This window comes from Sphingopyxis sp. (assembly GCF_965227415.1).
Taxonomy (GTDB): Bacteria; Pseudomonadota; Alphaproteobacteria; order Sphingomonadales; family Sphingomonadaceae; genus Sphingopyxis.
On sequence record NZ_OZ245749.1, the window covers coordinates 679,215 to 735,983 of the forward strand.

50 protein-coding genes and 3 tRNA genes (2 of these 53 running past the window's edge) are annotated in these 56,769 nt (G+C 63.4%); 26 read left to right on the top strand and 27 right to left on the bottom strand.

Annotation, left to right across the window (positions count from 1 at the left end):
• Together ACO055_RS03220 and yghU are read left to right on the top strand one after the other, a co-directional pair.
• Positions 1-71: the 3' portion of a CaiB/BaiF CoA transferase family protein gene (locus ACO055_RS03220; RefSeq protein ID WP_422061173.1), read on the top strand. 1,108 nt of this gene lie to the left of the window's left edge; only the last 71 of its 1,179 coding nucleotides appear in the window; its start codon lies off the left edge, out of view; it ends in the stop codon at positions 69-71.
• A gap of 72 nt (positions 72-143) precedes the next feature.
• Positions 144-1,028 (top strand): glutathione-dependent disulfide-bond oxidoreductase, encoded by an 885-nt coding sequence (gene yghU, locus ACO055_RS03225; protein ID WP_422061174.1) that lies wholly within the window; start codon positions 144-146, stop codon positions 1,026-1,028.
• Between the two features lie 89 nt (positions 1,029-1,117).
• Here the strand turns inward: yghU and ACO055_RS03230 are convergent, their stop codons facing one another.
• Positions 1,118-1,252, bottom strand: a complete 135-nt coding sequence (locus tag ACO055_RS03230) for a hypothetical protein (protein ID WP_422061175.1) — start codon at positions 1,250-1,252, stop codon at positions 1,118-1,120.
• Between the two features lie 197 nt (positions 1,253-1,449).
• Here ACO055_RS03230 and ACO055_RS03235 point away from each other — a divergent pair, with 197 nt between their 5' ends.
• Both ACO055_RS03235 and ACO055_RS03240 read left to right on the top strand, forming a co-directional pair.
• Positions 1,450-2,643: an acyl-CoA dehydrogenase family protein gene (locus ACO055_RS03235; RefSeq protein WP_422061176.1), complete on the top strand. Its 1,194-nt coding sequence runs from the start codon at positions 1,450-1,452 to the stop codon at positions 2,641-2,643.
• Between the two features lie 106 nt (positions 2,644-2,749).
• A complete protein-coding gene (locus ACO055_RS03240; protein WP_422061177.1) occupies positions 2,750-3,889 on the top strand; it encodes an acyl-CoA dehydrogenase family protein in 1,140 nt (379 codons plus the stop codon).
• Between the two features lie 21 nt (positions 3,890-3,910).
• On the opposite strand, the gene ACO055_RS03245 is transcribed toward ACO055_RS03240, so the two are convergent.
• The 4 genes from ACO055_RS03245 to ACO055_RS03260 form a co-directional block, all read right to left on the bottom strand.
• The gene (locus ACO055_RS03245) at positions 3,911-6,313 is read right to left on the bottom strand and encodes a TonB-dependent receptor (protein ID WP_422061178.1); all 2,403 of its coding nucleotides are present in this window, start codon (positions 6,311-6,313) and stop codon (positions 3,911-3,913) included.
• 1 nt (position 6,314) lies between these two features.
• Positions 6,315-7,247, bottom strand: a complete 933-nt coding sequence (locus ACO055_RS03250) for a FecR family protein (protein ID WP_422061179.1) — start codon at positions 7,245-7,247, stop codon at positions 6,315-6,317.
• The gene (locus tag ACO055_RS03255; RefSeq protein ID WP_422061180.1) at positions 7,240-7,926 is read right to left on the bottom strand and encodes a sigma-70 family RNA polymerase sigma factor; all 687 of its coding nucleotides are present in this window, start codon (positions 7,924-7,926) and stop codon (positions 7,240-7,242) included. The genes ACO055_RS03250 and ACO055_RS03255 overlap by 8 nt, the downstream gene beginning before the upstream one ends.
• 90 nt (positions 7,927-8,016) lie before the next feature.
• Entirely contained in the window at positions 8,017-11,220 is a 3,204-nt protein-coding gene (locus ACO055_RS03260) for an autotransporter outer membrane beta-barrel domain-containing protein (RefSeq protein WP_422061181.1), read from the bottom strand.
• A gap of 219 nt (positions 11,221-11,439) precedes the next feature.
• Between ACO055_RS03260 and ACO055_RS03265 the strand changes: the two genes are divergently transcribed.
• A complete protein-coding gene (locus ACO055_RS03265; protein ID WP_422061182.1) occupies positions 11,440-12,105 on the top strand; it encodes a 2OG-Fe(II) oxygenase in 666 nt (221 codons plus the stop codon).
• Position 12,106: 1 nt separating this feature from the next.
• Here the strand turns inward: ACO055_RS03265 and ACO055_RS03270 are convergent.
• Positions 12,107-12,196, bottom strand: a tRNA-Ser gene (locus ACO055_RS03270).
• 226 nt (positions 12,197-12,422) lie between these two features.
• Here ACO055_RS03270 and ACO055_RS03275 point away from each other — a divergent pair.
• The 10 genes from ACO055_RS03275 to ACO055_RS03320 all read left to right on the top strand — a co-directional run bounded on the left by ACO055_RS03275 (position 12,423) and on the right by ACO055_RS03320 (position 21,851).
• A complete protein-coding gene (locus tag ACO055_RS03275; RefSeq protein ID WP_422061183.1) occupies positions 12,423-13,412 on the top strand; it encodes a lytic murein transglycosylase in 990 nt (329 codons plus the stop codon).
• Positions 13,396-14,412, top strand: coding sequence for a septal ring lytic transglycosylase RlpA family protein (locus tag ACO055_RS03280; protein WP_422061184.1), 1,017 nt, complete (start codon positions 13,396-13,398; stop codon positions 14,410-14,412). Before ACO055_RS03275 ends, ACO055_RS03280 begins: the two co-directional genes overlap by 17 nt.
• Complete coding sequence (locus tag ACO055_RS03285; protein ID WP_422061185.1) at positions 14,412-15,374, top strand: D-alanyl-D-alanine carboxypeptidase family protein; 963 nt, start codon at positions 14,412-14,414, stop codon at positions 15,372-15,374. Before ACO055_RS03280 ends, ACO055_RS03285 begins: the two co-directional genes overlap by 1 nt.
• A 78-nt stretch (positions 15,375-15,452) precedes the next feature.
• Positions 15,453-16,079: a dTMP kinase gene (tmk, locus tag ACO055_RS03290; protein ID WP_422061186.1), complete on the top strand. Its 627-nt coding sequence runs from the start codon at positions 15,453-15,455 to the stop codon at positions 16,077-16,079.
• Entirely contained in the window at positions 16,070-17,056 is a 987-nt protein-coding gene (locus ACO055_RS03295) for a DNA polymerase III subunit delta' (RefSeq protein ID WP_422061187.1), read from the top strand. Before tmk ends, ACO055_RS03295 begins: the two co-directional genes overlap by 10 nt.
• 38 nt (positions 17,057-17,094) lie before the next feature.
• The gene (metG, locus tag ACO055_RS03300; RefSeq protein WP_422061188.1) at positions 17,095-18,669 is read left to right on the top strand and encodes a methionine--tRNA ligase; all 1,575 of its coding nucleotides are present in this window, start codon (positions 17,095-17,097) and stop codon (positions 18,667-18,669) included.
• Positions 18,669-19,445 (top strand): TatD family hydrolase, encoded by a 777-nt coding sequence (locus tag ACO055_RS03305; protein ID WP_422061189.1) that lies wholly within the window; start codon positions 18,669-18,671, stop codon positions 19,443-19,445. The genes metG and ACO055_RS03305 overlap by 1 nt, the downstream gene beginning before the upstream one ends.
• 13 nt (positions 19,446-19,458) lie before the next feature.
• A complete protein-coding gene (locus tag ACO055_RS03310; protein ID WP_422061190.1) occupies positions 19,459-20,223 on the top strand; it encodes an MBL fold metallo-hydrolase in 765 nt (254 codons plus the stop codon).
• Positions 20,220-20,399 (top strand): hypothetical protein, encoded by a 180-nt coding sequence (locus tag ACO055_RS03315; protein WP_422061191.1) that lies wholly within the window; start codon positions 20,220-20,222, stop codon positions 20,397-20,399. The genes ACO055_RS03310 and ACO055_RS03315 overlap by 4 nt, the downstream gene beginning before the upstream one ends.
• Positions 20,400-20,564: 165 nt before the next feature.
• A complete protein-coding gene (locus ACO055_RS03320) occupies positions 20,565-21,851 on the top strand; it encodes an ISNCY family transposase (RefSeq protein ID WP_422061192.1) in 1,287 nt (428 codons plus the stop codon).
• A 110-nt stretch (positions 21,852-21,961) separates the two neighbouring features.
• Here the strand turns inward: ACO055_RS03320 and istB are convergent, their stop codons facing one another.
• Together istB and istA are read right to left on the bottom strand one after the other, a co-directional pair.
• Positions 21,962-22,690, bottom strand: coding sequence for an IS21-like element helper ATPase IstB (gene istB, locus ACO055_RS03325; RefSeq protein ID WP_095385564.1), 729 nt, complete (start codon positions 22,688-22,690; stop codon positions 21,962-21,964).
• Positions 22,677-24,191 (bottom strand): IS21 family transposase, encoded by a 1,515-nt coding sequence (gene istA, locus ACO055_RS03330; protein WP_422059577.1) that lies wholly within the window; start codon positions 24,189-24,191, stop codon positions 22,677-22,679. Before istA ends, istB begins: the two co-directional genes overlap by 14 nt.
• A 552-nt stretch (positions 24,192-24,743) precedes the next feature.
• Between istA and mazG the strand changes: the two genes are divergently transcribed.
• Positions 24,744-25,532: a nucleoside triphosphate pyrophosphohydrolase gene (gene mazG, locus ACO055_RS03335; RefSeq protein ID WP_422061193.1), complete on the top strand. Its 789-nt coding sequence runs from the start codon at positions 24,744-24,746 to the stop codon at positions 25,530-25,532.
• Here the strand turns inward: mazG and hflX are convergent.
• The 7 genes from hflX to dusB all read right to left on the bottom strand — a co-directional run bounded on the left by hflX (position 25,510) and on the right by dusB (position 34,743).
• A complete protein-coding gene (hflX, locus tag ACO055_RS03340) occupies positions 25,510-26,862 on the bottom strand; it encodes a GTPase HflX (protein ID WP_422061194.1) in 1,353 nt (450 codons plus the stop codon). The genes mazG and hflX overlap by 23 nt on opposite strands.
• A gap of 8 nt (positions 26,863-26,870) precedes the next feature.
• The gene (hfq, locus tag ACO055_RS03345) at positions 26,871-27,374 is read right to left on the bottom strand and encodes an RNA chaperone Hfq (RefSeq protein ID WP_422061195.1); all 504 of its coding nucleotides are present in this window, start codon (positions 27,372-27,374) and stop codon (positions 26,871-26,873) included.
• 118 nt (positions 27,375-27,492) lie between these two features.
• On the bottom strand, positions 27,493-28,872 hold the full coding sequence (locus tag ACO055_RS03350; RefSeq protein WP_422061196.1) for a sigma-54-dependent transcriptional regulator: 1,380 nt from the start codon (positions 28,870-28,872) through the stop codon (positions 27,493-27,495).
• Positions 28,862-31,153: a sensor histidine kinase gene (locus ACO055_RS03355; protein WP_422061197.1), complete on the bottom strand. Its 2,292-nt coding sequence runs from the start codon at positions 31,151-31,153 to the stop codon at positions 28,862-28,864. Before ACO055_RS03355 ends, ACO055_RS03350 begins: the two co-directional genes overlap by 11 nt.
• An 85-nt stretch (positions 31,154-31,238) precedes the next feature.
• Complete coding sequence (locus ACO055_RS03360; RefSeq protein ID WP_422061198.1) at positions 31,239-32,657, bottom strand: sigma 54-interacting transcriptional regulator; 1,419 nt, start codon at positions 32,655-32,657, stop codon at positions 31,239-31,241.
• Positions 32,654-33,748 (bottom strand): two-component system sensor histidine kinase NtrB, encoded by a 1,095-nt coding sequence (locus tag ACO055_RS03365; RefSeq protein WP_422061199.1) that lies wholly within the window; start codon positions 33,746-33,748, stop codon positions 32,654-32,656. The genes ACO055_RS03360 and ACO055_RS03365 overlap by 4 nt, the downstream gene beginning before the upstream one ends.
• On the bottom strand, positions 33,745-34,743 hold the full coding sequence (gene dusB, locus ACO055_RS03370) for a tRNA dihydrouridine synthase DusB (RefSeq protein WP_422061200.1): 999 nt from the start codon (positions 34,741-34,743) through the stop codon (positions 33,745-33,747). Before dusB ends, ACO055_RS03365 begins: the two co-directional genes overlap by 4 nt.
• Positions 34,744-34,839: 96 nt before the next feature.
• Between dusB and ACO055_RS03375 the strand changes: the two genes are divergently transcribed.
• On the top strand, positions 34,840-36,015 hold the full coding sequence (locus ACO055_RS03375) for a bifunctional 2-C-methyl-D-erythritol 4-phosphate cytidylyltransferase/2-C-methyl-D-erythritol 2,4-cyclodiphosphate synthase (protein ID WP_422061201.1): 1,176 nt from the start codon (positions 34,840-34,842) through the stop codon (positions 36,013-36,015).
• A gap of 3 nt (positions 36,016-36,018) precedes the next feature.
• Entirely contained in the window at positions 36,019-36,576 is a 558-nt protein-coding gene (locus ACO055_RS03380; RefSeq protein ID WP_422061202.1) for a CinA family protein, read from the top strand.
• On the opposite strand, the gene ACO055_RS03385 is transcribed toward ACO055_RS03380, so the two are convergent.
• Positions 36,519-36,998, bottom strand: coding sequence for a type II toxin-antitoxin system RatA family toxin (locus ACO055_RS03385; protein WP_422061203.1), 480 nt, complete (start codon positions 36,996-36,998; stop codon positions 36,519-36,521). The two genes, ACO055_RS03380 and ACO055_RS03385, sit on opposite strands and share 58 nt — an antisense overlap.
• A 7-nt stretch (positions 36,999-37,005) precedes the next feature.
• Entirely contained in the window at positions 37,006-37,938 is a 933-nt protein-coding gene (lipA, locus tag ACO055_RS03390; protein ID WP_422061204.1) for a lipoyl synthase, read from the bottom strand.
• 62 nt (positions 37,939-38,000) lie between these two features.
• On the opposite strand from lipA, the gene ACO055_RS03395 reads away from it, so the two are divergent.
• From ACO055_RS03395 to ACO055_RS03410, 4 genes are all read left to right on the top strand, one after another.
• A complete protein-coding gene (locus ACO055_RS03395) occupies positions 38,001-38,639 on the top strand; it encodes a carbonic anhydrase (RefSeq protein ID WP_422061205.1) in 639 nt (212 codons plus the stop codon).
• A 20-nt stretch (positions 38,640-38,659) separates the two neighbouring features.
• Positions 38,660-39,238 carry a hypothetical protein gene (locus ACO055_RS03400; RefSeq protein ID WP_422061206.1) on the top strand — a complete coding sequence of 193 codons (579 nt, stop codon included), beginning with the start codon at positions 38,660-38,662 and terminating at the stop codon, positions 39,236-39,238.
• 137 nt (positions 39,239-39,375) lie between these two features.
• A complete protein-coding gene (locus tag ACO055_RS03405) occupies positions 39,376-40,077 on the top strand; it encodes a DUF899 family protein (RefSeq protein ID WP_422061207.1) in 702 nt (233 codons plus the stop codon).
• 184 nt (positions 40,078-40,261) lie between these two features.
• Entirely contained in the window at positions 40,262-41,155 is an 894-nt protein-coding gene (locus ACO055_RS03410; RefSeq protein WP_422061208.1) for an OmpA family protein, read from the top strand.
• A gap of 57 nt (positions 41,156-41,212) precedes the next feature.
• Here the strand turns inward: ACO055_RS03410 and ACO055_RS03415 are convergent, their stop codons facing one another.
• Positions 41,213-41,617, bottom strand: coding sequence for a PaaI family thioesterase (locus ACO055_RS03415; RefSeq protein ID WP_422061209.1), 405 nt, complete (start codon positions 41,615-41,617; stop codon positions 41,213-41,215).
• 47 nt (positions 41,618-41,664) lie between these two features.
• Positions 41,665-43,344 carry an energy-dependent translational throttle protein EttA gene (gene ettA, locus ACO055_RS03420; protein ID WP_422061210.1) on the bottom strand — a complete coding sequence of 560 codons (1,680 nt, stop codon included), beginning with the start codon at positions 43,342-43,344 and terminating at the stop codon, positions 41,665-41,667.
• 124 nt (positions 43,345-43,468) lie between these two features.
• Here ettA and ACO055_RS03425 point away from each other — a divergent pair, with 124 nt between their 5' ends.
• Positions 43,469-44,863: a M28 family peptidase gene (locus ACO055_RS03425; RefSeq protein WP_422061211.1), complete on the top strand. Its 1,395-nt coding sequence runs from the start codon at positions 43,469-43,471 to the stop codon at positions 44,861-44,863.
• A gap of 204 nt (positions 44,864-45,067) precedes the next feature.
• A complete protein-coding gene (locus ACO055_RS03430) occupies positions 45,068-45,328 on the top strand; it encodes a hypothetical protein (RefSeq protein WP_422061212.1) in 261 nt (86 codons plus the stop codon).
• A gap of 63 nt (positions 45,329-45,391) precedes the next feature.
• On the opposite strand, the gene ACO055_RS03435 is transcribed toward ACO055_RS03430, so the two are convergent.
• From ACO055_RS03435 to ACO055_RS03460, 6 genes are all read right to left on the bottom strand, one after another.
• A complete protein-coding gene (locus ACO055_RS03435) occupies positions 45,392-47,245 on the bottom strand; it encodes a hypothetical protein (RefSeq protein WP_422062404.1) in 1,854 nt (617 codons plus the stop codon).
• A gap of 114 nt (positions 47,246-47,359) precedes the next feature.
• Positions 47,360-47,436: transfer RNA gene (locus tag ACO055_RS03440), tRNA-Pro, on the bottom strand.
• A 36-nt stretch (positions 47,437-47,472) separates the two neighbouring features.
• Entirely contained in the window at positions 47,473-48,948 is a 1,476-nt protein-coding gene (locus ACO055_RS03445; protein WP_422061213.1) for a M20 family peptidase, read from the bottom strand.
• 163 nt (positions 48,949-49,111) lie between these two features.
• Positions 49,112-49,187 (bottom strand) — tRNA-Ile (locus ACO055_RS03450).
• Positions 49,188-49,260: 73 nt separating this feature from the next.
• On the bottom strand, positions 49,261-50,283 hold the full coding sequence (locus ACO055_RS03455; protein WP_422061214.1) for a polysaccharide deacetylase family protein: 1,023 nt from the start codon (positions 50,281-50,283) through the stop codon (positions 49,261-49,263).
• Positions 50,284-50,317: 34 nt separating this feature from the next.
• Positions 50,318-51,931, bottom strand: coding sequence for a sensor histidine kinase (locus ACO055_RS03460; RefSeq protein WP_422061215.1), 1,614 nt, complete (start codon positions 51,929-51,931; stop codon positions 50,318-50,320).
• Between the two features lie 181 nt (positions 51,932-52,112).
• Here ACO055_RS03460 and ACO055_RS03465 point away from each other — a divergent pair, with 181 nt between their 5' ends.
• On the top strand, positions 52,113-52,586 hold the full coding sequence (locus ACO055_RS03465) for an Lrp/AsnC family transcriptional regulator (RefSeq protein ID WP_422061216.1): 474 nt from the start codon (positions 52,113-52,115) through the stop codon (positions 52,584-52,586).
• Positions 52,587-52,658: 72 nt separating this feature from the next.
• On the opposite strand, the gene ACO055_RS03470 is transcribed toward ACO055_RS03465, so the two are convergent.
• Together ACO055_RS03470 and ACO055_RS03475 are read right to left on the bottom strand one after the other, a co-directional pair.
• Complete coding sequence (locus tag ACO055_RS03470; protein ID WP_422061217.1) at positions 52,659-53,942, bottom strand: tetratricopeptide repeat protein; 1,284 nt, start codon at positions 53,940-53,942, stop codon at positions 52,659-52,661.
• A gap of 160 nt (positions 53,943-54,102) precedes the next feature.
• Complete coding sequence (locus ACO055_RS03475) at positions 54,103-54,399, bottom strand: Hpt domain-containing protein (RefSeq protein WP_422061218.1); 297 nt, start codon at positions 54,397-54,399, stop codon at positions 54,103-54,105.
• 68 nt (positions 54,400-54,467) lie between these two features.
• Between ACO055_RS03475 and ACO055_RS03480 the strand changes: the two genes are divergently transcribed.
• Positions 54,468-56,769, top strand: partial view of a hypothetical protein gene (locus ACO055_RS03480; protein WP_422061219.1) — the 5' portion only. Its footprint extends 62 nt past the window's final position; the window shows 2,302 of its 2,364 coding nt (coding positions 1-2,302); the start codon lies at positions 54,468-54,470; its stop codon lies beyond the right edge, outside the window.

Below are 56,769 nucleotides of genomic sequence, written 5' to 3' on the forward strand. Positions count from 1 at the left end.
ACGTGATCCTTGCCGAACTCGGGTACAACAGCGACGCGATTTCGGCTTTGCGCGCGCAAAGGATTATTTGATCGGCCGGTGCTGGACGTGGCCTCGATGCGCGATTAAATACCGTTCAGTACAAAACTTCTCAGGAGCCCCCGATGAGCGATCAGTCCGAATATGTGCCGCCGAAGATCTGGACCTGGGACAAGGAAAGCGGGGGGCGCTTTGCCAACATCAATCGCCCGATCGCGGGTCCGACGCACGACAAGGATTTGCCCGTCGGCAAGCATCCGCTCCAGCTTTACTCGCTCGGCACGCCCAATGGCGTGAAGGTCACGGTGCTGCTCGAGGAGCTGCTGGCGGCGGGCCATAGCGGCGCCGAATATGACGCATGGCTGATCAACATCGGCGAGGGCGACCAGTTTTCGAGCGGCTATGTCGCGATCAATCCGAACAGCAAGATCCCGGTGATGGTCGACCGCAGCGGGACCGACCCGATCCGCATCTTTGAATCGGGGGCAATCCTGATCCATCTGGCCGAGAAATTCGGAGCCTTTATGCCGACGGACACGGCAAAGCGCGCCGAAACCCTGTCATGGCTGATGTGGCAGATGGGCAGCGCGCCGTTCCTCGGTGGCGGTTTCGGGCATTTTTACGCGTATGCGCCGTTCAAGCAGGAATATCCGATCAACCGCTATGCGATGGAAGTGAAGCGCCAGCTCGACGTCCTCGACCGCCGGCTTGCCGAGAGCGAATTTATTGCCGGCGCCGATTATACGATCGCCGACATGGCGATCTGGCCCTGGTATGGCGCACTTGTGAAGGGCCTTGTCTATGAGGCGGGCGAATTCCTGCAGGTGCAGGAATATCAGAATGTCCAGCGCTGGACGGATCAGCTGGCCACGCGTCCGGCCGTGAAGCGCGGTCGCATGGTCAATCGCGCGGTCGGCGATCCCGCGAGCCAGCTTCGCGAGCGCCACGATGCCTCCGACTTCGATCTGCGCACGCAGGACAAGCTGGAGGCGGAGGCCGCCGCCGAATAACCGATTTCAGCCAACCCGACCGCTGCCTTGATCGCGACGATCAGGCAGCGGTCGGCTGTTATGCGGCCTGGCGGGTCGCCGCTGGTTCCTTAAAACCAGCTACCGCGTTCGATGTCGGTGCTGCCGGCGCGGAGCGAATAGAAATCCCTGTCTTCTCCGATGATGATCGGGCCATCATATCGATCGTCGGCGTTGCCAAGGCACGCGGCGTCGAGATGGCGCATGGCCGGCGTGGCTCGGCACCAGCCTCTTCACACGCGCCTTTCGTCATCGACCCCTCCCGCATATTTTTCTTGTTTGGCGGCGCTGGACAAGCCGCGGAAGCGGGCGCAGTCTGATGGAAAGGGTTGCGGCTCGCAACTTACCTTTACGTAAACGTGAGCGCTTATTATAAGGCGCCATTGCCCGTGGGAGAATCATAATGGACATGGAATTCAGCCCCGAAGACCTCGCCTTCCAGCGAGAAGTGCGCGAGTTCATCGCGGAACATTACCCCGACGAACTGCGCGGAAAGCAGGATGAAGGCGAAGAGCTTTCCAAGGAGGATTTCCTCGCCTGGCACAAGGTTCTCTACAAAAAGGGCTGGGTCGCCCCCGCGTGGCCCGTCGAATATGGCGGCACCGGCTGGACCCCCACGCAGCGCTTTATCTTCTCCGAAGAAACCGCACGCGCCGACTGCATCCGTTTGATGCCTTTCGGCCTCGCGATGGTCGGGCCGGTGATCTACACTTTCGGTACGCCCGAACAGAAAGCCTATTTCCTGCCGCGCATCCTGTCGGGCGAGGATTGGTGGTGCCAGGGCTATTCGGAGCCGGGCTCGGGCTCTGACCTTGCGTCGCTCCGCACGACGGCCGTGCCCGACGGCGACGATTATCTCGTCAACGGCCAGAAGACCTGGACGACGATGGCGCAGCATGCCGACTGGGGCTTTTTCCTTGTCCGCACCGACAAGGAAGCCAAGCAACAGGAGGGGATCAGCTTCCTCCTCATCGACATGAAGTCGCCCGGCATCACCGTGCGTCCGATCATCACGCTCGGCGGCGAGCATGAAGTCAACGAAGTGTGGCTCGAGGATGTCCGCGTCCCGCAATCGCAACGCGTCTATGAAGAGAATAAGGGCTGGACCTGCGCCAAATTCCTGCTTGCGCACGAGCGCACCGGGATTGCCGGCGTCGCGGCGTCGAAGCGCGGCGTCGAGAAGGTCAAGGCCATCGCGCGCACCGAACTCGACGGCGACAAGCCCTTGTTGTCGAACCCCTTTTTCAAGCGTAAAATTGCCGAGCTCGAAATCGACCTGACCGCGCTGGAATTCACCGAGCTGCGCAGCCTTGCCGGCGCGAACGCAGGCAAGGGTCCGGGACCCGAATCGAGCCTGCTCAAGATCAAGGGGTCGGAGATTCAGCAGCGGCTGACCGAGCTCAGCCTGGAAGCCGTCGGCCACTATGGCGCGCCCTATTTCCGCGGTTTCGGCGAAGGCGACAACGAGCATCCGATCGGCCCCGACTACGCGCATCGCGCGGCGCCAAGCTATTTCAACATGCGCAAAACCACGATCTATGGCGGGTCGAACGAGATCCAGCGCAACATCATCGCGAAGATGGTTTTGGGATTGTGATCCCAAGGCCACCCCGGACGTGATCCGGGGTCTCCATCGGCCTTGAACGCCGTTTGCGACAATGGGCCCCGGCGTTCGCCGGGGAACACGGAAAGAGACTAGAACAATGGATTTCACCTACACCGAAACGCAGGACATGATCCGCGATACGCTGTCGCGCTTCCTGGCCGACACCTATGATTTCGAAACGCGCCAGAAGTTCACCAACAGCGATGCGGGCCGTGACCCTGCGATCTGGACCGCGCTGGCACAGGAACTCGGCATGCTCGGCGCGGCCTTCGCCGAAGAGCATGGCGGCCTGGGCGGCGGTGCGCTGGAAAATGCGATCGTGATGGAGGAACTCGGCAAGGTGCTGGGCATAGAGCCCTATCTGCCGACCGTCGTAATCGCCGGCGGCGCGCTGAAAGCTGTGGGCGGCGCACAGGCCGACAAATTCATCCCCGAGATCATCGCGGGCAACGTCATCGTCGCCTTTGCCTATGCCGAGCCGCAGGGCCGCTACGACCTGGCGAACCTGCGCACCACCGCAAAGAAGGACGGCGAGGGCTATGTGCTGAACGGCCACAAGGGCGTGGTCTATGCCGCGCCGTGGGCGACGCATCTGCTCGTCACCGCGCGGACCGGCGGCAGCCAGCGCGACCGCGAAGGCGTGTCGCTGTTCCTGATCGACGCCAATCTGCCGGGCATCGTCCGCCGCGACTATCCGACAGTCGACGGCAGCCGCGCCTCGGAAATCTATTTCGAGAATGTTGCGATCCCTGGCGATGCGCTGCTTGGCGGTGAAGGCGCCGCGTTGCCGCTGATCGAGCAGATCGTCGACGAAGCGATTGTCGCCACCTGCGCCGAGGCGACCGGCGTGATGCAGAAGCTGCACGAAGGCACGCTGGAATATACCCAGCAGCGCAAGCAGTTCGGCGTGCCGATCGCAAAGTTCCAGGTGTTGCAGCACCGCATGGTCGACATGTTCATGGAGGTCGAGCAGGCGCGGTCGATGACGATCATGGGCACATTGAAACTCGACCTGCCCGCGAACGAGCGCATGGCGGCGGTCTCCGCGGCGAAGAACAAGGTCGCGCGCGGCGCGAACTTCGTCGGCCAGAACGCCATCCAGACGCACGGCGGCATCGGCATAACGCAGGAGCTGGCGATCGGCCATTATTTCAAGCGCGCGACGATGATCGAAGGCCAGTTCGGCAGCGCCGACTATCACATGGACCGGTACGAGCGGATCACGCTCGCCGATTGATCCTTCAAGCCGTCGGCGGGGTCAGTAGCTTACGTCGACGGCGATCCGGATGGTGCGGGGGCGGAGCGGAGTCATATAGCCGGCGCCGCCCTCCACGAAAGGCGTCCCCAGCGCGAACCGGTTGCCGCGCGCGTCGAACAGGTTCGTCAGCGTCACCGACAAGCCGCGATGCTCTGTCCCAAGGCGCATCGCCAGCCCCGTGTCGACATAATCGCCCTGTCCCTCGCCGAGTACGGGGCCGATCCCCAGCCGCGACGGGCCGACATAATTCGCCCAGCCATTGACGCGCACCTCGGCCCCGCTTCCGACCGGCGCCACATAGGTCACGGAGCCGCGCACGGCATGGCTCGCGACATTCGGAATGCGGCCAAGGCGCCCCGGGCTTGCCGCAAAGACCGGCAATATCTGGGCCGACAGTTCATCGACGCGGCTGTGGTTATAGACGGCGCCCAGATCGAAGGAGAGCGGCGGGATCGGCCGGAAGGCCAGCGCGCCCGAAATACTCGTGATACGCCCGTCACCGATATTGGCCGTCGTCGGGAACCCGTTGCTGTCGATGAAGTCGGCCTGGATATCGCGCCAGCGCGTGTGCGATAGCGAGATGTTGGCGTCGAAGGGTGTGCGGCCCTTTTCGCCGAAGCGCACACCGCCCTCCCAGGTTTTGACCTGGTCGTTGCGGAACCGGCGCACGAAATTGCCGTCGACCGCCAGCCCGCCCGGGCGAAAGCCTTCCTGATAGCGCGCATAGATGCGAACATTGTCCAACGGGATCGCAAGCAACGAGGCGGAAGGGAGGAGATCGGTTTCGGTGCGATGCGCGGTCGTAGCGCGTCCGGCGAGCGCTACCGCGAAAGGCACACCCTCGGCCGCGCCGCCGAGCCGCGCGTGCGAAATACGCGCGCCCGCCGACGCCATCAGGCCGCGCGCCAGTTCGACCGACCCTTCGGCATAGCCCGTATATTCCCTGATCTCGTTGGTCACGCCCGGAACGATCGCGCGGAAATTGGAAATGACGAATTCGCGCTGTTGCCGTGTGCTGTTGTCGACGAAGCTGGTACCAATCACCCATCCGAAACCATCGACGAACGGCCGCGACAGGCGGGTCTCGCTGACGAACATGCGCGTTCGGTTATGTTGGTCGAGAATGCGCGGCGTTTCGCCAGGTTTTCCGGCATCGAAGCGCTCGAACAGCCGGTGGCTGACGAAAGCGTTCGACGTCTGGAAATGCAGCCCGTCCCAGTCCTTTTGGACCACGACGGTACCAAGCCCATAGCGCGCCTTCGCATTCTGCTCGACGAGGGACTGGCGCGTCAGCGGCGGCGCGTCCTTGTCGGCATATTGCGCATCGTCCGACGTAATGGCCTGATAGACGCCGCCGAGGTCGACGGTCCAATTGTCACCGGCCTCGAAGCGGAAGCCGCCGCGACCGCCCCACACATGCACGCGGTTGACATCATTCTGTCCCAGCAGCGGGTTGTCGATATATCCGCCGTCGGTCAGCATATAGCCGACGAGGCGCAGCGCATGGCCATCGTCGCCGACGGGCAGGTTGACGATGGCTGCGATGTCACCACCCGGGTCGCCGTGCTGCGTCGCCGAGATGCCTGCGATCGCCTGAAGCTTCATGTCGCGCGGGTCGGGCGCCTTCGGAACCGACCGAATGATCCCGCCAAGCGAGCCCGCGCCATAGAGCGTGCCCTGCGGCCCTTCGAGGACTTCGACGCTGTCGATATCATAGAGGCGCAGATCGGGATCGGGCGCGTTGTACGTCAGGCGGATGTCGCCAAGATATTGCCCAACGGTCGCCTGCGTCGGCCCGGTGAAGCTTGAATCGGCGATGCCGCGGATGAACAGCTTGTTCCGCCCCGATCCCAAATGGGTCGAAGAGATGGTCGCGACGCGCGACAGGATCGAATCCATGCCGCGCTCGCCGCCAAACGCCAAATCGTCGCCATCCAGACGGGTGGCGACGCCAGCAAAGCGCGAATAGGGCAGGTCGGTCTTGGACGCGGTGACGACGATCTCGTCCTGCTCCGCCGCGATCAAATCATGGACCGGTTCGCGTGCCCGCAGTTGCGGCGCGTTTGACGGAGCGGGGGCGCGGCGGACGAGCCGGGCCGCGGGCGGGCGTCGTTCGATCCGCCAGCTTGTCGCGCTGACCCGCACAACGCGCGCATCGGTTCCTGCCAGCATGCGCCTGATTGCCGCCTCGACACTCATCCGACCTTTTACGGGTTTGACTTCTGCCTGCCACAGGCGCCCATCGACAACGCTGATGCTGACGCCAGCCTGACGGCTGAGCTGCGGGAGGCTCGCGGACAAGGCGCCGCGCGGCACGTCGAACACGCGTTCCTCCGCCGCCTGGACCTGAACGGGCAGGCTCAGCAGCACGAGCGCCAGCGCCGAGGCGTGCCCCCGCTTCATCCTAGCGCGTCAACACCCAGCCATCGCCGCGCTTTTCGGCCCGCATGCCCGACAGCGCGGCCAGGTCGGCAACGGTGCGACCGCGGTCCTGGTCGACGATCAACGCCCCGCGGAAAGACTGGCCCGCCGCTTCGGGTGCGATGCTGACCTCGATGCCGGCCGTCCGTTTGAGGTCTTCGGCGACGACCGTCAGTGGCGCGTCGCTATAGACCAACAGGCCCGTCCGCCAGCCGCCGACGTTGGCGACGTCGATGGCTCGGACTTTCGGCGGCCTGGCGTCATTGTCGCCGGCGTCGATCGCCTGTCCAGCCGCGACACGGACCTTGTCGCGACCGGGATTGTAGAGGACGACACCTTCGGACACGGCAACCGACGTCTGGCGACCGGCGCGCACAACGTTGAAGGCAGTGCCCAGATCGACGATGCGCGACGCACCCGCCTCGACCACGAAGGGGTCTTTTTCGCGGTGGACGACATGGAACATTGCCTCGCCCGATTCGAGTCGGGCAAAGCGTGGTCGGTCCTTGTCGAGCGTGAGGACCGAAGCGCCGTTTATCTCGATCTTCGAACCGTCGGCGAGTTCCACCGTCCGATGTTCTCCGGCAGCGGTCTCGATGCGGCTCGCGTCGGCGAACAGGCCCAGGTTGGGAAGCAAAATGGCCGCCACAAGCGCGGCTGCGATCGCGCCGCCGAACCAGCCCCGCCGCGATGGGCGAAGCGGTTCGGGGGGATTGATGGCGACCGAAGGCCGTGTTTCGGGCGGCAGCGCATCCAAATCCTGGTCGAGCGCCGCCAGCGCGTCATAGATCGATGCATGCGCCGCGTCGGCGGCCAGCCAATCGGTGAAGCCGTCCCAATCGGCAAACGCCGGATCGCGCTGCCGGATAATCCAGTCGATCGCTTGCGCTTCGACGGCAGTTTTCGCGTCAAGCATCGAACTGCCTCCGGACTATCGCTATGGCCGCGTATACTTTGCGCAGATCGGCTTCGACCGTGCTGAGGCTGATGCCCATCTCGTTGGCAATCTCTCGTTGCTGGATGCCGTCCATTCGGAAGCGGCGAAAGACGCGCGCCGGACGTTCGCCGGCCTGGGCAATTGCCTGTTCGACAATCGCCAGTTGCTCGCGCGCAATCAGTTGGCGCTCCGCTGAAGGGCCCGTGCCCTCGGTTGCGTCACTCCACGCCTTGTCGCGCAGGCTGCCCTGCCGCGCCGACCGGTAGCGGTCGAGCATCAGATTGTTCGCCGCGCGCATGACATAGGGAAGGGGGTCGGCGATCGGGCCCGTCAGGCGCTCGGTCAAGCGCATCCAAAGATCCTGGAAAATATCCTCGGCCGCGTCGCCTGCACCGCGCACTTTCAGAAAGCGCACGATACGGTCGCGATTGGCGAGCAATACGCCTTCGATGCCTTGAACGGCGTCGGTTCGATCACTCGCCTGGGTCATGGATTGTTTGCTTTGGAACGCCATCTTCTGTTGGCGCGCGCTCCAATGTCGCGCCCCATCCGGCCCCCTGATGACGCCGCCATATAGCGGGAAGCGTCGTTCATGCAACCGCGACGACGCGCCGCGTTCCGGTGCAGTCGGCCAACTATCTGAAAAGGGGCGAACCAATGACCGCATTTGCGTCTTTCATGAATGGCCATAGCAAGGGGGAGGCGGGGGTAGGGGTGCCTCCCCCCTGCTGCGGGCCAGCCGAGGGGGCTAGAGACCGACCCGCAGGCTCGCACGGAAAGCCCAGCCGATATGGCTCTGCTGTTCTTCCGCGGACACTTCACCGGCAATCTGGAAAGCCGAATTGCCGGCGATGCCACGGAAACGGCCGACCCAGCCGCTCGTGCGATCGTCAGGAGTGAGCGTGAACGGAGTGCCGTCCTTGAATGACGCGGTCGTCATGCCCAGGTTGCCGCTCACGATCTGGCGGCGGCCGCCTTCGAGCTCGATGCGCGTCCAGCCATCATACTCGTCCGAGCCGCCAAACTGTACGCCCGCCGTGACCGTACCCGACACCGACAACTCGTCGCTGTCGCGGCCAAGGACGTTGAGGTCGAGCGCGTTGCCGCCACCCGTTTCTTGGTACCCGTCTTCCTTCAGCTTGAAGTAATCCACCGCGACCATCGGGCGCAGTGTAATGCCACCGACCTCGGCATCCTTGGCGACCGAGCCGGAGGCCGACCAGAGCGTCGCGTCCCATTTGCCCTTCATCGTCTTTTCGATCTGCTCGGCGCCGTTCTGGGCGCGGAAGATGCGTGTGCCCTTCAGGCTGATCGGTGCGCCCGACACGCGGGCGTTGGCCATCCAGCCCTTCGATTCCAGGCGCCAGTGCAACGCGCCCTCGAACTGGCTCGACGTGACTTCGCTTTCATTGCTGCTGTTGCCGTCCTTGCCGTTGAGGAAAGCGACCGAGCCGCCGAAGTTGCCGATGTCCGATTTGATTTCGCCACCCAGCGAAATGCCCCAGCCGTTGACGTCATAGCCTGCGGTGTCGCCGACACCCTTCGACGTCCCCCAGACTGCCTGGTTGACCCAGTACCGCCACTTGCCCTGATCCTGATACGGCGCGTTAGGGTCCTGCAAATAACGCGACAAAGCGCGCGAACCCGAGGTGACGGTTTCAAACACACCGCCCTCATGTTCGGGAAGCATCTGGCTCAGCTGGCTGCGGAACTGTTCGCCATCGGTAATGGCGAGGAACACATCCTCGATCTTCTGGTCCGCCGATACGGCATCAATCACGGCATCGAACGCGCCGCCTTCGGACCGGTTGAGGCCAAGATCGACGGTGCTCTTGCGGGTCACATTGACCAGCAGTTGGTTCGCGTTCGCGGTCAGCGTGCCCTTGTAGAGGAACGGCAGCAGCGTCGAAGTGGCTGTCAGGTTGCTCGCGCCGGTCAGCGTGCCTGCGGTCAGAACGACATGATTGCCCTCGGCACTTTCGATGTCCTTGATCTTGAGGATCAGCTTCGATTCCGCACCGAAGCTCGCCGCGCCCGAGACGTTGAGCGCCGTGCCGTCCGACCCGCCGTCGAGCAGCACTGCGAGCGAGCCCTTGTTCGTGACCGCCAGCGACGAGATGGTCGCAGCGCCGCCGACGTCGAACGTCCCGGCATCGACCGAAACGGCCAGACCCGACGCGTTCATCAGCTTGCCCGCGAAGCGCGACGTGCCGGCGATTGTCAGCGTATCAGCGCCGCCACCAAAATCGGCGGTCCCGCTGAACACCGAGGTACCGGCAAGCGACAGCGTATCGCTACCCGCGCCGAACTTCGCGAGACCGGCATAGGTCGCGTCGCCCGACAGCGACAGGCGGTTGTTGCCCGCACCGAAATAGCTGTTTCCCTTCACCGAGCCGTCGGCGATGTCGAACACATCGTTGCCGCCACCAAAGCGGACGTCACCGACGATGCTCGGCGCCGCTACGCCCGACGCGACCGCCGTTTGCTTGACGGTCGTGCCCGCGTTGTTCGCCGACAGGTCGATGGCGACATTTCGGTCCGACGTTGCCAGCGCGCCGGTGGCGCTGATGGTGCCGCTGTTCTCGACCGTCGTGACCGTGCCCGACAGATCGACGATGGCGCGCGCAGTGCCGTTGTCGCCGCCGGCCTTGGCGGTGATGGCGCCGCTGTTGCGGATCAGCGGAAGAATTCCGCCGGTTTCGACGAGGATCGCCGTGGCCATCGCGCCGGCGGTGCTGCCGCCCGCTGCCTCGACCTTGCCTGCAACGCGAATCTCGGGCGTCGTCGCGCCGCTGCCGACACGGATCGCCGTTGCCGATGCGCCATTGGACACCGCCGAAACGCTCCCGCCGATTCCGACGCCGCCGGCGATCGTCACATTGCGGCCCATGCCGCCGAACTGGATCGCGGTCGCATCCTTGCCGGCGTAGAGGCCGTTGCCTACGACCGAACCATCGACGATCAGGCCAAGACCCGTACCGGTACCCGCGACTGCGCCGATGGTGATATCCTGCGTCGAAGATCCGATGCGAAGCGCAGGCGCCGAGCCGAAGGACCGGATCGCGCCGGTTCCTTCCTTGTCATCGTCGATGCCGTCCTTGTCCTCATCCTTGTCGTCGGGCTTCGTGTCCTTCGGCGGAACGGCGACGACGATGCCGCCTGCGACATTGCCCTCGACCGACAGCGCCGGGCCGCCGATCAGCAGATCGTCGGCGTCGAGCTTCGACGGATCGGCAGGCGCGGTCGTGTAGCGATAGCCCGAGGCGGTCAGGGTACCCTGAACCACGAGAGCGCCGCTGATATTGCCGGCAAGGCGGGCGGCCGTCGCATTTTCGCCGATCGCCGTGATCGTGCCAGCCAACCTGACGTTGCCGGTGACATTCTGCAATCCGACGCCGAGCGCATTGGTACCGAGGACAGCAATCGTGCCATTGTTCGCAAAATCGCCGGTCAGCGGGCCGCCTAGGCGGATACCAGCCGAATTATTGCCTTCGACCGTGATTTCGCCATTGTTGACGATATTGCCGGTGAAGGCGCCGCCGGTCGCGATGCCGGTGCGACCCGTTCCGACGGCGAACGGGCCTTCGATGTCGCCGTCATTGTCGATATCGGTGGGCGCATAGCTTTCGTCGATGATGATCTTGGCGCCCGCGGCGTTGGTGATGCCGCCAGTCGCGCCGGCGTTGGCGAAGATGCCGGTCGCGCCGTCGCTATTTGTGATCTGGATCGTGCCTTCGTTCGCGACCTTGTGGTTGCTGTCGATCGTGACTGCAGTGCCGCTGGTCGGCTTCACCGAACCTGCCGACGTGATCTTGATGTCGTCGGCAGCGCCTGACTTGATCGTCGAGGTGCGCACCGGCGTCGTTGCTGCGGTGGTGATGGTGGTTTCGGCGCGCACGGGCGTCGAAAGAAGCGCGGCCACACAGGTGGAGGCCAGCAAAGTCTTGCGCATGAAATTCCCTTTATGATTTCGCCGGGTCGGTTCCCGGAACCGATCACAAGACGGACACCCCTTCGGTCAGCCTTGGAAAATTTCGGAGATGGCTGCATTTGACCGCAAGAAACGGGGCGCCGAGTACAGGAGAAGGCGCTTAGAACGCGCTTTCGAAACCAGATCGAAGGGACCGCCGTGCTTTCCGAGACCCGCGCCGCAATGCTAGACCGTGACGCCATGGCTGCCGATATGGCGCGGCAAGGATGGCATGTTTTGCCGCAGGTGCTGGACCCGACCGACTGCTCTGCATTCCGCGGCGCCTATGACGACGACGCTTGGTATCGCAGAACGGTGGTGATGCAGCGGCACGGGTTCGGCCGCGGCGAGTACCGCTATTTTCGTTACCCGCTTCCCGATCGCCTCGCGACATTACGCGAAGCCTTTTACCCACCGCTAGCCCACTTGGCGAACGAGTGGGCCGGGCAATTGGGCAGGGCGCAACTGTATCCGGGCGATCACGCCACCTATCTCGCCCAATGCGCGCTGGCGGGACAGTCGCGACCGACGCCGCTGATCCTGCGCTATCGTGTCGGCGATTATAACTGCCTCCATCAGGATCTGTACGGCGCTGAGCATTTCCCATTCCAGATCGCGATCCTGCTGTCGCAGCCTGGCGAAGACTTTGAAGGCGGTGAGTTTGTCATCGTCGAGCAGCGCCCGCGCATGCAGTCGCGCGCGCATGTCGTGCCGCTGCGGCAGGGCGACGCCATCGTCTTCGCCGTCAACGAAGCTCCCCGCGCCGGGACGCGCGGTACCTATCGCGTCAAACTTCGCCACGGCGTCAGCGAAGTCCGCGCCGGTGAGCGATTCACGCTGGGCGTGATTTTTCACGATGCCAGTTGAATGGCGGACAGGGTGGGATTCGAACCCACGGTGAGCTTGCACCCACGGCGGTTTTCAAGACCGCTGCCTTAAACCACTCGGCCACCTGTCCGCTGGCGCCGCCATAGCGCGCGCATATCCGGCAGCAAGCAAAACTTGTCCGGCTCGATCCATCGCGCTTATGACTCGGCCCGTCCCGCCGCGGCGCCGTCGGGGGGTGGCCAAGGCGCGTGCATCTGTGTCAGACAATCCGTATGGGGTGGGACATGACACGCGCTAGAGGTTTCAGAATCGGACGTCTTTTCGGGCTTGCAGGTGTGATCCTGTCCGCCTGGACGATGGCTGCATCGGCTCCGCTCCACGCCCAGAGCGACACCGGCTTTGCCGCCTATGTCCAGTCGCTCTGGCCAAAGGCGCAGGCGCGCGGTGTCACGCGCGCAACCTTCGACCGCGTTACCGCGGGGCTCAACTACAACGCCCGCGTTGTCGCGCTCGACCGCGACAATCTGGGCGCGCCGCCGAGCAATGACTCGCCGATTCCCAATTTCGCGCCCTACAAGGCAAAGCATGTCGATGCGTCGCGCATCAACGGCGGCCGCCGCGTCCACGACCGGCTGCTGCCAATGCTCTCGCGCATCGAACAACACACCGGCGTGCCGACGAGCATCATGATTGCCATCTTTGGCCACGAAACCGCCTATGGCGCCGTCACCGGCAATTTCGACCTGCCCGAAGCACTCGCGACGCTCGCTTATGAAGGCCGCCGCCGCAGCCTGTTCGAACCCGAATTCATCGCGACGCTCGAGATGGTCCAAAAGGGCGTGCCACGCGATGTTCTGAAGGGCAGCTGGGCTGGCGCCTTCGGTTATCCGCAATTCCTGCCCTCGGTCTATCTGCAGGTCGCCGAGGACGGCGACGGCGACGGCGTTGCGCGGATCTGGTCGAGCGAAGCCGACGCCATCGAATCGATCGGCGCCTATCTCCGCCGCGCCGGCTGGCGTGCGGGGCAGCCGTGGGGCGTCGCAGTGAGCGTACCGGGCGGCTTCAACCGCAGCGCGATGGCGAGCCGCCTGCAACCGACGCGCTGCCCGCGCGTGTTCGCGCGCTACAGCCGATGGCGCAGCATGGCCGAATGGCGCGCGGACGGTTTTCAGCCACTGAACGGGCGCTGGCCGGACGGGCAGATACAGGCCACCTTGCTCGAGCCCGATGGTCCGGGAAAAACCGCCTATTTGCTGACCGGTAACTATCGTGCGATATTGGACTATAATTGTTCCAATTTTTACGCACTTTCAGTGGGGTTGCTGGCGGATGAAATCGATCGTTAGGGGCGGGGGCCTGGCTATTGGAGCAGCATTGCTGCTGAGTGGCTGCGGAATTTTTGACGGCAAGCGCGAGGGCGGCCCGGCCGCAGGACCAGCGCCTGCACCGGCCAGCGACCTGGTCAGCGACACGCCCGTCAAAGTCGGCGACCCCTATATGATCGGCGGCGCAACCTACACGCCTGCTGACATCCCGGACTATGACGATGTCGGCTATGCGAGCTGGTATGGCGAGGAGCTTGCTGGAAAACCGACCGCCAACGGGGAAATTTTCAATCCAGGCGGCATCAGCGCGGCGCACAGGACGCTCCCGCTGCCAAGCTATGTCGAAGTCACGGCGCTCGACACCGGGCGCACGATTCTGGTTCGCATCAACGATCGCGGGCCGATGGTCAGCGACCGCTTGATCGACCTGTCGCGCGGCGCTGCCGAGCAGCTTGGCATCACCGGGGGAACAGCCGCGGTGCGGGTGCGTCGGACCAATCCGCCGTTGGCCGAACGCGCGCAGCTCCGCGCCGGGCAACCGGTGCCCGAACGGATCGCAACGCCGGATTCGTTGCTCGCGATCCTGCGCAACAAACTGAAAGCAATCACCGCGCCGAAGGGCGCCGTCGTCGCCCAGCCCGCGGCGCCGATTGCGTCGGGAGGAGCCAAACCCGGCGACGATCGTCTTGTCGTCGAGGGACCCGGCGCCACGAAAGTCGGCATAAAGCCCGCGGCCAAGCCTGTCGCTGCGGCGAAGCCGGCCCCCGCGAGACCCACGCCTGCTGCAAAGCCCGCGCCCAAGCCGGCCACCGTAAGCGGCCCTTACGCAGTACAGGTCGGAGCCTTCAGCAGCGAAGCCAATGCCAACGCGGCCGCCAAGTCCGTCGGCGGCAGCGTCGCCAGGGCCGGCAAATTGTGGCGCGTCCGCATGGGCCCCTTTGCAAATGATGCTGACGCAAAGGCCGCGCTCGCCAACGCGAAAGCCAGGGGATTCCGCGACGCGGCGGTCGTTCACGATTGATGATGCGCCGCGCGAGCACAATCGGCGCCAAGACAGCCGGTGCGGCGCTCGCGGCCATGGTCCTCGTCATAGCTCCGCCCGCCGCGTCGGCAGGTGACGCGCGGCTCAAAGCGGCCCCGGTGGCGCGCGCCGCCTATGTTACTCAGGCCCCCATTGTGATGCTGAAGGACCTGGATTCGGGCCAGATTCTCTATTCGCGCGGCGCCGATAAACGTTTCGCCCCCGCGTCGATGACCAAGGTGATGACGGCCTATGTCGTGCTCGACCTGATCAAGAAGGGGCAGCTTTCGCGCAACCAACAGCTCACCGTCGACGAAGCGACGTGGAAGAAGTGGAGCCTCCGTCCCGCCGGATCGTCGATGTTCCTGCGCGCGGGCGAGAAAGTATCGGTCGATAATCTGCTCAAGGGCCTGATCACCGTATCTGGAAATGATGCCGCGTCGGTTCTGGCGATAGGGATCGATGGAAGCGAAGATGCTTTTGTTATCCGGATGAATGCAGTGGCGGCCAGACTTAAAATGACGTCGAGTAATTTCGGAACGCCGAGCGGGTGGCCCGACGGCGGCGTGACCAAGGTCAGCGCCGGCGATCTGATCATTCTCGCCGACCGGCTGATCCGCGATCACCCCGGCGGTTATGCCCGCTATTTTTCGATCCCGAAGCTTCAGTATGGAACGGCGCCCGACGGCAAGCCGATCGTCCAGTCGAATCGCAACCCGATTCTGGGCCGGTTTGTCGGCGCCGACGGGCTCAAGACAGGGCACACATCCGAAGCCGGTTATTGTTTTCTCGGCTCTGCGAAACGCGACGGGCGGCGACTGATCATGGTCGTCGCAGGGCTGCCGAGCGAAAAGGCGCGCCGTGACGAGGCGGAAAAGCTTATGGCATGGGGCTTCGAGCCCGCGGCGACGATGGGCCGCGCGGGGGCCTCGAAAGGCAAGAAGGCAGCGGTGACGCCGTGATGACAAAGGCCCTCCGGACGGCTACCGCCGAACGATGCAAGGGCGGCGCTTCACACTCGACACGGGCAGGCTAAAAACATGACGCGCGGGCGCTTCATCACGCTCGAGGGCGGGGAAGGGGTCGGTAAGTCGACTCAGGTTCGCGCTCTGACCGCCATGCTCGAAACGCGAGGGCTGGAAGTTGTCCCGACGCGCGAACCCGGCGGAAGCGCAGGCGCTGAGGCAATTCGCGCGCTGCTCATGGAGGGCAGCGACGATCGCTGGGATGCACGCAGCGAGGCGCTGCTCTTCGCCGCAGCGCGGGCCGACCATGTTGCGCGAACGATACGTCCGGCGATCGAGCGCGGCGCATGGGTGATCTGCGACCGGTTCATCGATTCGAGCCGCGCCTATCAAGGCGGCGGCGGCGGGATTACCGACGATGACCTCCTGGCGCTGCACCGCTTTGGTTCGCAGGGTCTGCTGCCCGATCGCACCTTCCTGCTCGCACTGGCCGCGGACGAGGCCGCCACGCGCCTTGCGGTGCGCGATGCCGGCGGCGCCGATCGCATGGGCAGCAAGCCGGCGGACTATCAGGCGCGCCTTGCCGCGCGCTTTGCCGAGATCGCCGCAGCCGAACCCGAACGGTGGCGCCTGATCGACGCCGGAAAGCCTGCGGAAGCCGTCACAGCGGCGATCATCGCCGAATTGGAGTCGTGGCTGTGATCGGCCACGACGAAGCCGAGAAGGCCTTTCTCGAAGCCTGGAGAGGCGGACGGCTTCATCATGCCTGGTTGCTCGCCGGGCCACAGGGGATGGGGAAAGCGAGTTTTGCGGCGCGCGTTGCCCGCTTCCTCGCGACGCACGGCCGCGCCGGGGAAGGCCACGCCATGTCGCTCGACGACCCGGGCGATGCCGCGGCGGGCAAGCTGGTCGATGCCGGCAACCATCCCGAGATCATCCACATGGCGCGCCAGCTCAAGGACAAGAGCAAAGACCTCGCGCGCAACATCACGATTGACCAGGTACGCGGAATGATCCGCCGCCAGCATCTGTCGCTGTCGCTTGGCGAATGGCGCGTCATCGTCATCGATGCGGTCGACGATCTGGAGACCGACGGCGCCAATGCGCTGCTCAAGACGCTCGAGGAACCGCCTGCAAAGACGCTCTTCCTGCTGATCAGCCATTCGCCGGGACGTCTGCTTCCGACGATCCGATCAAGGTGCAGAACGCTGCGTTTTCAACCCGTTGACCGTGACGTCATGACATCGTGGCTGCACGATATCCGGTCGATGCTCGACATGGCCGAGCTGCGTGCGATCGTCGCGGCGTCGGGCGGAGTTCCCGGCAAGGCGCTTGCGCTGATCGACAGCGACGTTGCCGCAATGGAGAAGAAACTGCTCGCCATCGCGAGCAGCGGCGATCCCGGCAATCGGCTTCGCGAAGCGCTGGCGCGCGAGGTGGGCGGAACGAGCAATCGCGCGCGGCTCGAACTGGTGATCGATATCGTGCCGGGCCTTCTCGCCCAGATCGCACGCGAACGCCCGATCGCCGAAATCGCTTCCGTGCTCGCGCAATGGGACCGGGTGCAGCGCAATGTGCGCGATGCGATCCGCGGATCCTATGACGGAGCGATGGTGGGCTTCGAGATCGGCAATTGCCTCGCCGAATTGGCGCCGCGGCACGCGCAGACTGCGCGCTGACGCTTCCCCTCGCCAACGCCAGACGCTAAGGCGCGCGCATGTCCGAACCATTCTATATCACCACCGCCATCAGCTACCCCAACGGCCGCCCGCATATCGGGCACGCCTATGAAGCGATCGCGACCGATGTGATGGCGCGATTCCAGCGCGCCCGCGGCCGTGACGTCCGCTTGGTCACCGGCACTGACGAGCATGGGCTGAAAATGTTTCAGACGGCGCGCGACCAGGGGCGCCCGACTATTGAACTCGCCGACGAAATGTCCGGATATTTCCGTGAGATGTATGCCAAACTGAATATCGGCTATGACTGCTTCATGCGCACGTCCGATCCGGCGCATCATGCAGCGTCGCAAACGCTGTGGAAAGCGATGGAGGCCAGTGGCGATCTGTATCTCGATCGCTATGAAGGCTGGTATTCGGTGCGCGACGAGGCCTTCTACGACGAAAACGAGCTGACCGACGGGGAAGGGGGCGTCCGCCTCTCGCCGCAGGGCACGCCGGTCGAATGGACAGTCGAGGAAAGCTGGTTCTTCCGCCTGTCGAAATATCAGGACAGGCTGTTGGCGCTCTATAACGACCAGCCCGACTTCATCCGCCCCGAAAGCCGCCGCAACGAAGTGCTCCGATTTGTCGAAGGCGGGCTCAAGGATCTGAGCGTTTCGCGCACCAGCTTCGACTGGGGCGTGCCGGTACCGGGCTCGCCGGGGCATGTGATGTATGTGTGGGTCGACGCCCTCACCACCTATCTCTCGGGGCTGGGCTATCCCGATCTCGATAGCGACTTCGGCACATTCTGGCCGGCGAATATCCATATGATCGGCAAGGATATCGTTCGTTTTCATGCCGTTTACTGGCCGGCCTTTCTGATGAGCGCGAATCTGCCGCTTCCCAGACAGGTCTTCGGCCACGGCTTCCTGCTCAACCGCGGCGAGAAGATGTCCAAGTCTCTCGGCAATGTCGTCGATCCGATGACGCTCGCCGAGACGTTCGGGGTCGATGCGCTGCGCTATTATCTGCTTCGCGAAGTCAGTTTCGGGCAGGATGGGAGCTATTCGGCCGATGCGATCGTGCGCACTGCGAACGCCGACCTCGCCAACAGCTTCGGCAATCTCGCTCAGCGCAGCTTATCCATGATTTTCAAGAATTTGGATGGCAAAGTTTCGGCTGACTACGCGCAGGCGCAGGACGATCTCGACCTGATCGGCGACGTCAACGACATGGCGCGCAATTGCCTGCCCGCCGCCTTTGAACAGCTCGCATTCTCGTCCGGGATCGAAGACTGGATCCGCGCGGTCTTTGCCTGCAACCAATATGTCGATGGTCAGGCACCCTGGGCGCTGCGCAAGACCGATCCCGAACGCATGCGCGCGGTGCTGATGACCTTGTTCAAAGTGGTTCGCACGCTCGCCATCGCGATCCGGCCAGTCGTGCCCGAAGCGGCCGACAAGCTGCTCGACCAGATGGGCATTGCTGTGGACGCGCGCGATTTTGCGGCGCTCGCCGATGCGGACTGGCTTGCGAAACTCGCCGCGAGCGGCTTCACCGTCGGCCAGCCCGTACCGATCTTTCCCCGCCTGGACCTGCCCGAGGGAGAAGGGGAAAGGGAGGCGTAATGCTCGTCGATTCGCACTGCCACCTCAACTACAAGGGCCTTGCCGAACAACAGGGCGATGTTCTGGAGCGCGCGCGGGACCGCGGCGTCACGGCGATGCTCAACATCGCGACGCGCGAAAGCGAATGGGACGATGTGCTGGCAGCGGCCGAGGCCAACGCCGATGTCTGGGCAAGCGTCGGCATCCATCCCCACGACGCCGACCACCATCCCGACGTCGATACCGCGAAACTTGTCGAACGTGCTGCGCATCCGCGCGTGATCGGGATCGGCGAGACCGGGCTCGACTATTATTATGACAAGAGCGACCGTGTACGGCAGCAGGACAGTTTCCGCCGTCATATCCATGCGTCGCAGGCCACCGGGCTGCCGATCATTGTCCACACACGCGATGCGGAGGCGGACACGCTGGCCCTGCTTGGCGAGGAGATGGGCAGGGCGACTTTCCCCGGCGTTATCCATTGCTTCACCGCGAGCGACGATTTCGCGCGCGAAGCGCTTGATCTTGGCCTCTACATATCGATCTCGGGTATCGTCACGTTCAAGAATGCGGCCGATCTGCAAGCGACCGCGGAATGGCTGCCGCAAGACCGGCTGCTGATCGAAACCGACTCCCCCTTCCTTGCTCCTGTCCCGCACCGCGGCAAGACCGGCGAGCCTGCCTTTGTCGCCGACACGCTGGCGTTTCTCGCCGACCTGCGCGGCGAGGACCGCGACGCGCTTGCCTCGGCCACGAGCGCCAATTTCTACGCGCTTTTCAGCAAGGCGGCGCCATGACGTCACAGCGCTCATGAAGCTGAGAATCCTAGGCTGCGGGACGTCTTCGGGGGTGCCGCGGATCGGCAATGATTGGGGAGCGTGCGATCCCGACAATCCGCGCAATCTGCGCAGCCGGGCATCGATTATGGTCTCGCTCGGCGGCTACCGCATCCTCGTCGACACGAGCCCCGATATGCGGCTGCAACTGCTGGAGGCAGGGGTTGGCGAAATCGACGCCGTCATCTGGACGCACGAGCATGCCGACCATACTCATGGCCTCGACGACTTGCGTCAGGTCATGCATCTGCGGCGCTCGGCGGTACCTGTCTATGCCCGCGATCATGTTCTCGACATCCTCAAATGGCGTTTCACTTATGCCTTTGCCGGAAACGCGGGGTATCCGGCTTCTGTTGATCCTATTGATCTCCACGATGATCAGTCGATAGGACCGATCGAGGTGTCGGCGCTCGAAATGCCGCACGGGCCGATCAAGGCGACCGGACTGATCTTCAGCGACGGTGCGCAAAAAATCGGATATGCGACTGATTTTTCTAAGTTTACGGACGAGATGGTCGACTTTTTTCAGGGCCTCGACCTGTTCGTGATCGACGCGCTGCGACGCTATCCGCACCCCACGCATCCGCATCTTGCGATGACGCTCGAAGGATTGGCCAAGGTCGGGAATCCGCGCGCAATCATCACGCATATGGACAATACGATGGACTATGACGACCTTGCGGCCGAGCTGCCGCCGGGCGTCGAGCCGGGCTATGACGGATTGGAGGTGCAGCTATGAACGACACCACCGTGCAGTTGATTTCCTTTGCCGGCGCGTTTGCGCTGGTGCTGAGCGCGCTTGTCTCGCGTCGGATCAAGTTTGCCGATGGCGTCAAGATGGCGCTCGCGTGGGCGGCCATCTTTGGGGTGGTGTTCCTGGCAATCTGGACGTTCCAGATGGCGCGGGGGGGATAATGGGAGCCTTACCCCGCTCTTCTATCCTTTCTTATTTAACATAATATATATTATCGGATAATAAGATGTGTAAGCCCCAGATAGAAAAGAGACAGTCCTCCCAGTTTCAAAAGAGACTCGCCTCTTTCAGATTGCCGCTCGGCGGCGCATCGCTGGAGGCTCGCTATGGATACGGATGGTTCGTCGGCGCTGGAAATCGACGACGAAGCTTATGAAACGAAAGCGATAAAGGCGTACCTCGCGAACGAAATTTCGTTTGCCGATCTTGAGGCGTCGCTCGAGTTGAAGCGAGCTCAAGTTCGCAGACTGGTCGCCCGTTTCAAGGTATCGGGTCAAGAAGGTCTCAAGTCGAAAAAAATGGGAGTCCGGAATCGGGCGTACTCGGAGACATTTCGCGAACATGTGATCGGCATCATCCGAGAGCAATATCTCGATTTCGGCCCCACCCTCGCCGCGGAAAAGCTTGAAAAAGATCACGGGATAAGGATCGCGACCGAAACGCTCCGTGGCTGGATGAAAGAAGAAGGTATCTGGGTCGATCGCCGCGGCCGAAAGCCCAAAGTGTTTTCTCCTCGCAAACCACGCGAGCAACGCGGCGAGCTAATTCAGGTAGACGGCTCGTACCACCGCTGGTTTGAAAAACGTGGGGACGAGGCTTGCCTACTCGTATTTATCGACGACGCCACCAGCGAGATCATGTTGCTGAGGCTGGTCGATCACGAAAGCTCCTATAACTACATGGCCTGTTTGAGGGCCTACATTCACAAGTTCGGCTGTCCCCTCGCCCTCTATTCTGATCGGCACAGCATTTTCAGGGTGAACCGAGAAAACGGCGCCGGAGAGAGGACGATCACGCAGTTTACCCGGGCATGCAGAAGTTTGGACATCAAGGTTATTTGCGCCAAAACCCCGCAAGCAAAAGGTAGGGTTGAGAGGGCAAACCGCACACTTCAGGACCGCCTCGTAAAGGAGCTAAGGCTCCGGAGCATTTCCACCGTCGTCGAAGCGAATGCTTATTTTGAAGAGTATCGGCTGGAACATAATCGTAAGTTTGCTCGCCTACCGGAGAATCCGGTGGATGCGCACCTCCCTAAACCGAATGAAGGGCTCGATAAGCTTCTCACGTATACCGTTCAGCGGAAAGTCTTTAAGGATTTGCCTTTATCTTTCAACAAGATGAGGTTAATTCTGGAAGATACCGATCTTTCCAGGATGGCTATTGGCAAAATCGTCACGGTCGCAATGATGTTGGAGGGTGATATAGAAATCATCTTTGATGAGACCCCCCTTCCCTTCAGAATTTTTGACAAAATTCGTCGCATCAGTGACGAGTCACCGGAAGTAGTCGATCACAAGCGCCTGGGCGCTGCCTTAGCCATGGCCAAGGCTGTCAAACGGCGTTCAAACGGGACCCCCGATCGGCGTCGAAGAAGGACCCCCTTGCGGATATGATGGGGGTTTGTTGAGGTGAGCCTTGCGCTGCGTGCGGCGGAGGTCGGGCGTAGCCCGACCGGAGGCGCACGCAGCGCAAGATAGATTTTTGAAGGCGGCGAAGGTGGCGGTCAGCTGCGGTTTTTGAAGCGCCAGCTATCGTTGCCCGTCTCGACGATATCGCAGTGGTGGGTGACGCGGTCGAGCAGCGCCGTGGTCATCTTGGGATCGCCGAAGACGGTAGGCCACTCGCCGAACGCGAGGTTCGTGGTGATGATGACGCTGGTGCGCTCATAAAGCTTGCTGATGAGGTGGAACAGCAACTGCCCTCCCGAGCGTGCGAACGGCAGATATCCAAGCTCGTCGAGCACGATCAGGTCGAGCCGCGACAGCTGCGCCGCCAGGGTCCCGCCCTTGCCGATCCGGGTCTCCTCTTCGAGGCGTGTCACCAGATCGACGGTGTTGAAGTAGCGGGCGCGAGCGCCTCTTCGCACGACATTGGCGGTGATCGCGATGGCAAGGTGGGTCTTCCCCGTCCCCGTGCCGCCGACAAGCACGATATTGCGCCGGGATGGCAGGAAGGAGCCATCATGAAGGGACCGGATCATCTCCTCATTGATCGGAGTGCCGTCGAAGCTGAACCGCTCCAGATCCTTCACCACGGGTAGCCTGGCCGCCGTCATGCGATAACGGATCGAGGCTGCATCCCGGTGGGTCGCTTCAGCGCGGAGCAGGTCGGTCAGTATCTCCATAATGGTGCGCTTGCGTTGGAGGCCGGTGGTGACGGCCTCGTCGAACGCCGCAGCCATACCCTTGAGGCCAAGGCCACGCATCGTATCGATCATATCATGCCGCTGCATCATAGCCTCGCAGCAGATCATAGCGAGCGCAGTCGGCAACCGGAGGATGGCGCAGCATCCGGTCTTCCGAGGTGACGATGCTATGGGGCGTCGCCGGCTCGCTGTGCCGCGAGAGGATGTTGAGGATCAGCTCGTCGCTGGCCGTTCCGGTCGCCAGCGCTTCGCGCGTGGCAGCTTCGACCAACTCCAGACCATCGGTGAGCACCGCCGAGAGGACCCGCACGAACCTGCGATCTGCTTCGTCCCCGACGCCCAACCTTCGCCGTAATCGATGCAGCGCGGGCGGCAGATCCCAGTCCTGGAACGGCGCGCCATTACGGAGCGCGCCGGGCTTGTGCGCGAGGACCGGCAGATAATGCCAAGGATCGTAAATGGTGCGGTTCCGACCGAAGTGGCGCTCATGCTCCCCGACGATCTCTTCGCCGCAACGGATGACGATACGATCGGCATAGGCACGCACCTGCACGGTCCGGCGCGCGGCCGTCGACATGACCGAGTAGCGGTTCCGATCAAAGCTGATGAGGCAGGTTCCGGTGACGGCGTGCTCGCTCTCATGGAAGCCGTCGAACGGTGCCAGGATCGGCTGCAGGGCCGGTCGTTCCATCTCCAGCGCCTCGGCGACGGTGATGTCGCTGCGCTCGGGATGGGCGTGATGCTCGGCCCAGCGTCGGCACTCCGCCTCCAGCCACCCGTTGAGCTCGGCTAGGCTGGCGAACCGAAGCCGCGGCTGGAAGAAGCGGCCCCGGATCGTCTGGACTTGCTGCTCAACCTGGCCCTTCTCCCATCCCGCTGCTGGTGAGCAGGCCGTCGGCTCGACCATGTAATGATCGGTCATGATCAGGAAGCGGCGGTTGAACACGCGCTCCTTACCGGCGAACACGCTCGTCACCGCCGTCTTCATATTATCGTAGATACCGCGCCGGGGCACGCCGCCGAAGAAAGCGAACGCCCGAGCATGAGCATCGAACAGCATCTCCTGGCTCTCACGCGGATAGGCCCGGACGTAAGGTGTGCGCGATGCGCAGAGACGAGCGTGCGCAACCTTTACCCGCATCGGCTTGCCGGCGATCTCTACATCCTCGTGGCTCCAGTCGAACTGATAAGCCTCGCCAGGATGGAAGGTCATCGGGATGAAGGCCGGAGCACCTTCGCCCGCATCCTTCCGGCGCGTCACACGCCAGCGCGCCGCATAGCGGCGCACCGCATCATAAGAACCTTCGAACCCTTCGCGCGCAAGCAGATCATGGATACGCGTCATCCGCAGCCGGTCGCGGCGACCTCGCGCCTCGTTCTCCTCGAGAAGCACATCGAGCCGTTCCTGATAGGGGCCAATCCGCGGTAAAGGCTGGACTGTGCGCTGGTAGTTGAACACCGCCTCCGGCGACCGGATCGCCTTCCGGACCACCTTGCGCGATAACCGAAGATCACGGGCGATCGCCTTGATCGCCTTCCCAGACGCATGCTCACGCCGAATCCGAACCACTGTCTCCACTACCAACATCCCGTTCTCGCCAACTGATCAAACCAGTCAGCCGCCTAAATCCTCGGGATGAAGGGGTCCTTTTTACACGCCGATCACCCCCCGACGGGGGTGCCTATTGCACGCTGATCCTCAAGCTCGATCGAGCGCTCGCAGTGCGATATCTTCGGAAGGTGACCAGGAATCTGACGTTCTCGTGGGGCGGCGCCGAATATCTGATCGAAATTCCGCCGAAGGGCCAAGAACCAATCGACCCCAAAGTTGTTGTCGAAGTACGACTAAATGGCGCCATGGAGGTGTTTGCAGGAATCCGTCGGCTCACCGTTAGGCGCCTCCCGGAATAATCCGGCTCAGAACGAAGATCCCGTAATAAGTGACCGGGCCCGCTGCCTTCGCAGCGGGTCCTTTTCGTTTCCGGTCAACACGTCTTCCCTTGAGCTGGGCCAGCGTTGCGCTATGCCTAAGGCTACACGCTGCCCCAGCTCTCAGCGAAGGTAGCGTTGATGTCGACAGCGCAGAGTCTCATTTCAAACGTGCTCAAAAGAGTCTCTTTTCAAAGTGGGTTTAACAAAGATGGCCGAAAACCTGCCGCCACCCACCAGCCGCCTCACCCCTATCGATCGCCTGCTTGGCGTCATGGCAAAGCTGCGCAATCCTGACGGCGGCTGCGAATGGGATCTCGCGCAGGATTTCTCGACGATCGCGCCATACACGATCGAAGAAGCCTATGAAGTCGCCGACGCCATCGCCGGCGGCGACCCCAAGGCGATCTGCGACGAGCTTGGCGATTTGTTGCTCCAGGTGGTTTTTCACAGCCAGATCGCGACGGACCAGGGCTTGTTCGGCTTCGACGATGTCGCAACCGCGATCAGCGACAAGATGGAGCGCCGCCATCCGCATATTTTCGGTGACGCCAAGACCGATGACGTGCGTGGCCAATGGGAAACGATCAAGGCGGCCGAACGGGCGTCCGATGGCCCCGCCAGCGCACTCGACGGCGTTGCGCTGTCGCTGCCGGCCTTGCTGCGCGCGCAGAAACTCCAAGGCCGCGCCGCCCGCGTGGGTTTCGACTGGCCCGATGCCGACGGGCCGCGCGCGAAAATCGCCGAAGAACTCGCCGAAGTCGTGACCGCACCCAGCGAAGCGGCGCGCGCCGAAGAAATCGGCGACCTGCTGTTCGCGGTCGTCAACTATGCACGCCATCTGGGTGTCGATGCCGAAAACGCGCTTCGTTCCGCCAACGACAAGTTTGCGCGCCGTTTCCATGGCGTCGAAGAGCGCGCGGGTTCCGATATGGCCAACCTGCCGCTCGATACGCTCGAAGCGCATTGGCAGGCGGTCAAGGCGTCGGAGCGCCCCTGACCGGCCACAGCCGCTCGAAACGCGCTCTGTCTGCAGGATCGAGCCGGACCGTCAGAAGATGCCCCTCGCCCTCGGCCTGGTCCGACAGCACCTCGCCGCGCGCGTGCAGCCATGCCATCGCCTCACCCTGGTCAAAGGTCAGGAAGATATGTTCCACCTGATGCAGCGCGGTCAATTGTGACGCCATGAGCGTCCGCGCCGTCTCGACGCCCTCACCCGTCACCGCCGAGATCAGCGCGACGTCGGGACGGCGCGCCGCCATCTCCTCGATCCGCGCCCGCGTATCGGCGTCGGCGGTATCGATCTTGTTCCAGATTTCAATCTGCGGGATCACCTCGACGACTTCGTCCCCTTCCCTGGGATTGCCGTCATCCTGCGGGCCGTTGACGCCCAGCGAGTCGAGGATTGCACGAACATCGTCATATTGCGCATCGCTGTCGGGATGGACGATGTCGCGGACATGGACGATCAGGTCGGCGGTGGTGACTTCCTCGAGCGTGGCACGGAAAGCCGCAACGAGCTCGGTCGGCAGGTCCGACACGAAACCGACGGTGTCGGACAAGATCGCCTTGTCGATGCCCGGGAGGCGGATTTCGCGCATCGTCGGGTCGAGCGTCGCGAACAGCATATCTTCCGCCATGACGTCGCTCCCCGTCAGGCGATTGAAAAACGTCGATTTTCCGGCGTTCGTATAACCAACCAACGCCACCACCGGCCACGGTGCGCGCTGGCGCTTTGCGCGCTGCAATTGCCTGGTACGGCGCGCGTCTTCCAGCTGTTTGCGGATCCGCGCCATGCGGTTGCGGATCATGCGGCGGTCGGCCTCGATCTGCGTTTCGCCGGGACCGCCGAGAAATCCGAAGCCGCCGCGCTGGCGTTCCAGGTGGGTCCAGCTGCGCACGAGCCGCCCGGCCTGATAATCGAGATGCGCGAGTTCGACTTGCAGCCGCCCTTCGGCGGTTGCGGCGCGCTCGCCGAAGATTTCAAGGATCAGCCCGGTGCGGTCGATCACCTTGGTGCCGAACTCGGTTTCGAGGTTGCGCTGTTGGATTGCGGTCAGCGCGGCGTCGACGACAACGAGTTGCACGCCCTCCATCGCGATATCGGGTTTGATTGCCTCGATCTGCCCCACGCCGATCAGCGTCGCGGCACGCGTCTGACGCAGGCGAAGCGGATGAACGGCAACGACTTCGAGCCCGATCGCGATCGCCAGCCCCTTTGCTTCCTCGGCACGCGCGTCGAGGTCGCGCGACAGCCGCTGGCCGTACCATTCGGGCACGATCAGTAACGCGGCCGCGCCGCGCGTCACTTCACCTTCATTCTCGTTCATAGGGTCAATCAGGCGTCGCCGGCTTCGCCGTCCTCTTCGCCGCTATCGGTCAGGTTGATCGGGCCGTTCGGCTGGACCGTCGAAATTGCGTGCTTGTAAACAAGCTGAACCTGCCGCTCACGCTCGAGCAGCATGCAGAACAGGTCGAACGCCACGATGTCGCCCTGCAACATCACCCCGTTGACGAGAAACATCGTCACCGATTCGTCCGACTTGCGTACCGCGTTCAGGAATACGTCCTGCAGCGCCTTGCCCTTGCTCGCCGGTGCTTCGCGGATATCGGTGCCAAGCGCACCCAGATCGAAATCGTGCGACGGCATCACGGTCGAGATGGCATGTTTATAGACGAGCTGTGACTGGCCATCGCGGCGGAGCAGCAGCGAGAAATTGTCGAACCAGGTGATGATGCCTTGCAGTTTTACGCCCTTGACGAGGAACATCGTCACCGGCGTCTTGCTGCGGCGCAGGGCGTTGAGAAACAAATCCTGGAGATTCTGGTTTTTATCGGACACATTTGCCTCCTGTTTTTGGCGGTAGAACCGCGGGTACATCACCGGTTTTCCGGCGTTCAAGACCTTCTTCGCAAACGCAATATGCGGCAAAGAACCGATGAGGTCTAGTTTAAAGCCGTCACGCTTCGCTGTCGGAATTTTCCGTTAGTCCAAGCAGCTTGAGCTTCCGATGCAGCGCCGAACGCTCCATCCCGATGAAGGTTGCGGTGCGCGAGATATTGCCCGAAAACCGGTTGATCTGGATGCGCAGATATTCGCGCTCGAAGTTCTCGCGCGCCTCTTTCAGCGGAATGGCCGTGATCGATTCGGTGTTCGGCAAAATGTCGGTGCCGCCGCGGACGAGCTCGGACGGCAGCATGTCGGCATCGATGCGCGCCAGCCGGTCGCTCGGCGCAAGGATCATCACCCGCTCGATCACGTTGCGCAGCTCGCGAACATTGCCCGGCCAGTCGTGGGCCTGGAGGGCTGCCATCGCCTCCGAGCTGATCTCGGGCGGCGGGACACGACGGTCGGCGGCGTAACGCCGGACAAAATGGTCACAAAGGCTGGCGATATCGTCGCGGCGTTCGCGCAGCGGCGGAATATGCACCGGTACGACGTTGAGCCGGTAATAGAGATCTTCGCGAAAGCGGCTCTCGGCGATTTCGGCCATCAGATCACGCGCCGAGCCCGAAATAATGCGAACATCGACGCGGATCATCGTGCGCCCGCCGACGCGCGTGAAGCTCTGATCGGTCAGTACGCGCAAGATCTTGCCCTGCGTCGTGATCGGCATGTCGCCCACCTCGTCGAGGAACAAGGTTCCGCCGTGCGCCTGTTCGAGCAGACCGACGCGGATCGAGCCGTCCTCGGCTTCGGAACCGAAAAGTTCGGTCTCAACCGTTTCGGGATCCATGCGCGCCGAGGAAATGACACGGAACGGCGCATTCTGCCGCCCACTCCAGCCGTGCAGCACGCGGGCAGCGACTTCTTTCCCCACACCCGGCGCGCCCGTGATCAGCACGCGACTTCCCGTGCTGGCAACGCGTTTCAACGTCGCGCGGACGTTGTTGATCGCCGCGCTGGTGCCGGTCAGCTCGTCCGATGGCCCGGCCTTTTCCCGGAGCTGCTCATATTCGAACTTCAGCCGCTCATTCTCCGTCGCGCGCGCAACCAGATGCAGCAGCCGTTCGGCTTCGAACGGCTTTTCTATGAAGTCGAACGCGCCGCGGCGGATCGCCGCCACCGCGGTATCGAGCCCGCCATGTCCCGAAATCACGATGATCGGCAACGTCGGATCGAACGCCTTGATCGCCTCGACCAGCCCCAACCCGTCGAGGCGCGATCCCTGCAACCAGACGTCGATCAGTGCGAGCGACGGGCGCCGCTGGCGAATAGCCTCGAGCGCGGCGTCGCTGTTCGACGCGGTACGCGCCTCATAGCCTTCGTCTTCCATGACGCCGGCGACCAACTCGCAAATGTCGCGCTCGTCGTCGACGATCAAAATATCAAGCGCCATATTCTTCTCTGTCCTGCCGGTTCCTGATGCGCCCCGGCACCGATTCAATCTGCCCTGTTACCAACTCCCCGCCCTTGCCCGCCAGCGACCGCAGTCGTTCTGGATGCAGCGTCAACGTGACGCATGTCCCCTGCCCTTCGGGATTGTCGCAAAAGTCGAGTTCGCCATAATGCTGTTCGACGATCTTCTTGACGATCGCGAGGCCAAGGCCGGTGCCGCCTTGCCGCGTCGTCATATAGGGTTCGGCGATGGCGTCGCGCGCTTCGGGAAGGCCGATTCCGTCGTCATTGATCCGGATCGCAACCCCGTCGTCGGCACCGATAATCAGTTCGGCGCGAATATGTCCGATCGGCGGCGTGTCCGGATTGTTCGGCCGTTCCTCGATCGCTTCGACGGCGTTTTTCACGATATTTGTCAGTGCCTGCGACAGGAGCCGGCGGTCGCAGACAAGCGGCTCGATCTCGTTCGGCGTCTTGACCGTAAACGCGATGTCGGGTTTTGCGACCTCGAACAGGAACACCGTCTGGCGCAGGATATCGCGGACGTCCTCGACCCCGAAGGTCGGTTTGGGCATGCGCGCAAAGCTGGAAAATTCGTCGACCATCCGCCGCATGTCGTGGACCTGGCGAATGATCGTGTCGGTCAGCCGACGGAACGTAGCCTCGTCGCCCCCCACCTTCTCGCCAAAGCGGCGTTGCAATCGCTCCGCAGCGAGCTGGATCGGGGTCAACGGATTCTTGATTTCGTGCGCAATGCGCCGCGCGACGTCGGACCAGGCGGCGCGGCGCTGGTCGAGCAGTTGCTGCGTGATATCCTCGAAACTCAACACAAAACCATCGCCCTGCGCCACGGCCTTTGCGGCAAGCGTCGCCGGTTCGGCCTCGCGCCGTACGAGTTGCACGATCCCCTCGCGTTCGTCGCCCGTCAGCAAACGCGCGAGTTCGGGCGCAACCTCGGCAAGCGGCTGTCCGGTCAAATCCTGCGCGCTCTGCTTGACCAGCCGCTCGGCAGCCGCATTGACGAGCAAGATGCGGTGATCGGCGTCGACCGATACGACGGCCGACGACACGCCGCTGAGCACCGCTTCGATAAAGCTGCGGCGCGTTTCGAGCTGCGCATTCACGCTGACGAGCGCGCCGGTCTGTCCTTCCAGCTGTTCGGTCATGCGGTTGAAGGCGCGCGTCAGCACCGAAATCTCGTCGTCGCGCGCCGGCGGCGTGACACGCACCGACAAATCGCCGCCCGCCGCGGTGCGCGTTGCGCCAATCAACGTTCCCAGAGGCCGCACGATCCGGTCGGCCACGACGATGGCGGCGATAACAGCGAGCGCGAGCAGCAACAGCGACCCGAGGTAAAGCGCGCCGTTGAATTGGAGCTGGAGTTGCTGCGATCGTTCGAACAACGCATTGTAGTCGGCCAATACGCTCCGCGCGCGGTTGAACTGCTCCATGCCCAGGATGTTCGCGTCGCGCGACGCATAAACATAGACGGTCGGCCGGTCGGGAAGTCGTGCCGCCGCTTCGATCCGATCCGATTTCTGCAGGACCACGACCGGTTCGCCGCGATTGAGTCTTGCAACGGTCTCGGGCGAAATTCGCGCCTCGGCCGCACGATTATCGGGATCGACCATCACGGGCGTGCGCGCGATGCCATCGGCTCCAATCTCGATAATCGCGGACTCGTTCAGTTCGCGAAGCACGACTTGTTGCCCATAGGCATTCTGGAACGGCACGCTGTCGATCGGATAACGCGAAAGATAATAGCTCAGATCTTTCGCCATTGCCGTCGTGTTTGCGCCGACCGACTTCTGGCTGTCCTCGTAAAAAGCCTGCGCCATGCTCGCGGCGTTTTCGAACATCCCGCGCGAGCGGTCCGAATACCAGAAATTGACGCCGAACTGGAACAGCAACGACGCGAATATCACGACGAGCAATGTCGGCGCTGCCGCGATCAGCGAAAAAAGCGCGACGAGCCGGACGTGGAGGCGGCCGCTGCCCCCAGCCATCGAGCGAACCGCGCGTGTCCGCGCGACGCGGCTGCCCACCAGCACGATCAGCGCCATGGCGGGCACAAGATTGGCAACCATGATCGTCGCGACCAGCGCAGGTGTCAGCAAACGCTCGCTCTGCGCATCGCCGGTCACGAAAATATAGGTGGCGATCGCGACGCTGACGATGATCGCAAGGGTGTAATATTCGGGGGCCGCAAAATGCCAGCCGCCAGGACGCGCGGCCTGATCGCCGGAATCATCTTTGGGGTCAGAGGAAGCGACAGGCTCCATTGTGGCTGCGTTACGACAAACCTGTTGCATAGAAAACACACAATGTGCGTCTCAGCGCCGATCCGACCGCTTTTCCGGTCGGCCGTCAGGGGTGCGCGGGGTCGATATCCAGCTGGCCGAGGCGTTTGCGCAACGTGTTGCGATTGATGCCCAGACGTCTGGCGGCATCGAGCTGGTTCCCGCGTACTTCGCGCAGAGTGCGCCGGAGCAGCGCGGCCTCGACGATCGCTTCCAACTGTTCGTGGATTTCGCCGTCATCCTCTGCGCCGGCCAGCTTTTCCCGCGCCCAGTCATCGACCGCACGCGCGATCAGATCGGCCGGCGCCGCGATCGTCACACCCTCGCCGCTTTCGTGGAGCACCGACTCGACGTCGCGCACCGCTACCGTGGTGTCGCGCGACAGGACGGCCAGCCGCTGGACGACATTGCCGAGTTCGCGGACATTGCCCGGCCAATCGTGCCGCTCCAGAATCTGCATCGCCGCCGAGGAAAACTGCCGGTCGGGAAGCCCCGAATGGCGCCCTGCGTCGACGAAGTGCCGCACCAGCGTTGCAATGTCGCTGCGCCTGTCACGGAGCGGCGGCAAGGTGACCGGGATGACGTTGAGCCGGTAGAAAAGATCCTCGCGAAAGCGCCCGTCGGCAACCAGCGTTCGCATGTCGCGGTGCGTCGCGGCGACGACGCGCACGTCGGCGCGGAGCGCCTGGCTGCCGCCGACCGTCGAATATTCGTTGCTTTGCAGCACGCGCAGCAGGCGCGTCTGGGCTTCGAGCGGCATGTCGCCGATTTCATCGAGAAAAAGCGTGCCGCTGGCGGCCTGCTCGAACCGCCCGGCATTGCGGCTGTGCGCACCCGTGAACGCGCCCTTTTCATGCCCGAACAGCTCGGCCTCGATCAGTTCGCGGGGAATCGCGGCCATGTTGATCGCGACGAACGGCCCCGCGCGACGCAGCCCTGTTGCATGGATCGCGCGCGCGACGACCTCCTTGCCCGTGCCCGATTCCCCCAGGATCAGCACCGCCAGGTCGTTGGTCGCAAGGCGCGCGATGGTGCGATAGACCGCCTGCATCGCCGGCGCCCGCCCAACGAGCCCATGGCTGTCGGTTTGCGCCGCGTCGGCTCTGGCCGCGGGCTGGGTGCTCCGATCGAGCGCCGCGCGAACGCTTGCCGTCAACTCCTCCAGGTCGAAGGGTTTGGGCAGATAGTCGTAACTGCCGATTCCCGTCGCGCGCACCGCCGTGTCGAGCGTGTTCTGAGCCGAGAGCACGATGACCGGCGTGGCGGGATCGACGCCCGCGCCGGGCAGCGAGTCGATCCCGTCGCCGTCGGGCAACACCACATCGGTGATGATGAGGTCGGGCCGATTGTCGGCCAGCCAGGCATTACGCTCGCCGACGCTGCCGACCGAAGCGAAGGATCCGCATTCGCCGGTCAATGTTTCGCGAATGATCAGTGCGATCGCGGGATCATCCTCGACCAGCAGGATCGTCTTGCCGTTGCTCATCCGCCGCGCCCCTTTTTCGGCGCTGCCGGAAGATGGACGCGAAAGCGCGTCCATTCGGCGTCGCGAATATGCTGCACCGTGCCGCCCATGTCGCGTGCGAGCTTGGCGACGAGGGCAAGGCCCAGCCCCCTTCCCTCGCGCTTGGTCGTCACGAAGGGATCGAACAGGTCGCCGCGAATATCAGCGGGAACGCCCGGGCCATTGTCGCTGACGCTGAACTCGATCGGCAACGCAATGCGGCCGCGGCCGTCGCCATTGTCGATCGAAAGGCCGTGCCGATAGGCGGTGGCGATCCGTATCACGCCGTCGTCGCGACCGCCCATTGCCTCACAGCCATTTGTAATCAGGTTCAAAAGTATCTGAACAACCGCGTCGTGATTGCCATGGACCATCGGCAACGACGGGTCGAAATCTTCGGCAAAGCGGATGCCGGGAAACTGACGCGCGCGCGCCGTCTCCATCGCCTGATGGATCGGCTGGTACAGGTTGATCGGCGAACAGGCGATCGGCTGACCGCGCGAAAAATGCTCCATCTGGTCGATCAGCGTCGTGATCCGGTCGACCTCGGTACAGATCAGCGTCGTGAAGCGCTCGCCGCTGACGTCGGTCTTGCGCGCAAGGAGCTGCGCCGCGCCCTTGATCCCCGCGAGCGGATTCTTGATCTCGTGCGCGAGCATCGACGCCGCCGCCCCCGCCGCACGACCCGACCGGCCGATCGCGCCGCCCATCAACTCGGCATCGCTCTGCGACGGGACCAGGGTCAGGATCCGATGGCCGCTGCGGCCATAAGGAACCATCTGCATATCGACGAACGCCGATTTGCGGCCGCCGATCGAGATTTCGGCGCGGTGCGCGAACAGCGCCGACGTCGCGGGGTCATTCATCCGCTGGCGATAGCTGCGATCCATCCCGATCACGTCATAGACGACGCGCCCGACCATTGCCGCGCGGCCGATATTGCACAGCTGCTCGGCGGCGGCATTGACGAACAGGATCACGCCGCCCTTGTCGATCAGCAAGGTGGCGATAGGATGCGACTGGATAATTTCGTCATGATCGAACGTCGGGATGCTCGACGTCAGCGCACTCACGCGGCGGCCTTGCTCAGATACGGCCCGTAAAATTGTTCGAGGGCGTCAAGGACGCCGCGGCTGTCGGGTATCTGGTTGACCTTGTTTCGGAAGTCGGCCGATCCGTGCAGCCCCTTGACGTACCAGCCCAAATGCTTGCGCGCCATGTTAACGCCCGTCACCTCGCCATAATGCTCGATCATCGCGCGATAATGCGTTGTAATAATGTCATATTGCTCGTCGATGCCGGGGTCGGGCCGCTCGGCCTCGCCGCGGAGCGCCGCCATGACCTGACCGAGCAGCCAGGGGCGGCCATAGGCGCCGCGGCCGATCATCACGCCATCGGCGCCGCTCTGTGCCAGCGCCGTCTTCGCATCGTCGGCCGAACAGATGTCGCCATTGACGATGACGGGGATGGAAACCGCGTCCTTGACGGTACGGACGAAACCCCAGTCAGCCTCGCCGCGATACATCTGATTGCGCGTGCGCCCGTGGACGGTCACGAGCTTCGCGCCCAGATCTTCCGCGATATGCGCGAGCTCGGGCGCGTTCAGGCTGTCATGGTCCCAGCCCATGCGCATCTTGACCGTAACGGGCACCTGCACCGCCTTGACGCAGGATTCGATCAGCGCGCCTGCGAGCTTCAGATCGCGCATCAGCGCCGATCCCGCATCGCCGTTGGTGACTTTGCGCACCGGACAACCCATGTTGATGTCGATGATCGCCGCGCCGCGATCCTCGTTCAGCTTGGCCGCCTCGCCCATTTCATAGGGCGTGCAGCCGACGAGCTGCATCGACACAGGCTCTTCGATCGGGTCCCATGCGGCTTTCTGGACCGACTGCCGAGTTTCGCGGATCGCAGCCTGGCTCGCGATCATCTCGGTGACGTTGAGCCCCGATCCATAGCGGCGCACGAGCTTGCGGAACGGCAGGTCGGAGACGCCCGTCATCGGCGCGAGGATCACGGGATCCGCGATTATGATGTTGCCGATCTGAATGGGCCGGAGCGGCGCCATGGCGGGGAGCTTTCGTCAATCTGCCTAAAATTTGAGCAGCCCGTACACGCTAAGCCGCTTTCCCGCAAGTCGCGGCTGCGCTAACCGGCGCGGCAGATGACCGAGTCCTCTTCTTTTCCCGTACCGCGCGTGGCGGCGGTACTGCTTGCCGGCGGCCGCGGCACGCGCGCGGGTTTCGATCAGCCAAAGCAGGTCGAGATGCTGGGCGGAAAGCCGGTCCTGCAGTGGAGCATCGATGCCTTTGCGGCGCACCCGGCGATCGACGGCGGCGTGCTCGTCGCCAACAGTGACGTCATGGCAGCCGTCAATCCCCTGCCCGAAGCCTGGATTGCTGCTGATCCTGGCGCCGAACGCCAGCAATCGGTCGGCAATGCGCTTGCCGCGCTCGCGGACTGGGATGACGAGGCGTCGATCCTGATCCATGACGCAGCGCGTCCCGGCGTGACCGCCGAGGTAATCGATCGCCTGCTCGCCGCGCTGCAAAGCGCGGACGCGGCGATCCCGACCCTGCCCGTTCCCGACACGCTGGTCGAACAGACGGCGTCCGAAGCCGGCGACGTCGTTGACCGCAGCATCCTAGCGCGCGTTCAGACCCCGCAAGCCTTTCGCCTGGGAACGTTGCGCCTCGCGCATGCGGAAGCAATCGAAGCCGCGGCGACCGATGACGCGCAGCTTGTGCGCCGGCTGGGCATCGCGGTCGCGACGGTGCCGGGCGATGCGCGGCTCCACAAACTGACATATGCCGAGGATATGGCGATCCTTTCGGGGCTTTTGGGAACGGCAAATATGCGAACCGCGGTCGGCATGGGATATGATGTTCACCGCCTGGTTGCGGACAAGGCGCTGTGGATAGGCGGGATAGAAATCACACATAGTCATGGACTTGAAGGTCATAGCGATGCCGATGTCGCGCTCCATGCGTTGACCGATGCGATCCTCGGCGCGCTCGCCGAAGGCGATATCGGCGACCATTTTCCGCCCAGCGATCCGCAGTGGCGCGGTGCAGCATCGCACCGCTTCCTGGCCTTTGCGGGCGAGCGTGTATCGGCGCGCGGCGGGCATATCGGCCATGTCGACCTGACGATCATCGCCGAGGCGCCGAAAATTGGCCCGCATCGCTCGGCAATCCGCGCGCGCATCGCTGAAATCCTTGCGATTCCGGTTGGTCACGTTAGTGTGAAAGCCACGACGACCGAGCGGCTGGGGTTCACTGGCCGCCGCGAGGGGATCGCTGCCCAAGCCATCGCTGCGCTTTCGCTTCCGGAGAATTGAACCTTGCAGTCTGCCGATGACACGCGCCTCGCTGCGCGCGACGATCTTGCCACGATCGTCCTTGCCAACAACCGTGCTGCGGGGCGCAAGCTGGCGGTCGCCGAAAGCTGCACCGGCGGGATGGTATCGGTCGCCCTGACCGATATCGCGGGCAGCTCGGACGTCTTTTCGGCGGGTTTCATCACCTACTCCGGACACGCCAAGCAGTCGCAGCTCGACGTCAGCAGCGAAATCCTGGAAACCTTTGGCGAAGTCTCGCTGGCCACCGCATGGGCGATGGCGGCGGGCGCGCTGACGAACAGCGACGCCGACGTCGCCGTTGCGATCACTGGCATCGCGGGTCCGGGCGGCGGGTCCGAGAAGAAGCCGGTCGGCCAGGTCGTCTTCGCGCGCGCCTTGCGGGGGCAGAACCCCGACGATTATTTCACCCAGAGAGTCCAGTTCGATTCAAAGGACCGCGGTGCGATCCGCCACGCGGCAACCTTGTTCGCGCTTGAGCTGCTTCAGCCTGACAAGGACGCGCTGCGGCCGTCGGAAGATGTTGCACTGCCAGCGCCGTAAAGTTCGCCCGCGCGGGTTTCGAAAGCCGCGATCATCTTGCGCAGCGCCTTGTCGAACATCTGCCCTGCGAGCGTTTCGAACACCCGGCTGCGGAATGCGAAATCCACCATGAAATCGACCCGGCAGCCTCCGCTTTCGATCGGAGCGAAATGCCATTCATTGCTCAAATGCTTCATCGGGCCGTCGATGTAACTGACCGTGACGGCGCGCGCCCGCTCCTTGTGGACGCGGCACGAAAAGCTTTCGCGGAGGCCCTTGAAGCCGACGATCATGTCGGCGACCGCCTCATGCTCGCTGTCGCTGCGGACGCGGAGCGCGATCACCCACGGCAGGAATTCGGGATAGCGCGCGATGTCGGTGACGAGCGCGAACATCTGTTCGGCGCAATACGGCAATTCGCGCGTTTCGTGGTGCCGGGGCAAAGGCTGGTCAGTCCGCCTTGACGCGCGCCAGCTGCGCCTCGCGCGCGGCACGCATCCGCTCGAAATCATCGCCGGCATGATAGCTCGACCGCGTCAGCGGCGACGAAGCGACCTGAAGGAAGCCCTTGGCGCGCGCGATCTGTGCATAGGCGTCGAACGCCTGTGGCGTCACGAAGTCGATGACCTTCGTATGCTTCGGCGTCGGTTGCAGATACTGCCCCATCGTCATGAAATCGATGTCGGCGCTGCGCATGTCGTCCATCACCTGATGGACCTCCATCCGCTCCTCGCCAAGGCCGAGCATGATCCCGGACTTGGTGAAGATCGACGGATCGCGGCGCTTGACGCTTTCGAGCAGGCGCAGCGACGCATAATAGCGAGCGCCCGGACGGATCGTCGGATAGAGCCGCGGCACAGTCTCGAGATTATGGTTATAGACGTCGGGCCGCGCGTCGACGATCGCCGCGACCGCGCTTTCGGGCTTGTTGCGAAAATCGGGGGTCAGGATTTCGATCGTCGTCTGCGGCGTTTCGCGGCGCAGCGCCTCGATCACCTTCACGAACTGGCTTGCGCCGCCGTCGGGCAGATCGTCGCGATCGACCGAGGTGATCACGATATGGGTCAGCCCCATCTTCGCCGCAGCGATCGCCGTATGTTCGGGCTCGAGCAGGTCGACGGGGCGCGGCATGCCGGTCTTGACGTTGCAGAAGGCGCAGGCGCGCGTGCAGGTGTCGCCGAGGATCATCACCGTCGCATGCTTTTTCGTCCAGCATTCGCCGATATTCGGGCAGGCCGCTTCCTCGCAAACCGTGTGCAGATTGAGGTCGCGCATCAGCCGCTTGGTCTCGGCATAGCCGGGGCTGGTCGGCGCTTTGACGCGGATCCAGTCGGGTTTGCGGACGCGCTGCGAAGGCTGGGGCGGTTGTGCGGGAGCGTTCATGTCGCCCACATAGTCGTGCGCGCGCCTCTTCTCAACCTCTCTACCTATGCTAAGGCGCATCCATGACTCGCTTTGCAGATATGATCGATGGCTATCGCCGTTTCCGTAGCGGCGGCTGGCAGGAACAACGCGAACGCTGGGAACAGCTTGCCGAAGGCCAATCGCCTAAGGTGATGGTGATCGCCTGTTCGGACAGCCGGTCCGAACCTTCGCAGATCTTCGACACCAATCCGGGTGAGATTTTCGTCGTGCGCAATGTCGCCGCACTGGTACCGCCGTTCGAGACGACGCCGGGCCGCCACGGCGTGTCGGCCGCGCTGGAATTCGCGGTGCAGTTTCTGAAGGTCGAGGAAATCGTCGTGATGGGCCATGGCCTTTGCGGCGGCTGCCACGCGGCGCTGCACCGGACGATGGAGGGCGCCGAGCCCGGGCGTGGCGGCTTTATCGCCGACTGGATTGCGATGCTCGACGACGCAAGCGACGATGTGCGCGCCGACTATCCCGATTTCGACAATCGCGAAGCTGGCCGCGCGATGGAAATGGCGGCGGTGCGCGTGAGCATCGCCAATCTGCGTACTTTTCCTTGTATCCAGGAGAAGGAAAAGCGCGGAAGCCTGACCTTGCGCGGTGCGTTCTTCGCGATCAGCGACGGCGTTCTGCACATATTGGACGACGCGACGGGAGATTTTGCGCCGGCCTGAGGCCGAACAGGGAGGACGACATGAGCAAGAATGCTATGTGGCTGACGATCATCTTCGTCGCCGCCATCATCGGGGCTTTTCTGGGACCGTCGCTCGGCAATCTGCTCGGCGAAGGCACGATGCTGATCCTTGCGCCGCTCTTTCTGATCGGCGTCGTCGCCTTCTGCATCTGGGCGCTCTCCAGCAACAAAAGCGGCAAGAAAGCCGATAGTGCAACACTGGCTGACGCGCGCACGATGCGCGCGCCCGAGGGCAAGGGACGCATCTATATCACCCGCCGCGGCTTCGTGGCCGCGCTGCAGGGCATGAACGTGACGCTCGACGGAACCGCGCAAGGTCAGATCAAGTCCGGCCAGATGCTGATGGCCGAGGTCGAGCCGGGCACGCACCGCCTCCAGGTCGGTACGGCAAAAGCAAAGCTGGCCAACGCTGCGGAGATGGACATCGACGTCGGGGCTGGCGGCGTTGTCGTCGTCGACGCCATGATCGAAATGGGCGCGCTCAAGGGCAGCGTGAAGCTGTCCCGCCTCGACGCCGCCAAGGCGCGCGAAAATGTCAACGCGACCGCGCTGATCCTGTGGGAGGTCCCGCCGACCTGATCCGATCGCAATCCTCTCCCTTTCGTCGCCCTTTCGGGGCATTTGGCGGCGGAACGCCCGCCAACTGCGGGCAGCCGATTTTACCCTGCCGCGACGCGATGCCAAAGCAATCGCAGGTCGCAATCAGGGAGACATCCATGGCGCTTCGCCAACAATTACTCGCCGCCCCGGCGCTCGCGTCGCGGCGGCGCGCATTTCCTGGCGAAGACGAAAATTATGCCAAGGCGCGCAAATCGTTGCTCGCCGAGGAAATCGATCTTCGCCGCAAGATAGGCCGCGTTGCCGAGCAGCGCCGCGCGCTGCCGCCGGGGCCGCTGATGAAGGATTATCGATACAAGGACGCGAACGGCGCCGAACTCGGGCTCGCCGACCTGTTCGGCGATCATGACACCCTCGTCAGCTATTTCTGGATGTACGGCCCCGGCCGCGAACGCCCCTGCCCGATGTGCACCAACTGGTTGGGCGCGGTGAACGGCAATGGCACCGACATCAAACAGCGCGTCGCGCTCAAGATTTTCGGGCGGAGCGCCGTCGAACGGCAAAAGGCGTTCGCACAGGAGCGTGGCTGGCAGGCGCTGGATTTCGTCCAGACGGTCGGCGACGACTATGCAAAGGACTTCAACCTGCTCAACGCAGACGGCAGCGAGAATCCTGCGCTCGTCGTTTTCAAGCGCAATGACAGCGGCATTCGGCTGTTCTGGAAGAGCGAGATGGCGGCAGGGATGGCCGATCCGGGCCAGGATGCTCGCGACGCGCCCGATATCGCGTCCTTGTGGAGCATCCTTGACCTGACCCCCGATGGGCGCGGGACCGACTGGTATCCGTCGCTGGAATATTGAGGGGCCCAAGCGGCCGCGCCCGTTCCAAAACCCTTAAGATTGCCCTTCAACACGCCATTTTGTCGGCGCGCCGTGCATTACACTCGACGACCTGCGCAACCTTGCACCGTATCGAGAGTCCATTTGCGTGAAGGGGTCAGTGAATTTGCGGGACCCTGTAGATCATATATTGAAGGAGTCTCGAATGGGTGCCGTTTCCAAAAGTCCAAGAATGCTGTTGATGCTGGCGATGCTGGCCGGAACCGCGACTGTCAGCCTTGCCGCGCAGGAGCAGGAAACGACGGGTCAGGACACCGGCGGCGAGGTGATGGCGACCGTATATGGCACGCCCCCGCCCGACCTGACGAAGATGGCCGAAGGTCCCAAGGTCGAAGGCATCATCTCGGCGCGCAGCGGCGACAAGATGCAAGTCACGACCGCCGACGGCAACAACACGATCATCTCGATCCTCGATGCGACCCGGATCAAGGGCAGCGGTGGATTCCTGGGTCTCAACAGCAACAAACTCGCTGCGGCATCGCTGCTCAACGGACTGCCGGTGACGGTCGAAACGCGGCAGTGGGACGGCGGCCTGGTGGCAAGCCAGGTGGTTCTCAAGAACAAGGACCTCCGCACCGCGAACATGATCCGCAACGGCACCGACCAGCGCTTTGCCGAACAGACGGCCGCTACCGAAGCGCTGCGCAGCCGCGTCAGCGATATCGACCAGTATAATGTCAAAAGCACGACGAACGTGAATTTCGACACGGGCAAGGCGGTCCTTTCCGAACAGGCGAAGGGCGACCTTTGCACTGCGGCAAGCGCAGCCGAGGGGATGGACAACGCGCTGTTGCTGGTCGTCGGCTACACCGATTCGACGGGAAGCGACGAGTTCAACCAGGAACTGAGCGAAAAGCGCGCCAGCCGCGTCGTCAACTATCTGCAGCAGGCCTGCGGCTGGAAGCCTTATCGTATGCTGACCCCCACCGGAATGGCCGAAGCCGACCCGGCAGCGGACAACAGCACACCCGAAGGCAAGGCGCGGAATCGCCGCGTGGCGGTGAATATCCTGGTCAGCAAGGGCCTGGACGGACTGTAAGAGGCTCGGGGTGGGTTCTGCCCACCCCGGACTCTCGGCGTTGAAACGCCCGATCGGTCAAGGGATGGCGTAGGTCACATTCGCCTGCCCGACCGGCTTGTCCGCATCGTCCGTCCAAATGCGGACGTCCATCACCGCAAGCCGCTTGCCGAGGCGGAGCATATGCGCGTCGGCGGTCAGCGAACCCGGCCGGCACGGCCGCAGAAACTGATAATTGAGCGCGCTCGTCACCGCCATCGCGACCGGGCCGATATGCGCCAGCACCAGGGCATAGGCCACCATGTCGGCAAACCCCATCTGCGTCGGCCCCGAAATCAGCCCGCCCGGGCGCAGCGCTTTATCGCCGGGGTCCATGCGCGCCTGCACATGGCCGGGCGCGACGGAGACGACATAGCCACGCGAGCCGGGTTCGGCGTGCGGGAAAGCCTGCTCCAGAAAGTCGTTGAGCGCGTCCGCATCCATGCGGACGGCGCCCGACGATATCGGAGGTGCCTCCCCCGCCATCGAATTCAGCGCGTCAGTTTCTTGTACGACGTCGCATGCGGGCGCGTCGCATCGTCGCCGAAGCGGCGGATCTTGTCCTCTTCATAGGATTCGAAGTTTCCTTCGAACCATTCGACATGGCTGTCGCCCTCGAACGCGAGGATATGCGTGGCGAGGCGATCGAGGAAGAAGCGGTCATGGCTGATGACCACCGCGCAGCCCGCGAAATTCTCCAGCGCTTCTTCGAGCGCCGCGAGCGTTTCGGTGTCGAGATCGTTGGTCGGTTCGTCGAGCAGCAGCACATTGCCACCCTGTTTCAGCATTTTCGCCATATGAACGCGGTTGCGCTCACCGCCCGAAAGCTGCCCAACCTTCTTCTGCTGATCGACGCCCTTGAAATTGAAGGCGCCGACATAGGCGCGCGTCTGCATCTCGTGCTTGCCGATATTCATGATTTCGGCGCCGCCGGAGATTTCCTGCCAGACATTGTTGTCGGGGTTCAGGTCGTCGCGGCTCTGATCGACGAAGCCCAGATGGACGGTGTCGCCAATGACGACCTTGCCATTGTCGGGCGTCTCCTGCCCCGTGATCAGCTTGAACAGGGTCGACTTGCCGGCGCCGTTGGGGCCGATGACGCCGACGATGCCGCCGGGCGGGAGCGAGAAGCTCAGGTCCTCGAACAGCAATTTGTCGCCATAGGCTTTCGAGATATTCTCGACCTCGATGACCTTGCCGCCGAGCCGTTGCGGAACCTGAATGACGATCTGCGCCTTGCCGGGGATGCGCTTTTCCTGCGCTTCGACCAGCTGGTCAAAGCTCTTGATACGCGCTTTCGATTTGGCCTGTCGGGCTTTCGGCGACTGACGAATCCAGTCGAGCTCGTCCTTGATCGCTTTCTGGCGACCAGCATCCTCGCGCGATTCCTGCTCGAGGCGCTTGCCCTTCTTTTCCAGATAGGTGGAATAATTGCCTTCGTAGACAAAATAGCGGCCACGATCGAGTTCGAGGATCCAGTTCACGACATTGTCGAGGAAGTAGCGATCGTGCGTGACGAGGATGACGTTGCCCGGATAGTCGACGAGATGCTTTTCGAGCCACGCGACGCTTTCTGCATCCAGATGGTTCGTCGGTTCGTCGAGCAGCAGGATCGAGGGCTTTTCGAGCAGCAAGCGCGTGAGCGCGATGCGGCGCTTTTCGCCGCCGGAAAGGCTTTGGACGCCGGAATCACCCGGCGGACAGCGCAGCGCTTCCATCGCGATTTCGAGCTGGTTGTCGAGCGTCCAGCCGTCGACCGCATCGATCTTTTCCTGCAGCGTGCCCATTTCTTCCATCAGCGCGTCGAAATCGGCGTCGGCGGGCGGATCGGCCATCAGGGTGCTGATCTCGTTGAAGCGCTCCATCATGTCGGCGACGCCGCGAACGCCGTCCATGACGTTTTCCTTGACCGTCTTGGTCGGATCGAGCTCGGGCTCCTGCGCCAGATAGCCGACGGTGATCCCCTCGCCCGGCCAGGCTTCGCCGGTGAATTCGGTGTCGATGCCGGCCATGATCTTCATCAGCGTCGATTTACCCGTGCCGTTCGGACCGACGATGCCGATCTTGGCATCGGGGTAGAATTGCAGGCTCAGGTCCTTGAGCGTCGGCTTTTGCGCGCCGGGATAGGTCTTGTTCAGACCCTTCATCACGAAACTATATTGGGCGGCCATGGATATGCTCCGGTAGGGGCTGGGCCGCGAGCGCGGCCGGGAGAGTTGCGCGCCGGTTAGCGAATGGGCGCGGGGTTGGCAATCGGCGCTTGCGAGCGGCGGAAGCCGCGCTAGGAAAGCGGCCATGAAAAACTTTCCTGCCCCTGCCCGCTTTGTCGGGATCGCTGCTCTCTGTCTCGCCGCGACCCACGCCTCAGCTTCGGACGCCGCTCCCGAAAGCGCCGTCGATCTGGCGCAGCATGGCGCGGACCCCGCATGGTCGATCGTTGAAGACCTGACGACCGAGATCGGGCCGCGCATGGCCGGGACCGAAGCCGAAGCCGCGGCGCGACGCTGGGCCATTGCACGTTTGCAGGCGCTGGGCTTCGCCAATGTGCGCGAAGAGCAGTTCGACCTGCCCGTCTGGGTGCGCGGTGAAGAACAGGCCTGGCTCACCGGCCCGTTCCAGCCGCAGAAACTGGCGGTCACCGCGCTCGGCAATTCCGCCTCGACCGGGTCCAAGGGGATCGAAGGCGACATTGCCTATTTCGAAAGCTTCGACGCTCTCGCCGGCGCATCGGACGCCAAGGTAAAGGGCAAGATCGTCTTCATCGACAACCAGATGAAAGCAGCGCAGGACGGCAGCGGCTATGGCTATTATGGCCGTGGCCGCTTCACTGGTCCCAATGTTGCGGCGAAAAAGGGCGCGATCGCGATCGTCATTCGGAGTATCGGCACCGATGCGCACCGCAACCCGCACACCGGCGTCACCAATTTCGATCCGGGCGTCAAGCCGATCCCTGCGGGAGCAATCTCGAACCCCGATGCCGATCAACTGGCCCGTCAGTGGAAGCGGGCGGTCGCTGTCACGCAGCCCGAACCGCTCCACATGAAGCTCGTCCTGACGCCGCAGAATCTCGGCACCAAGCATTCGGGCAATGTCATCGCCGAAGTTCCGGGCAGCGACCCAGCCGCCAGTCCCATTATCGTCGCCTGCCATCTCGACAGCTGGGATCTTGGCACCGGCGCGATCGATGACGCGGCGGGCTGTGGCATCATCACCGCCGCTGCCGGGCATGTGATGAAAGCCGCCACGCCACGCCGCACGATCCGCATCCTGTGGGCCGGTGCCGAAGAAGTCGGGGTGTTCGGCGGCAAGGCCTATTTCGAGACGCACGGAAAAGAGAAGCATGCCGCCGCGCTGGAGTCGGATTTCGGCGCCGACCGCGTCTGGCGGATCGACTTCAAACTTCCCGACAGCGCCAAACCCGTCGCCGACCGGATCGCTGCCGCGGTGATGCCGTTCGGCGTCGTGCGCGGCAAGCAGCCCGCCGGCGGCGGCGCCGACATCGGTGCGCTCGTCCAGGCGGGCGTTCCCGCAATCGATTTGCAGCAGGACGGGACACGTTATTTCGATGTCCACCACACGCCCGACGACACGCTCGACAAGATCGACCCCATGCAATTGCGGCAAAATGTGACCGTTTGGGCCGCGACTCTGGCGATTCTTGCCAACAGCACGGATGACGAACTTCCGTAAGTATGACGAAGAAATGACAGATTTCCGCCAGCGCTGGCCATCTCAATTATTTTTGTTGACGATTCACGCGGAACGGCTAAATCCCGCGGCTCGCGGTACGGGAAAGTTCCCCGACGCGTTAAGGCATTTTAGGGAGCCCACACATCATGAAGAAGTTTGCTGCTATCGCTGTTGCTGCCAGCATGTTCGCCCTCGCCGCTTGCGGTGAAAAGGCTGCTGAAGAAGCCACCACCGACGCTCCGGCTGCCGAAGCTGTTGCAGAAGAAGGCGCCGACGCCGCTGCTGCTGGCGCCGACGCCGCTGCCGCTGGTGCCGACGCTGCCGCTGCTGGCGCCGAAGCTGCTGCTCCGGCCGCTGACGCCGCTGCTGCTCCGGCCGCTGACGCTGCTGCCGCTCCGGCCGCAGACGCCAAGGCTGCTGCTCCGGCTGAAGCCAAGAAGTAAGTCACAGCCCCTCGGGGCATGACTGAAACGAGAAACGGGCGGTCTTCCTTCGGGAAGGCCGCCTTTTTCTTTGGGCGCGGTGTCCCTAGTTCAGCTGACCCTGGATGCTGATCGTGAAGCCGGTCGGCGTCCCCGTCGATCCCGCCATCGCGCCTTGCGGGCGCAGGCAGATGAATTTGACCGCCGGATCATAGGCCGCGACCGGCGTATAGCCGCAGGCGGCAAAGGTCGCGGGCTTGGTCGCCGAATTGGAATAGCGGACGTCGGTCGCGCTGTTGAACGTCAGCCCGCTTGTCGGCGATCCTTGCGTAAAGACCGGCGCCGCGGCGCTGCCGACAATGATCTGCAACGGCAGCGTATCGACGATCAGCAGCGTGTTGTTATCGACCGCGGCCGGGCCGCTGTTCTGCACCTGAAAGCTGTAGCGGACGATCGCGCCGGGGATCGCTTTCGGATTGGTCGTTCCATTGACCGGATCGGATACCAGCACCGATGTCTTCGCCATTCCTAGCGTCGCGTTCGCCGCGCGCTTGGTGTTGGTAATGATACAACTGACGACGTCGCCCATCTGGGGCGTCACGCCCCCGCCCGCCGCTGTCGGAAGCACCGTCGAGGACGTGGCGGCGTTGGTGCACAGCATCGCCGATGTGTATTGACCCAGATCGGTCGTCCCACTGGCCGCTTCCCCCAGCGTGTAGGCTGTGCCTGCCACGACCTGCGTCTGCGGCGTCGCGGCGTTGGTCACCGTCGTCCCGGTGCCGGTCGTCGTCGTCGTTGCAACGACCGTTGCGCCCTGGTTGATATTCATTGCGAACTGGTCGCCCGCAAACTGCCGTCCGCCACTACCCAGCGCTTTGGTCAGCGTCAGGTGTGGAAACGGAGTCTCGGTAAAGGTGCATTGCACCGCGTCGCCGAAAAGCAGCGAGCCGAAATTATACGATGTCGTGATGACGTTGGTCGGCATCACCGTCGCCGACGCGGTGCTGTTGATACACGTGAGCGAGGACCGGTATTTGGCGAGCGCGCTGGTGCTGCCCGCCGCCATCGACTGGTTGAGCGTGAGCGGAATCGCCGCTGTGCTCGACAGCGCTGCGGCGGCAAAGGGTCCCAGCCCGGTTCCGCTCGACGTTCCCGAAGCCAGCGTGGCGCCGCCGCTCGTGGCGTTGATCGAGAAAGTGAACTGGTCGGCGGCGTTCAGGCGCGCGCCCGAAATCTGGGTGTTGAGGCGGATCGAAGCAAAGCGGACCGCGAACATCGTCCCCTGCAGCCCGCCGCCGACAAGCGTCGTCGTCACCTGCGTCGGCGAAACCGATCCGACGATATAGGCGCCAACATTGCCGTCGGCCCCCGTCACGTTGAAGCTGTTGGTCCCCGCCCCGGTGGCGGTCGGATAGGTCGAGCCGCTGATCGGGCCCGCGGTGTCGAGCAATTGCCAATTGCCGCCGTTGGTCTGGAACCGCAGCGTCTCGCCGCCGTTCGAGGATTCGCCGTCGGCACCGACGAACATATAGGCGCTGACCGTTCCCGACGATGGCGGCGTCAGCGTGATGCCGGTGATCTGAATCGTCGTGGTGCCGGCAGCGGTCTGATAAAGGATGGGGCGGCCCGCGATGCCCAGAAATGCGGTATTGCCGATTGCAGCGCCCGTCCACGACGGCGACGTGGCCGACACGGCGGCCGTGCCCGACACGCGCATGTTGAAACTCATCACCGTCCCGTCGGGCAAGGTGAAAGAGAGATTCTGCCCGCCCGCGGTCCGCGCCGTCGTATCGTTATAGGTCGTGAGGTCGAGCCAACAATAGGTCTGCCAGTCGGCCGGGCCGGTCGTGCCCTGCGACGTCGCATAGTAACAGGGCGCGGCAAAGGCCGGGCTCGCCACGCACAGCACCGCAAGCAGCGCGCAAAGCGCCGCGATCAGCTTGTTCAGTCTGATGCCCACCCGTTTCAAATGCTCTGGTCCTTGGCGTGGACTATAAGCACAAATGTTTAGAGGGGTGTTAAGGGTGATTAAGGCGGCGCAAAACCGCGCAACGCGCCTATCGTTCGGTAGAAATGGTCGGGGAGACAGGATTCGAACCTGCGACATCTTGCTCCCAAAGCAAGCGCGCTACCGGGCTGCGCCACTCCCCGAACCGCAGGCGCCTTAGACGGCGCGGTGGCACAAGTCTATCCCGTAGAGGTCGCAATCAGCCGCGCATAGAAATCAATCATGCGTTTGAAGCTGTCGATGGCCATATGCTCGTTGGTGCCGTGGATCATCGCCGATTCCTTGAGGCTGAAATGCATCGGCATGAAGCGATACACTTCTTGCGACACCGGCTCCATGCTGCGGCTATCGGTGCCCGCAACGACAAGCGTCGGGGTCAGCACAGCCGTCGGCGCATCAGCGCGCGCCGCCGCCGCGATCCATTTCCAGCCCGGTGAGCTGGTCGACGAGACACGCGACGGCTCACGCGGCGGCTTGACCCACGCGAGTTCGACCTTGGTATCACCCACCGCGTCCCTGGCACGCGCCATGACGTCGGCCGAACTGTTCCATGGCGCGATGCGATAATTGATCAGTGCGTTCGCCGACTGCGGCAGCACATTCTCCTTGGGGCTGCCTTCCAGCATCGTCGGCGCGATCGTGGTGTGGAAGGCGGCAGCGGTGGTCGGCGCAGCGCCGAGCTGGCGCTTGAGCAGCGATCCGAAGAGCCATTGGTTCGCGACCGCCATCTTGGTCGTGCCGCCCTTCTTGGCCGCGAGCGATTCGATCATCGACGCGCCGGGTCCGCGCACGTCGAGCGGGAACGGCTTACCCGTGATGGCAAGCACCGCCTTGGCGAGCGTTTCGACGCCGGTTTCGGCCGGCGGCATCGAGCTGTGGCCGCCAGGCGCGTTTGCCGTGACCTTCAGCGTGCCATAGCCTTTTTCAGCAATGCCGATCATGATCGCGGGGCCATCGATCACGGGCGTGTCGGTCAGGACGATGCTGCCTTCGTCGAGCGTATAGATCGCCTTCACGCCCTCGGCCTTCAGCTTCGCCGCCGCCGCAACTGCGCCCGAACCACCGGCCTCTTCGTCATGTCCCGAGATCAGATAGATCCCCCGCTTGGGCTTGAACCCGGCTTTGGCGAGGGCATCGAGCGCCTCGAACAGGCCGACGAGCGATCCCTTGTCGTCCACGGTGCCGCGGCCCCACACCGCCTTCTCGGCGATCGTCCCCGCAAAGGGCGGGTATTTCCAGTCGGCTTCGGTGCCCGGCGTGACCGGCACGACGTCCTGATGCGCCATGACGATGATCGGCGCGAGCGACGCGTCGCTGCCCGGCCAGTGATAGACGAGCGTGCGGTTGGGCAGGATCGTGCGCGCCATCGCGGCGTGCGCCGCCGGATAGCTCGTCGCGAGCCAGGCGTGGAGCTTGTCCCACTCCGCGACGTCGTTGGCGGCGGGGTCCTGGTTCGATACAGTACGCAGCTGCGCTGCTTCGCTGAGATGGCGGACGGCGGCATCCAGATCATAAGCGGGCGCGGGCGCCAGCGTCACGTCGCTGCCGTCAGCGACGTCCTTTGGTGCGAAGTTCGCGGTGCGAACCGCCACAGTGCCCGCAACGACGGCGAGCGCAGCGATCCCGACCAGGAAGATCGTCCGGCGTTTGCGCATATTCCTCTCCCATTTCCCGTGCGCCACAAGACCGCGATTGGTCGCGATATGCAACCCAATCCTGCCCAAACCGGAATCGCGCAAACTTGAAACGCCGGTGAGGCCGCTCCGCGCCGATACGCTTGCCGGGCGCAGTCCCGGAAAGCACCGACGCCAAAGGAAATGGTGGGCCCGGCAGGACTCGAACCCGCAACCTAGCCGTTATGAGCGGCCAGCTCTAACCGTTGAGCTACAGGCCCCCCTTTCGACACCCGGCGGGGGATGTGCGGGCGATAGCGGAGCGAGCCGACGATTGGCAAGCCGCTTAGGGGCTCAGGCCTGCGCCTTTCGCGCTGCCATCGCCAAGATTCCAGCGGTATCGATCGCGTCGACGCCGCGGTTTGCCAGATGGCTCAGCACGGCATCCCACCAGCGATAGAATCGGTCGAGATCACTGTCGGTCCGCACATAGGGCGTGTTTCCCACCTTTAACGATGGCGAATGAAACGAGAAGTTGAGGATCGGCACCTGCTGGCCCAGCGCCACATCGATCGCGCGACAGGCGCGCTCGGCGGGGATGCCCTCGGGCGTCAGCGCTATGCGCTCGACAAGGCCGAGCCGCGCCAGCGCCGCGCCGGCATGCATGCCGTTGCGCGCAATCCGGTGATAGACGCTTTGCCCCGCAGCGCCCAGAAAACCGCCAAAGACGGTTGTGACGGGGACTTCGAGCACGGCCCCCGCCGTCGTCGACACCCACCAGGGGTGCAGCGGCGCACCGCGATAGTCGGGTCCCTGACCCTTGCGATAGTCGAACCCGGCGCGAACCGACGTGTCGCAACGAAACCCAAGTTCGGCAAGCATGGTCGCGGTCTCAGGTCCCAGCCCATAACGTCCGGCGCGATAGACGGTCGGGGCAACGCCGAACCGGCGCGCGATTGCATCGCGCAACGCTTCCATCTTGGCGCGTTGAAGCGGGGCCGGAAGATTGCCCGTATAGCTGTTGAACTCGTTGACGTCCTCGTCGTGCGGGGGCGTGACCCACGGATGGAGCTGCGCCCCGACGTCGCATCGACCGCCTCTCTGCGCCTTGCCCAGGATGTCGACGGCGCGATCATCCTGCACGATCGGCCAATCGACCAGATAGATGGGCACGACCCCGGCGCGCTCAAAATAGCCCTGACATTCGGCAAGCGCCGGAACCGAATCGAGCCGGAAACCCGTGCGGGCGAACGGCGCCGCCCAGTCGAAATCCTCTTCGGTGTCGATCGTGACCCAAAAGCGCGGGCGTTCTTCCGCGTCGAGCGCGACCAGCTCGGATTCCGCCGGATATGCCTGGAAATCGCCCGCAGGCCGCACCTTGATCCCCTTTGCCTCCGCCTGCCCGGCGCGGCTACTCGCTCTGCTGGATGCCGAGCTCCGTATCCGCTCTTGGGTTGGCCGAGGGCAGGTGCAAGGTCAAGGCGTTATGCCCGATGTCGAGGCGTCCGCCGACGCCGCGCGCGAGGCTGTCGACAAGGCGGAGTGAAAAGCCAAGGCTCAGGATGGCGGCGCCCGGCGCCTCGCCTTCGGGGCTGAAGCCGGGGTCGAGCAGGTCGGCAGCGGTCGCAAAGCGGATCGCGACCGGCCTCACGACGCGAAGCTGCAACATGTCGTCGTGTCCCGCTTCCACGACCAATTGGCCGACCAGCGTTGCGCCGGGCTCCGAAACGTCGACAAGCGCGGTAAGCAAGCGACCGATCATCCGCCGCGAATTGGCATCATTGGCTTGTGCGAGGAACGGCCCACCGACGCGCGAGATGCTGAGGTCGATCCGCTGCTCGACCATCACATCGGCAAGGTCGCTCTGCACTTGCGTCATAACGACGCCGATATCGACGACTTCGCTCGGCAACGGCATCGGCGGTACATTGACCGCACGCGCGGCCGTCTCCAGATCGTCGATGATATCCTGGATCGAACCCGCATCGGCGACGATCGTTTTGGCCATCGCGCGGTACGTTCCGCTGACCGGGCCGAACATCTGACCCGAAATAATCTGTCCGAAACCGGAAATAGCGTTCAACGGACTGCGCAGTTCGTGGATCAACTGACGGATCGAATCGCCCGAATCCGCAGCGGCCGGGCGGCCATAAGGCATTTCGCTGGGCTGCGGCCGTCGCGCGCTGCCGCGATAGCCGCGGAACTGCCCCGTAGCGGGATCAAACCAGGGCAAGGCGGAGAAGCGCCATTCGCCCGATTCGCCCGGCATTCCTTCGATGATCATCCGCGCGTTGATGATTTCGGCGCGCTGGCGGAATGCCCCCGCAGAGGCGCCATCGGTGCCGGGCTCGCCGCCGAACGCCGCTTCGGCAATCGACAGGCCGATCGCGGCGCCGCGCGTGATGCCATCGACCCAACAGATCACGCCGTCGGCGCCGGTTTCGAACAGGAAACTCGTCCGCGCCGGACGGGCTGTCGGCTGGCTGCGCGATGACTGATATTTATCGATGCGGCGGACCAGTTCGCTGATCTGGCTCGGCATCGTTTCGGCAGCGGATGTATCGGCCACCGCAGCAATCTTGGCCACAGCCGGCTTTTCGGGCTGCGGCAGCGCGACCGAGCCGGCGCCGAGACTCTCGAGCGCGCGGCGGACCTTGACCGGCAAATCGTCTCGGCCAGCCAGAATCGACCGTGCTGTCGCAGCGGTCGCGGGCAACAGAGCCAGCCAATCGGCCTCCGACAGCCGCGCGCGGAGCAACATCGCCGTCGACACCGCGGGGACATCGTTCGCATAGAACGCCACCAGCGGTGCGAAGCGGCCGTGGCGCGCAATCGCCTGAGCGCAATCGCGGCGCACATGTTCAGGAACTTCGGGGCGCAGCACAGCAAGAGCATGCAACGAACGACGAATATCGTCATCATCCAGTTGATTGCCGCGCTGTGCCAGAATATCGGATATCTGGCGCCAAGCCGCGATGCTGGCACGGCGATCCTTCGGCGCCTGGCGCAAGATAGTCGCGATCATCGAGTCAGCCGTCACGCGCGCCCCGCCCCACTCACTTTGTTGGTTAGCATATGCTTATCGGCTAGCGTGAATCGTCCGGTCATGAAAGTGGCTTCGCAGACCACGTCACATTGTGGGACAATTGCATTCGCCTGAAATATTATTATGGTCATGACAGTTTTGGAAAGCGGATGTTTCAATGATGGCCAGCCAGAAATTCGATCAGATCGACCTGCAGATCCTTAGCGAGCTGCAGAAAAATGGACGAATGACCAACGTCGAACTGGCGCAAATGGTAGGACTCACGGCGCCGCCCTGCCTGCGCCGGGTCCGCGCGCTTGAGGAAGCCGGGGTTATCCGGTCCTATCATGCCGATCTCGATGCTGCGAAACTCGGCTATGGCATCACCGTCTTCGCCATGGTCAGCCTTCGCAGCCAGGCCGAATCCGATCTGAAATCGTTCGAAGATTATGTCGGCAAGCTGCCCGAAGTTCGCGAATGCTACATGCTGAACGGCGAAATCGACTTCCTGCTGAAGGTCGTTGCGCGCGACCTGCAAAGCTTTCAGTCTTTCCTGACCGCGCACCTGACCTCGGCGCCAAATGTCACGAGCGTGAAGACGTCGTTGACGATTCGCACCGCAAAGCAGCTCGCCGGAATTCCCGTCGAGCCGTGATATCTTCGCAAATCACTTGAAGAACGGGCGCCATCCCCAACGGATGGCGCCCTTTCTTTGTCAGCGAGAAAGCTAGCTGCCGGTTGCGGGGGCCGCAGCGGGCGCTGCCGGTGCAGGCGGCGGCGACTGGATATGGACCGTCCAAAGCTTTGCGAGTCGCGTCCGGTCACCCGTTATCTTGGCGAACGTAGCCGACGCGGCATCCTTCTGTCCGGCGAGCGCCTGAGCCACGCCCAGACGATATAGCGCCACCGGATCCGATGCGGCGACACCTTCGTACAGCGGGATCGCCTTCGCATATTCGCCGATTCCGACGAGCGCGTCGGCCGTTGCGCGCGCGGCCTTCGGGTTGGCCGGGGGCTTGTTCGCGTCGGCGAGCAGGCCCGGACGGTCAGCCTTGAACCGCTCGCCCTGCGTTTCGAGGATCGGGCCGAACTTTGCGTCATTCTTCTGGAAGACGCTCTTGCTTACCCCTTGCTCGATGATCGAGACGACCTCGCCCGGATATCCGGCTTCGGTCGCGAGCGCCGCATATTCCAGATATTCGCCGCGTTCGGTCATGGCGTTGGTGGCGCGCATCAGGCGCAGCACGTCCAGCGTCATGTCCTTGTTGTCGCCCGACTGTTGCAACAGGATATACAGCGTGTTGCGCCACACTGCGGGTTGCGGCCAATCGCGAACGCGCAGCGTCAGGATATCGAGAAGATCGTCGGTGCGCTTCGCCGCCTGCAGCGCCTTTGCGGGGCGTACATACAGTTCTTCGGACGGGCGCTGTCCGGCTGCGCGGCTCGCCTCGATCGCGGATTTCGCCAAAGCGACGCCTTTGTCGACCTGATTGCTGTTGAGATAGCTGTCCATCAGCAACAGCGACAGGCTGGCCTCTTTGGACCCTGCGGCCTGCGCGGCTTCGAGCCGCTGGATAGCCTTGGGATAGTTTTTGGCGACATAGGAAAAATTGCCCGAATAGAAATTATAGGCGCCAAGGCTTTCCGCCGGTGAAACGCCCGAATCGAGCATGGCGTCGAGGCCTTTATCCTGCGCTGCCGTGTCCTTGTTCAGGAGGCCGAGCTGGAGGGTGTAATATCCATGCCAGTACCGATCGCCGGCTTCGGTCGCCCCGGCCTGGCTTTCGGCAAGAGCCGCTTGCAGAGCAGCCGCGTCCTTGGCCGCCGTGGCGTCGATCATCTTCTTGACCGCGGGCGTAAAACCCTTGCTGACCGGCACTTCGGCGGCCTTCTTGGTCTCTTCCTTCTTCGGCTTGTCCTTTGCGGCAGCCGGAGCAGCGCTCGCGATCAGCGCGCAGCCAAGAACAGCAGCCATCGCCGTCGCGGGCATCTGGCGGAAACGGGTGAACATCGAAATCTCTCCTCAGAAACGGCCGCCTTGCCATGACGCAAGCGGGGGGCTCAGCCGCGGTCATAACGCGGCTAAACCCCTAGCGTTGCCAAGGCAAGACGGCCGGGATCGATATTTCTATCGGAGAAGCTGGCTGAACGAAGATTGAACTGAATAGGGTTCAGGCGAAGCCGTCGACGGCGGCGTTGATTTGACGCAAGACCGCAGGATCGCCAGGCGCGCCATCCATCGCCACTTCGGCAAGCTGGATCAGCGGAACGATACCAAAGGTTGCGGCAAGGCTCTTCAACCGTTCGGCAGCGACGTGCCAATTGGCGTCGCAGCGCGAGCGGCGCATCAGGTCGGACAGCTCTCGCGCGCTCGCCATAAAGCTTGCTCGCAATTCCATCGCCATGGCGGGATCGTCTCCCACCGCAGCGCTGATGTACCGGTCGAGGGGGCCGCTATCGAAGGACATTCCACAGCCTTCGCAGATCGTCGTTAAGTTTCCGTTTCATGGCGGCCATTTGATGCTAAGATGGCGCGATGACGGGGGAAAAGAAAATCGTCGGATTGTGGCGGGATTCCGCGGCAAACCAGGAAGCCGAAGGCGAAGCTCGGGCGGAAGCCGCTGTGAGCGAGGCCGCGTCGCGGCCAGAGGCCGAGGTGCCAGCGGAGCGCGATTGGCTCGACATGACGCCGCTCGCAGACCTCGATGATGGATGGACAGCCGACGCCCAGCCAAAGGCGGTTTGGCGCGACCGGCTTGTTCCGTCCTTGCTGGTCCTGCTCGCCATAAGCTGGATGGCCTTTTCGTTCGGCATAGCGACCGAAGGGTTCGCGCGCGGCCCCGCGCTCGGCGAATGGCCGGCTACCCTCGCGATCATCACGATGCCGCTCACGCTGCTCGCGGTCCTCTGGATCGCGCTGCTCCGCTCGGGACGGTCGGAACAGGCACGGTTCGCGCGCGTCGCGACCGCGCTGCGCAACGAAAATATGGCGCTCAATCAGTCGATGCACTCGCTGGGGCTTCATCTCGCCGACGCACAAAAGCAGCTTTCCGAGCAAGCGAAGACGATCCAGCAATTGGGGCTCGACACGGTCCTGCGGCTGAGCGAGAGCAGCGACAAGCTCGCAACCAACGCCTCGGTCATCGCCAATGCGCACGATCAGCTCGCCCGCTCGGGTGATGTCGCATTGCAGCGAATGGACGGCTTGCTGGCGGGGCTGCCGCGGATCGACGATGTCGCGCAGCGGCTTGCAGTCAATTTCCGCGAGGCCGGCCTTGTCGCGCACCAGCAGGGCGCAAATCTGGAAGCGAAGCTTGCCGAGCTGGGCGAGGAAGCGGCTAAGGCTGCACAAACGAGCGAAGCCTCTGCCGCCAGCCTGCACGAGGCGATCGGCGCGCTGGCGCAGCAAGCGAAGGAAACCGAAGACGGATTGCTCACGACAGCGTCGCAGGTGACCGACGCGCATGGCGTTGCGCTCGCCCAGATGGCTCAAGCCTCCGCAACGGCGCGCGACGATCTCAAATCGACGATCGCGGCGGTGACGGGGCAGATGGACGGCAGCTGGAAACAGTTTCGAGACGGCGTCGACAGCGCCGCCACGCAGCTCGACGTCCGGCTCGCGGCCGCACGCGTCGCCGGTGACGCTATGGGTGCGCAACTCGCCGCGCACGGCGGAGCCAGCGAAGCACTCGCCTCGCGCATCACGGCGCATGTAGCCGAAGTCGGGCAGCAGCTCGAACACCTGGACGCCAGCGTATCGACGAGCACCGGCGTCATCGGCCGCGCGATTGACGATACCAAGGGTCAGCTGACAGCTTTCGTGACCGAGGTACAGAGCGGAAACGGGTCGGCACAGCAGCTCATCTCGCAGGCCGAATCGCTGCTTCTCGCGCTGGATGCCGTGACGCGCGAACTCGACGAAACATTGCCGCATGCGCTCGACCGGATGGTATCGCACGGCAAGACGACCCACACCACGCTTGCGCAGCTCAAGCCGATGCTCGAATCGTCCGAACTGGTCGCCCAGTCGACGCTGTCGCATGTCAACGCGGTCAAATCGACGCTCCAGGCGAACGAAGACCAGATGACCGAGCATGCAGGCAGCCAGCAGGCGCTCGTCGAACGCATCAATGCCTCGCTTGCCGAAGCCAACACCGCGCTTGCCAATCTGCGTAGTGGTGCCGACGAATTTGCCGAGCAGGGCGGCGCACGGATGATCGCCACCCTGGGCGAGGTCCGCACGACTGCCGATTCGGCTGCCGAGGAAGCGCGCCAGACACTCGACAAGCTTGTCTCGGGCGCGCGCGAAGCAATGCAGGCAACCGCGACCGAAGCAATCGACGCGGCCTTCAAGACCGAGATCATGGCACAGCTGTCAGCGATCGAAGACGCGTCACAGCGTGCGGTCGAAGCCGCCAACGGCGCCGCCGACCGGTTGATGCGCCAGTTGATCACGATCATGGACACCAGCGCCAGCGTCGAACAGCGCGCGCTCGAAACCGAACAGGCGATTGCGGCGTCGGATCGCGATTCGCTCGCGAAGCAGGTCGGTGTGCTCACCGAAGCGCTCAAATCGACGGCGATCGATGTCACCAAGATCTTGTCGAGCGAAGTCAGCGACACCGCCTGGGACGCATATCTCAAGGGCGACCGCGGTGTGTTTGCGCGGCGCGCGGTCAAGTTGATCGAAAATGGCGAAGCCCGCGAAATCCTGCGCCTGTACCAGAGCGACGGAGGCTTCCATGCGTCGGTGAACCAGTTCATCCACGATTTCGAGGCAATGCTGCGCCTGCTGATCAGCGCGCGCGACGGATCGGCGATCAGCGTGACTCTGCTGT

What these genes read in the sequence shown, in the direction of transcription:
- ACO055_RS03280 (WP_422061184.1), top strand. Translation starts at nt 13,396, where the DNA reads ATGAAATCGATCGTTAGGGGCGGGGGCCTGGCTATTGGAGCAGCATTG.
- ACO055_RS03410 (WP_422061208.1), top strand. Translation starts at nt 40,262, where the DNA reads ATGGGTGCCGTTTCCAAAAGTCCAAGAATGCTGTTGATGCTGGCGATG.
- istA (WP_422059577.1), bottom strand. Translation starts at nt 24,191, where the DNA reads ATGTTGGTAGTGGAGACAGTGGTTCGGATTCGGCGTGAGCATGCGTCT.
- ACO055_RS03445 (WP_422061213.1), bottom strand. Translation starts at nt 48,948, where the DNA reads ATGCGCAAACGCCGGACGATCTTCCTGGTCGGGATCGCTGCGCTCGCC.
- ACO055_RS03400 (WP_422061206.1), top strand. Translation starts at nt 38,660, where the DNA reads ATGAGCAAGAATGCTATGTGGCTGACGATCATCTTCGTCGCCGCCATC.
- ACO055_RS03395 (WP_422061205.1), top strand. Translation starts at nt 38,001, where the DNA reads ATGACTCGCTTTGCAGATATGATCGATGGCTATCGCCGTTTCCGTAGC.
- dusB (WP_422061200.1), bottom strand. Translation starts at nt 34,743, where the DNA reads ATGGCGCCGCTCCGGCCCATTCAGATCGGCAACATCATAATCGCGGAT.
- ACO055_RS03235 (WP_422061176.1), top strand. Translation starts at nt 1,450, where the DNA reads ATGGACATGGAATTCAGCCCCGAAGACCTCGCCTTCCAGCGAGAAGTG.
- tmk (WP_422061186.1), top strand. Translation starts at nt 15,453, where the DNA reads ATGACGCGCGGGCGCTTCATCACGCTCGAGGGCGGGGAAGGGGTCGGT.
- ACO055_RS03245 (WP_422061178.1), bottom strand. Translation starts at nt 6,313, where the DNA reads ATGAAGCGGGGGCACGCCTCGGCGCTGGCGCTCGTGCTGCTGAGCCTG.
- ACO055_RS03315 (WP_422061191.1), top strand. Translation starts at nt 20,220, where the DNA reads ATGAACGACACCACCGTGCAGTTGATTTCCTTTGCCGGCGCGTTTGCG.
- yghU (WP_422061174.1), top strand. Translation starts at nt 144, where the DNA reads ATGAGCGATCAGTCCGAATATGTGCCGCCGAAGATCTGGACCTGGGAC.
- ACO055_RS03310 (WP_422061190.1), top strand. Translation starts at nt 19,459, where the DNA reads ATGAAGCTGAGAATCCTAGGCTGCGGGACGTCTTCGGGGGTGCCGCGG.
- ACO055_RS03285 (WP_422061185.1), top strand. Translation starts at nt 14,412, where the DNA reads ATGATGCGCCGCGCGAGCACAATCGGCGCCAAGACAGCCGGTGCGGCG.
- ACO055_RS03405 (WP_422061207.1), top strand. Translation starts at nt 39,376, where the DNA reads ATGGCGCTTCGCCAACAATTACTCGCCGCCCCGGCGCTCGCGTCGCGG.
- ACO055_RS03375 (WP_422061201.1), top strand. Translation starts at nt 34,840, where the DNA reads ATGACCGAGTCCTCTTCTTTTCCCGTACCGCGCGTGGCGGCGGTACTG.
- ACO055_RS03230 (WP_422061175.1), bottom strand. Translation starts at nt 1,252, where the DNA reads ATGCGCCATCTCGACGCCGCGTGCCTTGGCAACGCCGACGATCGATAT.
- ACO055_RS03350 (WP_422061196.1), bottom strand. Translation starts at nt 28,872, where the DNA reads ATGGCGCTTGATATTTTGATCGTCGACGACGAGCGCGACATTTGCGAG.
- ACO055_RS03465 (WP_422061216.1), top strand. Translation starts at nt 52,113, where the DNA reads ATGGCCAGCCAGAAATTCGATCAGATCGACCTGCAGATCCTTAGCGAG.
- ACO055_RS03470 (WP_422061217.1), bottom strand. Translation starts at nt 53,942, where the DNA reads ATGTTCACCCGTTTCCGCCAGATGCCCGCGACGGCGATGGCTGCTGTT.
- hflX (WP_422061194.1), bottom strand. Translation starts at nt 26,862, where the DNA reads ATGAACGAGAATGAAGGTGAAGTGACGCGCGGCGCGGCCGCGTTACTG.
- metG (WP_422061188.1), top strand. Translation starts at nt 17,095, where the DNA reads ATGTCCGAACCATTCTATATCACCACCGCCATCAGCTACCCCAACGGC.
- mazG (WP_422061193.1), top strand. Translation starts at nt 24,744, where the DNA reads ATGGCCGAAAACCTGCCGCCACCCACCAGCCGCCTCACCCCTATCGAT.
- ACO055_RS03475 (WP_422061218.1), bottom strand. Translation starts at nt 54,399, where the DNA reads ATGTCCTTCGATAGCGGCCCCCTCGACCGGTACATCAGCGCTGCGGTG.
- ACO055_RS03240 (WP_422061177.1), top strand. Translation starts at nt 2,750, where the DNA reads ATGGATTTCACCTACACCGAAACGCAGGACATGATCCGCGATACGCTG.
- ettA (WP_422061210.1), bottom strand. Translation starts at nt 43,344, where the DNA reads ATGGCCGCCCAATATAGTTTCGTGATGAAGGGTCTGAACAAGACCTAT.
- ACO055_RS03320 (WP_422061192.1), top strand. Translation starts at nt 20,565, where the DNA reads ATGGATACGGATGGTTCGTCGGCGCTGGAAATCGACGACGAAGCTTAT.
- ACO055_RS03265 (WP_422061182.1), top strand. Translation starts at nt 11,440, where the DNA reads ATGGCTGCCGATATGGCGCGGCAAGGATGGCATGTTTTGCCGCAGGTG.
- ACO055_RS03360 (WP_422061198.1), bottom strand. Translation starts at nt 32,657, where the DNA reads ATGAGCAACGGCAAGACGATCCTGCTGGTCGAGGATGATCCCGCGATC.
- ACO055_RS03425 (WP_422061211.1), top strand. Translation starts at nt 43,469, where the DNA reads ATGAAAAACTTTCCTGCCCCTGCCCGCTTTGTCGGGATCGCTGCTCTC.
- ACO055_RS03260 (WP_422061181.1), bottom strand. Translation starts at nt 11,220, where the DNA reads ATGCGCAAGACTTTGCTGGCCTCCACCTGTGTGGCCGCGCTTCTTTCG.
- ACO055_RS03415 (WP_422061209.1), bottom strand. Translation starts at nt 41,617, where the DNA reads ATGGATGCGGACGCGCTCAACGACTTTCTGGAGCAGGCTTTCCCGCAC.
- ACO055_RS03460 (WP_422061215.1), bottom strand. Translation starts at nt 51,931, where the DNA reads ATGATCGCGACTATCTTGCGCCAGGCGCCGAAGGATCGCCGTGCCAGC.
- lipA (WP_422061204.1), bottom strand. Translation starts at nt 37,938, where the DNA reads ATGAACGCTCCCGCACAACCGCCCCAGCCTTCGCAGCGCGTCCGCAAA.
- ACO055_RS03355 (WP_422061197.1), bottom strand. Translation starts at nt 31,153, where the DNA reads ATGGAGCCTGTCGCTTCCTCTGACCCCAAAGATGATTCCGGCGATCAG.
- ACO055_RS03275 (WP_422061183.1), top strand. Translation starts at nt 12,423, where the DNA reads ATGGCTGCATCGGCTCCGCTCCACGCCCAGAGCGACACCGGCTTTGCC.
- istB (WP_095385564.1), bottom strand. Translation starts at nt 22,690, where the DNA reads ATGCAGCGGCATGATATGATCGATACGATGCGTGGCCTTGGCCTCAAG.
- ACO055_RS03250 (WP_422061179.1), bottom strand. Translation starts at nt 7,247, where the DNA reads ATGCTTGACGCGAAAACTGCCGTCGAAGCGCAAGCGATCGACTGGATT.
- ACO055_RS03305 (WP_422061189.1), top strand. Translation starts at nt 18,669, where the DNA reads ATGCTCGTCGATTCGCACTGCCACCTCAACTACAAGGGCCTTGCCGAA.